Annotated in this window: 52 protein-coding genes and 2 riboswitches (2 of these 54 running past the window's edge); of the genes, 14 read left to right on the top strand and 38 right to left on the bottom strand. The window is 47.6% G+C overall.

Annotated features, from left to right (window positions below):
* Positions 1-305 carry the 3' portion of an EAL domain-containing protein gene (locus AB9R92_RS10235; protein ID WP_370669349.1) on the top strand. Its footprint begins 2,125 nt before the window's first position, so only the last 305 of its 2,430 coding nucleotides appear in the window; the start codon falls outside the window, past its left edge; it ends in the stop codon at positions 303-305.
* An 89-nt stretch (positions 306-394) separates the two neighbouring features.
* Here AB9R92_RS10235 and AB9R92_RS10230 read toward each other — a convergent pair whose 3' ends face one another.
* Both AB9R92_RS10230 and AB9R92_RS10225 read right to left on the bottom strand, forming a co-directional pair.
* A complete protein-coding gene (locus AB9R92_RS10230) occupies positions 395-1,399 on the bottom strand; it encodes an anti-sigma factor (RefSeq protein ID WP_370669348.1) in 1,005 nt (334 codons plus the stop codon).
* Positions 1,383-1,913 carry a sigma-70 family RNA polymerase sigma factor gene (locus tag AB9R92_RS10225; protein WP_370669347.1) on the bottom strand — a complete coding sequence of 177 codons (531 nt, stop codon included), beginning with the start codon at positions 1,911-1,913 and terminating at the stop codon, positions 1,383-1,385. Before AB9R92_RS10225 ends, AB9R92_RS10230 begins: the two co-directional genes overlap by 17 nt.
* A gap of 192 nt (positions 1,914-2,105) precedes the next feature.
* A riboswitch (cyclic di-AMP (ydaO/yuaA leader) is annotated at positions 2,106-2,254 on the top strand.
* A 133-nt stretch (positions 2,255-2,387) separates the two neighbouring features.
* Between AB9R92_RS10225 and AB9R92_RS10220 the strand changes: the two genes are divergently transcribed.
* A complete protein-coding gene (locus tag AB9R92_RS10220; RefSeq protein ID WP_370669346.1) occupies positions 2,388-3,719 on the top strand; it encodes a TrkH family potassium uptake protein in 1,332 nt (443 codons plus the stop codon).
* Between the two features lie 55 nt (positions 3,720-3,774).
* On the opposite strand, the gene AB9R92_RS10215 is transcribed toward AB9R92_RS10220, so the two are convergent.
* From AB9R92_RS10215 to AB9R92_RS10170, 10 genes are all read right to left on the bottom strand, one after another.
* The gene (locus AB9R92_RS10215) at positions 3,775-4,527 is read right to left on the bottom strand and encodes an SDR family oxidoreductase (protein ID WP_370669345.1); all 753 of its coding nucleotides are present in this window, start codon (positions 4,525-4,527) and stop codon (positions 3,775-3,777) included.
* Between the two features lie 27 nt (positions 4,528-4,554).
* The gene (locus AB9R92_RS10210; RefSeq protein ID WP_370669344.1) at positions 4,555-5,052 is read right to left on the bottom strand and encodes a GNAT family N-acetyltransferase; all 498 of its coding nucleotides are present in this window, start codon (positions 5,050-5,052) and stop codon (positions 4,555-4,557) included.
* Positions 5,053-5,304: 252 nt separating this feature from the next.
* Positions 5,305-7,215: an FtsX-like permease family protein gene (locus tag AB9R92_RS10205; protein ID WP_370669343.1), complete on the bottom strand. Its 1,911-nt coding sequence runs from the start codon at positions 7,213-7,215 to the stop codon at positions 5,305-5,307.
* Complete coding sequence (locus AB9R92_RS10200) at positions 7,202-8,008, bottom strand: ABC transporter ATP-binding protein (protein WP_370669342.1); 807 nt, start codon at positions 8,006-8,008, stop codon at positions 7,202-7,204. Before AB9R92_RS10200 ends, AB9R92_RS10205 begins: the two co-directional genes overlap by 14 nt.
* A 101-nt stretch (positions 8,009-8,109) precedes the next feature.
* Positions 8,110-9,132, bottom strand: coding sequence for a sensor histidine kinase (locus AB9R92_RS10195; protein ID WP_370669341.1), 1,023 nt, complete (start codon positions 9,130-9,132; stop codon positions 8,110-8,112).
* Positions 9,133-9,146: 14 nt separating this feature from the next.
* Positions 9,147-9,830 carry a response regulator transcription factor gene (locus tag AB9R92_RS10190; RefSeq protein ID WP_370669340.1) on the bottom strand — a complete coding sequence of 228 codons (684 nt, stop codon included), beginning with the start codon at positions 9,828-9,830 and terminating at the stop codon, positions 9,147-9,149.
* A gap of 293 nt (positions 9,831-10,123) precedes the next feature.
* Positions 10,124-10,981, bottom strand: coding sequence for an AraC family transcriptional regulator (locus AB9R92_RS10185; RefSeq protein ID WP_370669339.1), 858 nt, complete (start codon positions 10,979-10,981; stop codon positions 10,124-10,126).
* A gap of 119 nt (positions 10,982-11,100) precedes the next feature.
* Entirely contained in the window at positions 11,101-11,658 is a 558-nt protein-coding gene (locus AB9R92_RS10180; protein ID WP_370669338.1) for a dihydrofolate reductase family protein, read from the bottom strand.
* A gap of 167 nt (positions 11,659-11,825) precedes the next feature.
* Positions 11,826-12,482 carry a potassium channel family protein gene (locus tag AB9R92_RS10175; protein ID WP_370669337.1) on the bottom strand — a complete coding sequence of 219 codons (657 nt, stop codon included), beginning with the start codon at positions 12,480-12,482 and terminating at the stop codon, positions 11,826-11,828.
* A 755-nt stretch (positions 12,483-13,237) separates the two neighbouring features.
* Positions 13,238-14,089, bottom strand: coding sequence for a mechanosensitive ion channel family protein (locus AB9R92_RS10170; RefSeq protein WP_370669336.1), 852 nt, complete (start codon positions 14,087-14,089; stop codon positions 13,238-13,240).
* 254 nt (positions 14,090-14,343) lie between these two features.
* On the opposite strand from AB9R92_RS10170, the gene AB9R92_RS10165 reads away from it, so the two are divergent.
* Positions 14,344-15,237: an SDR family oxidoreductase gene (locus tag AB9R92_RS10165; RefSeq protein WP_121299053.1), complete on the top strand. Its 894-nt coding sequence runs from the start codon at positions 14,344-14,346 to the stop codon at positions 15,235-15,237.
* Between the two features lie 66 nt (positions 15,238-15,303).
* Here AB9R92_RS10165 and AB9R92_RS10160 read toward each other — a convergent pair whose 3' ends face one another.
* From AB9R92_RS10160 to AB9R92_RS10145, 4 genes are read right to left on the bottom strand one after another with little or no spacing between them, the layout of a single operon-like run.
* Entirely contained in the window at positions 15,304-16,074 is a 771-nt protein-coding gene (locus tag AB9R92_RS10160; protein ID WP_370669335.1) for a (2Fe-2S)-binding protein, read from the bottom strand.
* Positions 16,052-16,879, bottom strand: a complete 828-nt coding sequence (locus AB9R92_RS10155; RefSeq protein ID WP_370669334.1) for an ABC transporter ATP-binding protein — start codon at positions 16,877-16,879, stop codon at positions 16,052-16,054. Before AB9R92_RS10155 ends, AB9R92_RS10160 begins: the two co-directional genes overlap by 23 nt.
* A 42-nt stretch (positions 16,880-16,921) precedes the next feature.
* Complete coding sequence (locus AB9R92_RS10150) at positions 16,922-17,974, bottom strand: FecCD family ABC transporter permease (RefSeq protein WP_370669333.1); 1,053 nt, start codon at positions 17,972-17,974, stop codon at positions 16,922-16,924.
* On the bottom strand, positions 17,971-18,972 hold the full coding sequence (locus tag AB9R92_RS10145) for a FecCD family ABC transporter permease (RefSeq protein ID WP_370670092.1): 1,002 nt from the start codon (positions 18,970-18,972) through the stop codon (positions 17,971-17,973). The genes AB9R92_RS10150 and AB9R92_RS10145 overlap by 4 nt, the downstream gene beginning before the upstream one ends.
* Positions 18,973-19,182: 210 nt before the next feature.
* Between AB9R92_RS10145 and AB9R92_RS10140 the strand changes: the two genes are divergently transcribed.
* The gene (locus AB9R92_RS10140; RefSeq protein WP_370669332.1) at positions 19,183-20,145 is read left to right on the top strand and encodes an ABC transporter substrate-binding protein; all 963 of its coding nucleotides are present in this window, start codon (positions 19,183-19,185) and stop codon (positions 20,143-20,145) included.
* A 128-nt stretch (positions 20,146-20,273) separates the two neighbouring features.
* Here AB9R92_RS10140 and AB9R92_RS10135 read toward each other — a convergent pair whose 3' ends face one another.
* From AB9R92_RS10135 to AB9R92_RS10105, 7 genes are all read right to left on the bottom strand, one after another.
* On the bottom strand, positions 20,274-20,549 hold the full coding sequence (locus AB9R92_RS10135) for a hypothetical protein (RefSeq protein WP_370669331.1): 276 nt from the start codon (positions 20,547-20,549) through the stop codon (positions 20,274-20,276).
* A 39-nt stretch (positions 20,550-20,588) separates the two neighbouring features.
* Entirely contained in the window at positions 20,589-20,903 is a 315-nt protein-coding gene (locus AB9R92_RS10130; RefSeq protein ID WP_370669330.1) for a hypothetical protein, read from the bottom strand.
* Between the two features lie 129 nt (positions 20,904-21,032).
* Complete coding sequence (locus AB9R92_RS10125; RefSeq protein ID WP_370669329.1) at positions 21,033-21,332, bottom strand: TIGR04104 family putative zinc finger protein; 300 nt, start codon at positions 21,330-21,332, stop codon at positions 21,033-21,035.
* Positions 21,333-21,530: 198 nt separating this feature from the next.
* Positions 21,531-23,462: a fructose-1,6-bisphosphatase gene (locus AB9R92_RS10120; protein WP_370670091.1), complete on the bottom strand. Its 1,932-nt coding sequence runs from the start codon at positions 23,460-23,462 to the stop codon at positions 21,531-21,533.
* A gap of 445 nt (positions 23,463-23,907) precedes the next feature.
* Entirely contained in the window at positions 23,908-24,381 is a 474-nt protein-coding gene (locus tag AB9R92_RS10115) for a hypothetical protein (RefSeq protein ID WP_370669328.1), read from the bottom strand.
* A gap of 46 nt (positions 24,382-24,427) precedes the next feature.
* Positions 24,428-25,597, bottom strand: a complete 1,170-nt coding sequence (locus AB9R92_RS10110) for a hypothetical protein (RefSeq protein ID WP_370669327.1) — start codon at positions 25,595-25,597, stop codon at positions 24,428-24,430.
* A gap of 172 nt (positions 25,598-25,769) precedes the next feature.
* Complete coding sequence (locus AB9R92_RS10105) at positions 25,770-26,903, bottom strand: M20/M25/M40 family metallo-hydrolase (protein WP_370669326.1); 1,134 nt, start codon at positions 26,901-26,903, stop codon at positions 25,770-25,772.
* Positions 26,904-27,725: 822 nt separating this feature from the next.
* Positions 27,726-27,817, top strand: a riboswitch (cyclic di-GMP riboswitch).
* 44 nt (positions 27,818-27,861) lie between these two features.
* Between AB9R92_RS10105 and AB9R92_RS10100 the strand changes: the two genes are divergently transcribed.
* The 5 genes from AB9R92_RS10100 to AB9R92_RS10080 all read left to right on the top strand — a co-directional run bounded on the left by AB9R92_RS10100 (position 27,862) and on the right by AB9R92_RS10080 (position 33,431).
* A complete protein-coding gene (locus tag AB9R92_RS10100; protein WP_370669325.1) occupies positions 27,862-28,743 on the top strand; it encodes an amidase in 882 nt (293 codons plus the stop codon).
* A 254-nt stretch (positions 28,744-28,997) separates the two neighbouring features.
* Entirely contained in the window at positions 28,998-30,611 is a 1,614-nt protein-coding gene (locus AB9R92_RS10095; protein WP_370669324.1) for a diguanylate cyclase, read from the top strand.
* Positions 30,608-31,660, top strand: a complete 1,053-nt coding sequence (locus AB9R92_RS10090) for a HEAT repeat domain-containing protein (RefSeq protein WP_370669323.1) — start codon at positions 30,608-30,610, stop codon at positions 31,658-31,660. Before AB9R92_RS10095 ends, AB9R92_RS10090 begins: the two co-directional genes overlap by 4 nt.
* Positions 31,660-33,057: a glycosyltransferase family 2 protein gene (locus AB9R92_RS10085; protein ID WP_370669322.1), complete on the top strand. Its 1,398-nt coding sequence runs from the start codon at positions 31,660-31,662 to the stop codon at positions 33,055-33,057. Before AB9R92_RS10090 ends, AB9R92_RS10085 begins: the two co-directional genes overlap by 1 nt.
* Positions 33,058-33,074: 17 nt before the next feature.
* Entirely contained in the window at positions 33,075-33,431 is a 357-nt protein-coding gene (locus AB9R92_RS10080; protein WP_370669321.1) for a response regulator transcription factor, read from the top strand.
* A 182-nt stretch (positions 33,432-33,613) separates the two neighbouring features.
* Here the strand turns inward: AB9R92_RS10080 and AB9R92_RS10075 are convergent, their stop codons facing one another.
* The 5 genes from AB9R92_RS10075 to AB9R92_RS10055 form a co-directional block, all read right to left on the bottom strand.
* Entirely contained in the window at positions 33,614-36,376 is a 2,763-nt protein-coding gene (locus tag AB9R92_RS10075) for an ATP-binding protein (RefSeq protein WP_370669320.1), read from the bottom strand.
* Positions 36,377-36,699: 323 nt separating this feature from the next.
* Positions 36,700-38,130 carry a cardiolipin synthase gene (cls, locus tag AB9R92_RS10070; RefSeq protein ID WP_370670090.1) on the bottom strand — a complete coding sequence of 477 codons (1,431 nt, stop codon included), beginning with the start codon at positions 38,128-38,130 and terminating at the stop codon, positions 36,700-36,702.
* Between the two features lie 201 nt (positions 38,131-38,331).
* Entirely contained in the window at positions 38,332-39,207 is an 876-nt protein-coding gene (locus AB9R92_RS10065; RefSeq protein WP_370669319.1) for a GAF domain-containing protein, read from the bottom strand.
* A gap of 162 nt (positions 39,208-39,369) precedes the next feature.
* Positions 39,370-39,942: an MEDS domain-containing protein gene (locus tag AB9R92_RS10060; RefSeq protein WP_370669318.1), complete on the bottom strand. Its 573-nt coding sequence runs from the start codon at positions 39,940-39,942 to the stop codon at positions 39,370-39,372.
* Between the two features lie 265 nt (positions 39,943-40,207).
* Entirely contained in the window at positions 40,208-41,542 is a 1,335-nt protein-coding gene (locus tag AB9R92_RS10055; protein WP_370669317.1) for a hypothetical protein, read from the bottom strand.
* A 241-nt stretch (positions 41,543-41,783) separates the two neighbouring features.
* Here AB9R92_RS10055 and AB9R92_RS10050 point away from each other — a divergent pair, with 241 nt between their 5' ends.
* Positions 41,784-42,614, top strand: coding sequence for an SDR family oxidoreductase (locus AB9R92_RS10050; protein WP_370669316.1), 831 nt, complete (start codon positions 41,784-41,786; stop codon positions 42,612-42,614).
* A gap of 58 nt (positions 42,615-42,672) precedes the next feature.
* Here the strand turns inward: AB9R92_RS10050 and AB9R92_RS10045 are convergent, their stop codons facing one another.
* The 3 genes from AB9R92_RS10045 to AB9R92_RS10035 all read right to left on the bottom strand — a co-directional run bounded on the left by AB9R92_RS10045 (position 42,673) and on the right by AB9R92_RS10035 (position 44,230).
* Positions 42,673-43,065, bottom strand: a complete 393-nt coding sequence (locus AB9R92_RS10045; RefSeq protein WP_370669315.1) for an ion channel — start codon at positions 43,063-43,065, stop codon at positions 42,673-42,675.
* A 21-nt stretch (positions 43,066-43,086) separates the two neighbouring features.
* Entirely contained in the window at positions 43,087-43,557 is a 471-nt protein-coding gene (locus tag AB9R92_RS10040; protein WP_370669314.1) for a peptide-methionine (S)-S-oxide reductase, read from the bottom strand.
* 154 nt (positions 43,558-43,711) lie between these two features.
* Positions 43,712-44,230: a helix-turn-helix domain-containing protein gene (locus AB9R92_RS10035; RefSeq protein WP_370669313.1), complete on the bottom strand. Its 519-nt coding sequence runs from the start codon at positions 44,228-44,230 to the stop codon at positions 43,712-43,714.
* Positions 44,231-44,410: 180 nt separating this feature from the next.
* On the opposite strand from AB9R92_RS10035, the gene AB9R92_RS10030 reads away from it, so the two are divergent.
* The 3 genes from AB9R92_RS10030 to AB9R92_RS10020 are packed head-to-tail and all read left to right on the top strand — an operon-like array spanning position 44,411 to position 46,291.
* Complete coding sequence (locus AB9R92_RS10030) at positions 44,411-44,662, top strand: PLDc N-terminal domain-containing protein (RefSeq protein ID WP_370669312.1); 252 nt, start codon at positions 44,411-44,413, stop codon at positions 44,660-44,662.
* Positions 44,637-45,527 carry an ABC transporter ATP-binding protein gene (locus AB9R92_RS10025; protein WP_370669311.1) on the top strand — a complete coding sequence of 297 codons (891 nt, stop codon included), beginning with the start codon at positions 44,637-44,639 and terminating at the stop codon, positions 45,525-45,527. Before AB9R92_RS10030 ends, AB9R92_RS10025 begins: the two co-directional genes overlap by 26 nt.
* Positions 45,524-46,291, top strand: coding sequence for an ABC transporter permease (locus AB9R92_RS10020; protein ID WP_370669310.1), 768 nt, complete (start codon positions 45,524-45,526; stop codon positions 46,289-46,291). The genes AB9R92_RS10025 and AB9R92_RS10020 overlap by 4 nt, the downstream gene beginning before the upstream one ends.
* A gap of 266 nt (positions 46,292-46,557) precedes the next feature.
* Here AB9R92_RS10020 and AB9R92_RS10015 read toward each other — a convergent pair whose 3' ends face one another.
* The 3 genes from AB9R92_RS10015 to AB9R92_RS10005 form a co-directional block, all read right to left on the bottom strand.
* Positions 46,558-47,205 (bottom strand): class D sortase, encoded by a 648-nt coding sequence (locus tag AB9R92_RS10015; protein ID WP_370669309.1) that lies wholly within the window; start codon positions 47,203-47,205, stop codon positions 46,558-46,560.
* Between the two features lie 83 nt (positions 47,206-47,288).
* Positions 47,289-48,221 carry a DUF6612 family protein gene (locus AB9R92_RS10010; RefSeq protein WP_370669308.1) on the bottom strand — a complete coding sequence of 311 codons (933 nt, stop codon included), beginning with the start codon at positions 48,219-48,221 and terminating at the stop codon, positions 47,289-47,291.
* A gap of 584 nt (positions 48,222-48,805) precedes the next feature.
* A complete protein-coding gene (locus AB9R92_RS10005; RefSeq protein WP_370669307.1) occupies positions 48,806-49,237 on the bottom strand; it encodes an Hsp20/alpha crystallin family protein in 432 nt (143 codons plus the stop codon).
* Between the two features lie 560 nt (positions 49,238-49,797).
* On the opposite strand from AB9R92_RS10005, the gene AB9R92_RS10000 reads away from it, so the two are divergent.
* Entirely contained in the window at positions 49,798-50,535 is a 738-nt protein-coding gene (locus tag AB9R92_RS10000; RefSeq protein ID WP_370669306.1) for a ZIP family metal transporter, read from the top strand.
* Between the two features lie 162 nt (positions 50,536-50,697).
* Here AB9R92_RS10000 and mgtA read toward each other — a convergent pair whose 3' ends face one another.
* From mgtA to AB9R92_RS09980, 4 genes are all read right to left on the bottom strand, one after another.
* On the bottom strand, positions 50,698-53,220 hold the full coding sequence (mgtA, locus tag AB9R92_RS09995) for a magnesium-translocating P-type ATPase (RefSeq protein ID WP_370669305.1): 2,523 nt from the start codon (positions 53,218-53,220) through the stop codon (positions 50,698-50,700).
* A 985-nt stretch (positions 53,221-54,205) separates the two neighbouring features.
* Complete coding sequence (locus tag AB9R92_RS09990; RefSeq protein ID WP_370669304.1) at positions 54,206-54,436, bottom strand: hypothetical protein; 231 nt, start codon at positions 54,434-54,436, stop codon at positions 54,206-54,208.
* A 665-nt stretch (positions 54,437-55,101) separates the two neighbouring features.
* Positions 55,102-57,417 (bottom strand): MMPL family transporter, encoded by a 2,316-nt coding sequence (locus AB9R92_RS09985; protein ID WP_370669303.1) that lies wholly within the window; start codon positions 57,415-57,417, stop codon positions 55,102-55,104.
* 26 nt (positions 57,418-57,443) lie between these two features.
* On the bottom strand, positions 57,444-57,671 hold the end of the coding sequence (locus AB9R92_RS09980; RefSeq protein WP_370669302.1) for a TetR/AcrR family transcriptional regulator. The gene runs 384 nt beyond the window's last position; the window shows 228 of its 612 coding nt (coding positions 385-612); its start codon lies off the right edge, out of view — the gene reads right to left on this strand; its stop codon occupies positions 57,444-57,446.

Here is a 57,671-nt window from a genome sequence, read left to right as displayed (position 1 = left end):
ACGATTTTGGCACCGGTTATTCCTCACTCAGCTATTTGAAGCTATTCCCGATCGACAGCTTGAAGATCGACCAGCATTTCACCCGCAACATCAAAAGCGATTCAAAAGATGCGGCACTTGTTAAAACCATCATCCGCATGGCGCACGATCTGGAATTGAACGTCATCGCTGAGGGCGTGGAAACGGAAGAGCAGCTGGACTTTTTGAGATCCGAACAGTGCAACCAGGCACAAGGCTATTACTTTAACCGCCCGTTGCCCGCTCAAGACATTGAAGATATCTACTATACGACGAAGCCGGCTTGAAGGGTTTTTTGAAAGAATTTTCCATTATCCCATAAAGAAGCGAGGACATGCTGCACACGGCAGCGTCTCCTCGCTTCTTTTTATTGTATTTACTCCTCTTCCCAATTCCACAATTCCACTTGCCCCAGCTGCTCACCGGACACCATGGCTTCCTCCTCGAGCTTCAATAATTCCTTGACCGGGCCAGTGACCACAGCGCCGTAAACCCTAAAGCCGTTTTCTTCTATATACTCATAGCGTTCATTCAAAAAACTCAAGCCTAAAAACCCTTCATAATAAGAAGCAGGCTTTTTGTCGAGCAAAGTTTCCATATTGGCCGTCATCATCTGTTTACTGTCTTGCAGTGTTTCGGAATCAAGCCGGTAGATAGAAGAAAAGGACCGGAAATCGTCGGAAGCGGTTTGCCCACCCGTCAGGCCGAAGACGGTATTCACCGACAGATCGTCACCGCCGCCTCCCCAACTGCCCGGCGTGAACGCTTCAAATTCACCCGTATGCAATGGTATCCATAGAACATCAATATCATAAGATTCCAATTGCGCGATCAACTCTTCAGGCGTCATGAAGCGGTCTGTCGAAAAGGCCATTTCCGCTACGGTCCCTTCGTGCAGCTTGTCTAGGGTGTCCCAAACATCAGGCTGGCCGTAAGCTTCCAGTGAATTACCATTGCGCGGGTCTTCCGGATAGAAAAAGAAAAAACGATCGAGTTCATCCCTTGAAGGGGTTTGGTACTCGATGGACGACAGGCTGTTTACTAAGCGTTTCGTCACCTGCGCTTCCCCTACGACTATTTCCTCTTTGCCTACTGTCCTAACCAAAGGATAGGAAAATCCAGTGGTCCCGAATGGAGAGATTTCTTCTTCTTCGAAGCCAAATGCCCCGCGGACATTGGGCACAGTCCACTCCAAGGCGAGTTTCGTATAGTATTCATTTTCTTCTGCCGCTTGCAGCCTATCCGTAATAAATGCCAAAGCGATCATATAGGCCCCGTATAGTAGAACCCCAAGCATCAATATGCGGAGAATGCGAACGGTTAAAACAAAACGGGATTTCTTCAGTATTTTCTTTTCCAATGCTTCATTCCATTCTGTCATCGTGCCACCCTTTCTGTTTTGCAATTGTTTCGAGTTTTTTCCGCGCACGATGGAGCGTGACCTTGACTTGATCCACTGACAGATCCATCGCTGTTGCTATTTCAGCATAACTAAATTCCGCCGCTTCCCTTAAGTACAGGATCGTCCGGTAATGTTCCGGCAAATAATTGAACAAGGCGTGCAAATCGTCCTTCCGCTCTTGCGCCAAAGCCTCATTTTCCGGCAATCCGTATGGGCTGATCATCTCTTCAGCCGGCTTGAATCTATTCATCAAAGGGATATTTTGCCTTCTTTTGCGTTTGCGCCATTCATCAATGTACATATTGCGCGCCACCTTGAAAAGCCACGCCCGCGCTTCTTCTCCTTGATAGGCGTGAAGCGAGATCGTTGCCCTGACGAATGTTTCTTGGGTCAGATCTTCGGCCAGGTGGGAAGAACCTGATAACTTCCAAAGATAATAATAAAGGGGTTTTGAATACAGTTTAAAAAGCTGTTCGAGCTGTTGGTTTTTCATCGTCTCCCCCTTATCAATCTCTACCGTTTACACGTTTGCCTTTCAATAATGTTACAGTTTTCTTGAAATAATTTGTAAAAAGAATTTCACGACTCTTCCACTAACTGGATAAATCAGTTCTATTCCCCCATATAAAATTGTGTTGACTTTCCGAAATAGAGGCGTATATTTTAGCTTACATAACACAATCCGCCTTTTACATTGCTGAAACAGAATGAATTTCTGTGCGGGGGAACCAATTTGATCGCTACTTGATCTCGGGGTGAATCTTCATTTTGAAGAAGGGGTACTCTCCATCCGTAATCCGACAGCTAAGCCCGTAAGCGCAGAAAAGACAGAAAAGGTTTTATCTCAGGCCGTTTCTCTGAAATGGTTTTTATGCTCAAAATCAAGCGAAAAGAGTGGCAGAAAATTGAGATGGATATCGTGCGATAAGAGTTTCGAGTCTAAACTGAAGAAGAGTGGGCGAAGCACATGAACAAATCCTATCTATTAAAGAAAATTCATATGTCGCCGCCGCAAGTGCTGTCGATCACCTTTTTGGTGGCCATCTTCTTCGGGGCGATCCTGCTGTATTTGCCTGTATCAACGACGGCGCCGATTTCTTTTTTGGATGCGTTATTTACAGCTACTTCCGCAACCACAGTGACCGGCCTTGCCGTTCTCAGCACAGGAAACGATTTTACGCTGTTCGGCCAAACTGTCATCATGGTGCTCATGCAAATCGGCGGTCTTGGCTTGATGACGTTCGCCGTATTGATCGTCATGCTGCTGGGGAAAAAAATCGGCTTGAGGGGACGAATCCTCATCCAGCAATCGTTCAACCAGTATTCACTCGGCGGCATGATCCGCCTCGTGCGCATCATCTTGCTTTTCACGTTTGGTATCGAAGCGATCGCCGCTGCCTTTCTGGCCGTTCGCTGGGTGCCCGAATACGGCTGGGGCTTCGGCCTCTTCACCAGTGTTTTCCACTCCGTTTCTGCATTCAATAACGCCGGATTTTCGCTATGGGATGATTCCTTGAGCGCGTATGTCGGGGACCCTGCCGTTAATATCATCATCACCCTGCTGTTCATCACGGGCGGCATCGGATTCACTGTTCTCTACGATATGTGGGGCGCCAAGGAATTCCGGCAATTGTCGCTGCATTCGAAAATCATGCTGACGGGGACACTCGCCGTCAATCTCTTCGCCATGCTGTTTCTGTTCGTGTCGGAGTATGGCAATATGGAGACGCTCGGTTCGATGCCGCTCGGCGATAAGCTATGGGCTTCGTATTTCCAGGCCGTCACGCCGCGTACTGCAGGATTTAATTCCATCGATATCGGCAGCATGGAAACCGGTTCGATCGTGCTCATTTCTCTCTTGATGTTTATCGGGGCGGGCAGTGCATCGACGGGGAGCGGCATCAAGCTCACCACGTTCCTGGTCATCATCTTAGTGACCGCTTCCTACCTGAACGGGAAAAAAGAAGCAGTCATTTTCAACCGCGCGATTCCTTCGCATTTGCTCGAACGGTCTCTAGCGATTGTGTTTATCAGCATGACCGCTATCTTTGCCGGCATTTTGGTCTTGAGCTATACAGAAAATGCACCTTTCGAGTGGATCGTTTTTGAAGCTTTCTCCGCGTTTGGGACAGTCGGCTTATCGATGGGATTGACCGGTGAACTTTCCGTTATCGGAAAAATCGTTATCATGATCTTAATGTTTATTGGCCGCATCGGCCCTGTCACCTTGGCGTTCGCCCTGGCGCGCCAGCATAAAGAACCGATTCGCCACCCCAAAGGCGATATCTTTACCGGTTAACCTTGAATTTATCCAAATGAAAAGCTGCACCCCCAAATTGGGAGGTGCAGCTTTTTTAGCTTCTTAAAAACCCGCCTTCCGAATGAATCACTTGCCCGGTAATCCAACCACCTTCTTCGCTGGCCAAAAACGCGATTAAGTTCGCCGCATCTTCCGGTTTCCCGATGCGCCCCAAGCCGAATTTCGGCCGCAAATAATCCCTGATCTCCTCATCCATCCAATGGGTGTCGGTCGGCCCTGGATTGACGGCGTTCACGGTGATGCCCAGTTCTGCGACTTCTGCGGACAAAGAGGAAGTGAATGCTGAAATGGCGCCTTTTGTTGCCGCATACGCCAAGTTTCCGGGCATCGGCCCCTGCTCCTGTCCGGAGGTTAAATTGATGATGCGCCCATCGTTTCGCCCCATTCGTTGAAATCTTTGTGCGAATTGTGTGGATAATAGAAACGCCGCTCTCATGTTCACCATATAATGATCATCCAATATCTTGCCGGTCAGATCGAGATAGTTGGAGTCGATCGAATGCGCCGCGTTGTTGACAAGGATATTCGGGAATCCGATAGCATTCGATACATGTTCCAGTACAGCCGTCTCAGCTTGCGGCTGCGCGAAATCGCCCTCCATGACCTCACAGCGCACGCCAAGCTCCATGATTTCCGAACGGAAGCGCTCCGGAAAATCCGGCTCTGCTTGCCAGTAGGTAAAGAAAATATCCGTTTCTTGCTGTGCGAGTTTGCGGCAGACTGCTGCGCCGATGCCGGTATCGGTGCTGACGCCGGTGACCAGTGCCACGCTTTTTGATTTTGCCATCCTGAAAGCCTCCATTTAAGCAGTTTATTAAAGCAGCTTTGCCATATAATACTCATCCACATATCCATCGTTAATGAATAGTGAATCTTTCTTTATGCCTTCAATTTTGAACTCCATTTTCTCATACAAAGCCACGGCTGAAGCGTTTTCTGCTATCACTGTCAGTTCCAAGCGGTGCAGGTGGACGGATTTCGCCCAATCAATGACATGGGAAAACAGCGCTTTTCCGACTCCCTTGCCGCGGCTGTCACTGTGAACACCCGTTACCATATAAGCACGGTGTGAAATGCGCTCTGGGTTTTCATTTTGGACAATCACATACCCTAAAATCTGTTGTTCTTCGCATGCGATAAAAACGCCTGCTTTTTCTTTGGCATTCAAGCCATTGATAAACTTGGCAAACGGTTCGGGCGAAATTTCCCGCTCGCCCGGATTGAATAGCATATAGCCTGAACCCTCAGCGTTTTTGATGACTTGCACGATTTGTTCTGCGTCGCGGCTTTCGGCTTTTCGAACCTTGATCACCGTTGCTCACCCCTCTTCTGCAAAATTTAAACTTAAAGCGGATTATTTCCCGGGAAATCATCAATCATTGGATGTACTAATCTATAGGCAGTTGTCCCCTTCAACAAATGAACCGTTTAGTTAACTAAATTCTACCATTTACTGAATGCGATAGAATCCTGTTTTTCAAACCTTCTCCGATACTCTTTGGTTTAAATATTATTACCTAACAAAAAAGCACGAAAGAGAATCTTCTCTTCCGTGCTTTTCATTTTATAGCGCCGCTTTGACCGTCTTCTTGTAATAACCGACGGCCAATACCGCGAAGACTAAATAAATCAACGCATAGACCCCCATCGCAACCGACGCCGGGAATAGGATATCGGTGCGGAATAGGAACGATGCCGCTTGAATTGCAAAGATGGAATGCGCCAAGCCAATCGCGAGCGGCAGCCCGAAGACGAAGGCTTGTTTGCGGACGATGCCTCGCATGATGTCTTTGACAGTGAAGCCGAGCTGGCGCAATGTCGCGTAGCTTTGTTTTTCCTGCTCGGCTTCGGTCATTTGCTTGAAGTATAGGATGCTGCCGGTCGAAATAAGGAACACCAGCCCTAAAAATCCGGCGATGAATATGAGCAAGCCGTTCGATTGGACAGATCCTTCATAAGACGAGTAATAGTCGACATGCGGTTCCGAAACTTTGTACTTGTCTTGCTGGTAAATGGCGGAGGCTGCGGCCATATCCTCTTCGGCAATGTGGAACCCGTCCATTTGCTGGAGAGCTGAATCCCCTGTCTCACTCGCCAACTGTGCTTTCAACGATTGGTAGGTTTCTTCGTTCACCACGATTTGGCTCGTGAAGAATGACCAGTTGAGCACATTGTATTGGGCGATTTCCGTAATGGACAAAGTGGTTGGTCCCTCATCTTGAAACGTGAGGTCGAATGGCAAATCCACCGAATTGAAAAGCGTCGAGACCGATACGTCATGAAAGCTCGCTTCACCGTTTGCTGGCACATCAACGTCGAGGCCAGCTTGCTGCAATTGTTCGCTGCTGAGCACAGCGATGTCTGTTGCCCGTTCCAAAAACGGAGCCGGCTTTTCTTCGAATTCTGCCGGCACGACAAAAGTTTCCACCGCTTCGCGTTGATAGGAAATCCCGTTGCTCTCGAGTTCCTCGCTGATGTCATCCGCTAGTCCGGCTTCATTTTCAAACATGAAATCAAACGGCATGATCGCCTGTGTTTCACGCTCTGTTGAATAGTACATGGAATAAGCTGCTGCGGTCATCGTCAAAGTCATTGCCGACAACACCGTGATGATGGTCAGTGAATTGGCGTTGCTTTTCATGCGGTGCATGAGCGGTGCGAGCGACAAACTGTTTTCCAGTCCGAGATGGCCGTTTTTATTGCGGCGGATGCGGTACAGCAGCCAGCTGATCGTCACTCGGAATATTAAATACGTACCGAGGATGACAGTAGCCAATACCGCCAACATATTAAAGAAAATCATCGCATTTAACATGCGTCCCGACAGCCAGTAACCAAATACGATGAGCCCTATGCCAAGCAATGCCAAGACAGCAGAAACGGCGCTCTTCGGCTTTCGGGGATGCTGTCCCTGCTTTTCGGAATTGAACAAAGACAGCAAGGAATTGCGGTACACCGTAAACACCATCTGGATGGTCGTCAACACGAAAATCGCGAGAAAGACAAAGAAGGTTTGTGTGACCGCGGCTGTTGAGAACGACACTTCAATGAACGCTTCGTAACCGATGAGCTTCATGAGCAGCAACAAAAAGACACGTGAAACGAGCATGCCGACTGCTATCCCGACAATCAGCGCCATGATGCCAAGAAGCATGTTCTCGAGGATCAATAGCCTCGCGACGGCGCGCTTGGTCAGCCCAATCAATTGGTACAAGCCGATTTCCCGGCTTCTTCTTTTCAGGAAAATGGCATTGGCGTAGACGATAAAAATGCCGGCGATAACGATCAACAAAATTCCCGCTACCTGGAATGCGGTGCCCATCGTTCCTGTGCCTTGTTCGGCGACTGCCGCGTCGTGCTGCAAGGTCGCGAACACAAAATACAGCACGACACTGAGGATCAATGCGAAAAAGTACAGGTAATAATGCTTGATGTTTTTACGCATGCTGCGTTTGACGAGATCAAAGAGCGTCAACGCTGTCACCCCCGAGCACAGCCTGGACATTCAGGATTTCCTGGAAAAAGGCTTGTCTCGTTTTGTCTCCCTTGTACAGCTCGGAATAGACATTGCCGTCTTTGAGAAACACGACGCGGCTGCAATAACTCGACGCGAGCGGGTCGTGCGTGACCATCATGATGGTGACGCCTTGCTGCTTGTTGACGTCTGCCATCGTCCCGAGAAGCGATGAAGCGGATTTTGAATCGAGCGCGCCTGTCGGTTCGTCGGCAAACACGAGCGAAGGCTGGTTGATGAGCGCGCGGGCTGCAGAAGTGCGCTGCTTTTGCCCGCCTGAAATTTCGTGCGGGTATTTGTCCGCCAGCGCTTCGATATCCAGGATTTTTGCAATCGACTGGAACTGGGCTTCTGCCGCTTGTTTCTTCATCTTGCCGAGTGATACCGGAAGCAAAATGTTTTCTTTTACCGTCAAGGTATCGAGCAAATTATAGTCCTGGAAAATAAAGCCCAGTTGGTTTCTGCGAAAAGCGGACAGTTCGACGTCTTTCATCTTGGAAATATCGGCGCCGTCGATCAAGATGGTGCCTTCAGTGGCCCGGTCGATGGTGGCGAGAACGTTGAGCAAAGTTGTCTTGCCTGCCCCAGATGCGCCCATAATGCCGACGAATTCGCCTTCTGCTACACGCAGGTCAATGCCTTTCAGCACTTGCTGGACATTGCCGCGCGTACCGAAAGATTTCCGGACATTGTGCGCTTGCAAAACGGATTGCTTAGTTGTTTGTTGTGTCATTGTTTTATTTTCTGTTGTCATGTGATGGCCTCCCTGTAAACTTCTCCCCTTATCTTACTGCTCAAAAGCGGCCGGGTCGTTTGATTTGGGTGACAAAGCGGGAGGCGAATGTGACGATGCTGTCACTTACGGATATGGTCGAAGTCATTTTCGATAGGAAAGCCCATCTCGAATGTAGTCCCCCTTCCCGACTCTGAAGAAACCGAAAGCATGATGCCGATTTTATCCGACACCGTTTTCGCCAAATACAGCCCAAGACCCGTCGCCGCATTATGAAGCCGTCCTGTGCCGCCCGTAAAGCCTTTGTCGAAAATGCGCGGCAAGTCGTGATTCGGGATTCCCGGCCCCTCGTCTTGAACCGACAGAATGCGGTGGCCCGTACTGTCTGTGCGCGCAGAAATATGGATCGTGCCGCCTTCTGGGCTGTACTTTACCGCGTTCGACAGAATTTGGCGCAAGACGAAACGCCCCCATTTCTTATCGCTCATGACGAGTACGTCCAGGCCCTCCAATTCAATTTCCAGATCTTTTTCCCTGCACCATGCCATCAATTCACGGACCTCAGGAGCCACTATGTCTTTTAACATCACGTTATCCACTGCATAATCGGCTTCTAGAGAAGACAGCCGCGATATGTATAATTGTTGGTCGACCAGCAAATACAGGCGCAGCCATTCCGCTTCAATCCGCTGCATGCCGGGAGCCGAGCGGTTCGAGTCGATCAACAGGCGGATTGCTGTCAGCGGTGCTTTTGCTTCGTGTACCCAAGCGGCAGTGTAATCACCTTGGATGATGTTTTGCTGGCGCAGTTCATTTAATTGGGCAGCCATCGATGCGGCGGCTGTCTGCAGTACTTCGTTCATCTGTTCCTCGCGCTTGAACTTCGCTTCCGGCAACAGTTCCTGCCAATCCGCTGCCGGCTCACCTTCTAGACGCGTCAATTCCCGGCCATACGCCGTTTCTTGCCGAAAGCGCCAGAAGACAAACACCGCGAGTGCTATCAGCAACAACGCATTCATATACAGCAGCGAAGAAACCTCTACCGCAAGGCCTGAATCGAGCCACAGCAATAAATCGGCTGCGCCTAAAGTGGCGATGAAAAAGAGGATCCAGCTTCTCATATCCTTCACATAAGCCCAAAACATCGAATCCCTCGTTTCTATAAGGTGACGGCCACGTACCCTAAGCCTTTTTTCGTCAAAATGGCATCGCCGAGTCCCAAATCCGCCAGTTTTTGGCGCAGCCGCGTGACGTTGACCGTCAAGGTGTTGTCGTTGACGAATCGTTCATCATCCCACAGTTTGCGGATGATCTCATCGCGGGAGACAATCTCGTCTTTCGCTTCGACGAGCACCGTCAAAATGAAAAACTCGTTTTTCGTCAGTTCCGCTTCTTTACCGCCCAGCCGGATGATGCCGCGTTTTAAGTCGATCAATGCCCCATTCCATTCCAATACGTCTGAAGTTTCTTCGCCGTACGAATACACCCGCCTCAAGGTCGCCTGGATTTTCGCCAATAGCACATCAGCGTGAAACGGCTTCTGGACATAATCATCTGCCCCCATCTGCATCGACATGACCATGTCCATCGGGTGGTCGCGTGAAGACAGAAAGATGATCGGCACTTTCGAAATCGCCCGGATTTCACGGCACCAATGAAAGCCATCATACACCGGCAGCTGGATGTCCATGATAACCAATTGCGGCTGTTCGGCAATGAAGCTTTCCAAGACATCGCTGAAAGAATCAGGGCCTACCACTTGCATCCCCCATTTACCCAAACTTTCCTTCAAGGATTGAAAAATTGCCTGATCGTCTTCCACGATGAAAATCTTCATGTCCATTTCCGCGCACTTCCTTTCGTCCTTCTTGTTCTTTCATTCTAATGGAAATTCGAATGGACAGGAAACAAGAACGCAAAATCCGGTCTCCTTGCGATTGCATAAAGGGGCAATAACTTACTTTTTACTGGGGCATTTATCCGATTCACAAAGAAAAAGACTAGAAATGAAGTTCATTTTCCGGTCTTTTCTATAATGGCTCTATTGGAGATCTGTCAGCTAAGTGGTTGTCACTCAAACGCTTACCAAACGTTAGCTTTTAAATCCTCTACTTGTACATAGGCAAATCCACCATGCTATTTCACCGCCAGCCAAATTTGGTTCGACGAATCGTCTTTATATGAATCGGGATCCGTGTAAGCTTCAATAGCTGGTATATCAGCAACTTCATAGCCATTGGATGGAATCCATTCAGTGTAGATTTGGTTCCAGGCTTCAGGCATTGCGATCGGGGCAGATCCCCTCACTTCAAAAATAGCCCATTTGGATTTCGGCACCGTGAATGCATGGAAATCAGCCGGCACTTTACCGGCGCGCTCTACTGCAATCCAATAATCGACCGTATTCTTCTCCTCGTTATAGTTATCGGTGATTCCGAGCAAACCTTTGATTTCACTGTTCATCAGCTCCGCCAATTCGGCAGATGTTCCATCAGCATTGGCCTCCATCCAAAACTCGGCAACTCCGTTCACTTCACCAGTCTCTCCACAGGGACATTCCCGTTTGACCCCAACGACTTGAAACGCATCTTTTTCAACGATTTGATAGTTCATCGGACTTGCTCCTTTCAAGTTCACTTGAATCATCAAGCGGTTATGCGACTGCAATGCCCCCTTCCCTTTTCGCGCCTCGCTCGGGCTGATTCCGTGCTGCTTGCGGAACGCTTTCGTGAATGCCTCCGGTGATTCGTAACCGTAGCGATACGCGATATCGATGATTTTCTGATCGGTGTTGAGCAATTGTTGGGCGGCCAATGTCAGACGGCGGCGACGCAGGTATTCCCCGACGGAGATGTCGGTCATGATCAAAAACATGCGTTGGAAATGAAACGGAGAGACATTTGCCTGTTTTGCGATGGCTTCGATGGACATCTCATTCAGCAAATTCGCCTCCATATAATCAATCGCTTTTTGCAAAGACTGCACCAAAGCCATGCTCTCAACTCCTTACTTGAATAATAACCGGGCAGCGGTTTGATTTCCTGTCATTTTGTGCGCTGTTTGGACAGCTTATGCCTGCTAGCTTCCGATTGATGCCATGCTTTAAGGACTCTTTAATCCATCTCCTGCCTGCTTACTTTGTAATAAACCTCTATTTGCTCATCCGTTTCAATCGTCCGGGTTTTTTCCAAATGAATCTCCACGTTTTCCAAGTGGTCGAACATGCGGGTTCCCGTCCCGAGCAGCAGCGGGGCGATGGCGATTTGCAATTCGTCCACCAGATCCGCACGCAATGCTTGCTGTCCGACATCGGCACCGAGCACGACGACATCCCGCTCTCCTGCGGCCGCTTTTGCCATGCGGACGGCGGATTCGATGCCATCGGTCACGAAGGTAATGCTCAAGTTGTCATTTTCTTTCGGATGCTTGGCCGGCGGACGGTGCGTCAGGACAAAAATGGGCACTTGAAATTCGTAATTATCGGCATAAGCATCCGGGTCATCCGTCATGTCGTAAGTTCGGCGGCCCATCACGACCGCTCCTGTATTGGCCATCACTTCATTGATCTCATCGTTGGGCTTGAAGCTTTCGTACAGCTTGTCGAGTTTTCCATGCCGGTCGCTGATAAATCCATCAAGTGAAGCGATCATCCCAAAACAGACTTTTGCCATATCGTTCACGTCCCTTCCTATGTTCAACAAGTCTCTTTGCTAATCAATTCCTCTTCGCGCCTCATTTTCCTTCTATAATATTAAATACTTAAAACTCATCAAAAAAAGAAGCACGCTTCAATCGAAGTGTGCTTCTCCCGCTAGCCTTCCAAAATCCAATAGCTGTTCTATATTCCTTTCGCCTCGAAACGCTTCAAATCATTGCGATGGCCCATGGCGACCAGCACATCGTCCAACTTCACTTGATCGTCCGGCATCGGCGCGACGTTCACTTCGTCCCCCCGCTTAATCGCGAGGATCGTGCATTGGTACCGCGCCCGGATGTCCAGCTCCAGCAAGCTTTGGTCCATCAATTTCTCGGAAGCTACCAATTCCACGATGCTATAGTCTTCGGACAAATCGATGTAATCCACGACTTTTTCGGAATCCATATGGTGGGCGATGCGGATGCCCATCTCTTTTTCCGGCTGGATGACGCGGTCCGCCCCGACTTTCTCGAGGATCATCTGGTGCTGCAGGTCTTTCGCTTTGACCCACACAAGCGGAATGCCGATTTCCTTGAGCATCAACGTGCACAACACGCTCGTCTGCATATTTTCGCCGATTGCCACGACCGCATGTTCAAAATTCCGCACCCCAAGCTCTCTCAAGCTCGCTTCGTCGATGGCATTCGCCACGGCGGCATGGGAAGAATATTTGCGCATCCTATCTACGCGCTCCGGCGATGAATCGATGGCCATGACCTCATGCCCGAGCTTGAATAGCTCTTTGCAAATGCTGCTGCCGAACCGGCCCAGGCCGATCACGATAAATTGCTTTTTCAAGTCAGTTCCTCATTTCTATAGCGTTAAAAAAGATCCACTGAAAAACCTGTGATGCCAAGAGTGGACCTTCATTCGATTCCGTATTACCCTTACACAGGGGATCGGCATCAATAGCCAATTGTCTAAAATCTACCGCTGTTGAAGGCCATTGTCAATATATTAACAATAGAAAGTATTTTGTATTTTTTACCCTTTGATCCTATGAAAAAGACTCTTAACCTTGGTTGTATCAAAGGTTAAGAGCCTAGTAAGGATCATTGACCGCCTGTTTTGGCGAGTTCATTTTTTGTCTCATTTGAAATGCAGTCAACTGCACGTCTTTTCACTTTGAAAGGGGCAGTGCCGCTCTCTTTTTATGGCTGCTATTTTTCCGTTCGTGCACTCAAGCAAATAGAACAATAGCCGTTTATTTCCGCTAAATTGCTGTGGATGTTCCCATAGTTGCTGAAAAACTTCCGTTAAGATGCGCTCACAATCCGCTTGGCTGCCAAATTCCCTGCAACAGGCTTTCCATAGCAATAAATAGTATTGATCGTATATTAATTCCAAGGCGGTTTTGTCGCGAAACTTCAGTCTTTCCAACAATTGTCCATCCGTAGTCATTTAGCACCTCTCTCTTCTTATTCAAAATACCCACAAGGAGAGAAAAGAAACCCTATATTCATTATAATATTAGGATAATTAATTAGGAGCCAACAGACAAGCAGGACCGGCACTGATTAGTCAGTACCGATCCTGCTCTTCCCATTACTCGCTTAAGACTGCACAGGATTCTCCAAGCCTTTGTGGATCGTCACCTGATGTGGAAAAGGGATTTCAATATTATGGGCATCAAGCGCTTCCTTGATGGACTTGCGCAGCTCGCGCTCAACTCCCCATTGTTCCCCGCTCTTCGCTTTGGCGATAATGCGCAGCGTGACATCCGACGCCCCGAACGCCTGGACGCCAATGACATCCGGCCCTTCGACGATATTGGCATTGTCTGTCGCGACTTTTTCGCACACTGTTTTCAGCACAGCCATCGCTTCGTCGATGTTTTCATCATACGAGACGCCAATATCCACAAGTGCGCGCATATTTCCGCGCGAATGGTTGCTGACGGTCGTGATGTCGCGGTTTGGAATGAAGTTCAAAGTCCCGTCAAAGCTGCGGATTTGCGTCGTCCGCAAACCGACCGATTCGACGACGCCGTCAATGGCGCCAACCGTTACGTAATCGTTGACATCAATTTGTTTCTCCAGCAACAGGAAGAAGCCGGTGACCACGTCGCTGACGAGGCCCTGTGCGCCAAAACCGATCGCCAGGCCGACGATTCCTGCGCCGGCGATCAGGCTCGCGACGGACAGCCCAAAAATATTAAATAAAGTTGCAACCAATACAAAAACCAATGCGTAGGAGAAGACGTTCTCGGACAATGAACGAAGCGTCAATGCGCGGCCGTTTGTCACATCGCCTTTTTTCGTCAAGCGGTCAAACGAGCGGTGGATCAGCTTTTTCCCGATGGCCCGCACGATCACGAAGGCAATTAAAATTCCGATGACTTGAGCGGCGATGATGCCCGCCTCGACTAATAGATGTCCCCAATCAATATCAATGAAGTCAAACAAACAATCATTCCTTTCACGTTCTTTCGCTGCATGGAATAAACTTTAGCGGCGCAGCTTCTATGTATTTTCCTGTCTCTTTATACCATACTTCCATGGCGCATTTCATTCATGCCACCTGAACTTGTCTTGTTTCAATGGGGCATTTTTTATTTTTTCTCATTGGAACGCTTACATTTTTAAAAAAGGTTTCACTCTGGTTTCAAGTGGTAGATAAAGGTAGAAACCAACTTTTTACCAAACTGAGGAGAGATAAAATGGCGAATATCCAAAATCCTAGAACCCAATATACAACGGAAGATTTTCCGAAACAATACCAGGAAGCCCCTGGCGTACAAAACCAAATGACCCCTGTGCCGGACTGCGGCGAGAAGACGTATAAAGGTTCAGGCAAACTTGAAGGCCGTAAAGCACTTGTCACTGGAGGCGATTCCGGAATCGGCCGTGCTGCTGCTATCGCTTACGCTAGAGAAGGCGCAGACGTGGCGATCAACTATTTGCCGGCGGAACAATCCGATGCCGACGAAGTGAAACAATTGATCGAAGCAGAAGGCCGTAAAGCCGTATTGATCCCCGGCGACTTGAGCAACGAAGCATTCAACAAAGAAATGGTTGAAAAAGCGAACACCGAACTTGGCGGATTGGACATTTTGGCCCTTGTTGCAGGCAAGCAGCAAGCCGTCAAAGACATTGCCGACCTTCCGACAGAGCAGCTCGAGAAAACATTCCAAGTGAATGTCTATTCGATGTACTGGACAGTGAAAGCGGCGCTGCCATACCTACCAGAAGGCGCGTCGATCATCACGACGAGTTCAGTCGAAGGCTTTGACCCGAGCCCGATGCTGCTTGATTATTCCGCCACGAAGTTCGCGATCATCGGCTTCACGAAATCCTTGTCCAAGCAATTGGCGGACAAAGGCATCCGCGTCAACTCGGTCGCACCAGGCCCAATTTGGACAGCGCTTCAGATTTCGGGCGGACAGCCGCAGGAAAACATTCCGGAATTCGGCAAAGGCACACCGGAGACGCCAATCGGCCGCGCAGGACAGCCTGCAGAACTCGCTTCTGTTTACGTATTCCTCGCTTCCATCGAATCGAGCTACGTCACAGGGCAAATCTACAGCATCACAGGCGGCATGACGACGGCATGATTTCCGACTTTCTATAACATTCAAAAAAGCTTACGCTGCCGATTCTTCTTGGTAGCGTAAGCTTTTCTATTTCACCACACATGGCCGGACTTTCTTTGGGCAGGTTTTGCAATACGCTTTTCCGCCCCCCGTTTCATAGGCAAAACAGCATGTCTGGCGCACCCGGATCGCTTCTCCGCTTTCAGGATCCACATTTCGGGGATGATGGAACTTCTGAAACTGATTCACTTTTTCATTGAACGCTTCAGCTGGCAACTCTTTAAGGAGAAATTCAAAATCGCCTTTTGCTTTCAGGCGGATACGGTTATCCTCCTCCAGCATAAGCCTGGTTTCATAGAGCCAATAAACATAGATGGCCGTGTTTTCCCAAAGGATGCTTCTCGGTATCGAAGCGGCCTTTGAAATGGCCCTGATGATTTCCGCCAATTCTTCAACTAATTTCCTCGCCAGCTCCTCAATCCTAGCATGTCTTGATTCGCCTGACAGCTCACTTGCAGTAAGCTCTTCCCACCATAAGTGAGGCATCCACAAGTTTCCTTGTCGCCGGTCCACAAGATAAGCTTCAGTAAAGTCCAAGTTCAGCGCTTTATTGTATACTGCCGCCGTGTAGAGAGTCGGAACGACCAGCAAATAGCCTAAACGCTTCATCAGCTGGGAGACGGCCGCAATGCGACTTTCCGTCTCTAACTCTTCATGAAGCCGCTTCAAATAATTTTGAGGGAATACGGGTTCCTTGAGTTGGCTTAGCAGAATCTTCTCTTCGTCCCCTATTTTGTCCAGCAGCCGGAAATGTTCGCTTAAATAAGCGCTCTCCTCAGCTGCTAATCGGCACAACATTTTCCGCCCTGCCTTTTAAGTGTTTTCCTTTGCTGAAGGGAATGCATAGTGGGGTCCCGCAGATTGGATCACAGGTCACTTGGCATTGCAGCCCAAAGACCGAGCGCATCAGGTCCGGTGTGATGATATCATTCGGTGCCCCTTGCTTGAACACTTTTTTGTCATGAATCGCTACAATGTGATCCGCATAACGGCAAGCAAGATTTAAATCATGAAGGACCATGACGATCGTGCGGTTTTGCGTCTGATTCAACTCGTATAACAAATCAAGGATATCGATCTGGTGGGTCAAATCAAGATAAGTCGTGGGCTCATCGAGCAGAATAATATCCGTTTCCTGAGCCAGGGTCATGGCAATCCATGCACGTTGCCGCTGGCCGCCCGACAAGGAATCAACTTTACGTTCCGCGAATTCTGTCAGGCCTGTAGAGGCAAGCGCCGCGAACACCGCTTCCTCGTCTTTTTCCGACCATTGCTTGATCCAGCTTTGGTGCGGATAACGGCCTTGCTTAACCAATTGCAAAACGGTCAGGCCTTCCGGGGCGATAGAGGTCTGCGGCAAGATGGCCAATTGTTTGGCGATTTTTTTGGTCGACATTTTGGAAATTTGTTGGCCGTCTAAAATCACCGCGCCTTCTTTCGGCTTCAATAACCGCGCAAGCGAACGCAAAAGCGTCGACTTGCCGCAGCCATTGCTCCCGATCAGCACGGTGATTTCTCCTTTCGGAATGGATAAATCCAGCTCGCTGATGATGTCGGTTTCCCCGTATCCGAGTGTCAAGCCTCTCGTAGATAATGCATCCATTACATCTTCCTCCTTCTAAAGCTGCCTAAATGATCTATAGCGTTATCGATTCCGATTCTGATACAGCAGATAAATGAAATACGGCGCTCCAATTGCAGAAGTGAAGACGCCGGCAGGTATCTCAAGTGGCGCGAATGCCGTACGGGCAATCAAATCAGCGATCAGGACGATCAACCCGCCAATGAGAGCGGAGACAGGCAACAAAGCACCGAAAGCGGAACCGACCAGCTTTCTGGCGATATGCGGTGCCATCAATCCGACAAAACCGATGCCTCCAGCAAAGGCAACAGCCCCGCCAGCCAGTGCGCTGCTAAGGAACAGCAAAGCGAGCCGATCCCGCTGGACCAGGCTGCCGGCATTAATAGTCAGTTCGTCGCCAAGTTCCTGGATGTTCAAGCGTCGTGCATAAAAGAAAAGAATCGCAGTCAACAGGAAAATCCATGGAATGATGGTCAGTACTTCTGTCCAATTGGTGCCGTTGACACTTCCAGTGATCCAGATATTTGCTCTTGAGGCAGTAAAGATGGGCCCGAGAATCATCATCATGGTCGTCAGTGCTTGTGCTGCGGCCGACAGCCCAATACCGATCAACACCAAGCGGATCGGTGCCACTTCACCGTATTTTTGAGACAGTAGATAGACGAGAAAGCCCATGCCTACAGCTCCGGCAAACGATGCGAGCGGAAGCCAGTGGATACTGACTTCAAGCGTATTGCTCCGATCGCTATAGAACGCTAGAAATGCCACTGTTGTAAACGATGCCCCGGCTGTGATTCCTATAATGTCCGGTGAAGCCAGTGGATTACGAATAATTCCCTGCAGAATCGCTCCTGACATCGCCAAACCCGCACCAGCGAAAACCGCAAGCAAGATTCTCGGCATCCTGAACGATTGGACAACTAGGTTGTGCATGTCGGTGCCTGCTCCGAAAATAGCCTTTACCACATCCAATGGATAAATGACCAACTGTCCGATGCCTAGACTTAATATGATGAAGGCGAACATTAAAATTGTGAGCACGACCAAAGTGAAAAGGGATTTTTTTTCGATTAAAAATGATGCTTTTCCTAAACGAAAGCTTCGATAGTTCTTCATTCGCTAATCCCCCTCCTTGCAATATAGACAAAGAAAGGAGCGCCAACGATGGCTGTCATTACTCCGACAGGCACTTCAGAAGGCATTAAAATATATCTCGCCCCAATATCAGCTGCAAGAAGCAAGACCGCTCCAAGCAACGCACTGTATGGAATCACCCATCGATAATCGATGCCAACCAGCCATCTGGCAAAATGGGGGATGATGATGCCTACGAAACCAATAGGGCCAGCGACAGCGACCGAACCGCCGGCTAGTAAAACGACGATCAATGCACCCATCATTTTGACGAGCATGGTTTTCTGCCCCAAGCCTTTTGCGAGGTCTTCACCCATTGCAAGTACATTCATTTGCCTACCGATCAGCAGTGACAGGAGAACACCCGCTATGAGATACGGCAATACAGAAAGCAGGATATCCAAATCCCGCCCTTGTATGGAACCTGCAAGCCAGAATAGCACTTGATCCAATGCTTGCTCATTCAAGGTCAAGATTCCTTGTGTCAGTGAAGAAAACATTGCAGCGATTGCGGCTCCGGCCAAGGTGATCTTGATAGGAGTCATCCCTTCACTCCCCATCGACCCGAAAATATAGACAACTATAGCCGCCACAGCTGCCCCGAAAAAAGCCAGCCATGTAAAAGCTGTCAACGAAGATAAGCCTAAGAAACTGATGCCAAATACAACAAAAAAGCTGGCACCTGCATTGATCCCTAAGATCCCGGGCGAAGCGAGCGGGTTATTGGTGAGCCCTTGCATGATCGTACCGGAGATGGCAAGACTAGCTCCCACCGCCGCTGCAATGAATGCCCGCGGTATTCTCGTATCCTGGATGATGATATGTTCATTGGAACCATCGAAACGATAGATGGCATCCATCAGCATTTCTGTCGTTACTTTTGTCAGCCCCAAAATGATGCTGAGCCAAATAAGAACGAGGACGGCAATAATTCCGATTGCCAATCCAAGGGTACGTGCCCGATTATTCGTAATCATAATTGTTCAACCTTCTCCCAAATTCCCCACAAGCTTTCTATTTATCGAACTTATAAATGCGTCTTTTAATAATTTCTTCCCCTAAGAGTATAAATGTGATTGATAATCATTGTCAATTAATCCTGGAAAACACCTTGACAGCTTTTGGCGCTCCCTTTACGATAAGAGTAATTGAAAATCATTATCAATTAGAAGATTTTAGGAGGAACATATATGTCGAAGAAATTTTATTCAATCGTGGCTTTAGTGGCAGCGCTGGTTTTATTGCTTGCTGCTTGCGGAAGCGAAGAAACTGAAACAAACACAGAATCTGGTGGCGATGCTGCCGCGGCTGAAAGCTACACGGTAGAACACGCCATGGGCAGTACTGAAATCACAGGTGATCCCGAGCGCATTGTAGTACTCACAAACCATGGAACGGAAGCCTTATTGTCAATGGGCGTTACACCTGTTGGAGCTGTACAGTCATGGACAGGCGACCCTTGGTATGAGCACATCGCTGAAGATATGGAAGGCGTTGAGGTGGTCGGAACGGAAAGCGAACTTAACCTTGAAGCAATCGCCGCTTTGGAACCTGACCTGATCATCGGTAACAAAATGCGCCAAGAAGAACAATATCAAGCATTGAACGCCATTGCGCCTACTGTTTTCGAAGAGACATTGCGTGGCGACTGGAAGATTAATTTTGAATTGATTGCTGAAACGATCAACCAAGAAGAAAAAGGTCAAGAAGTCCTTGATGCGTATAATGCTCGTGTGACCGAACTTAGCGAAAATCTGGGTGATAAACTTGATACCGAAGTATCGATGGTGCGCTTCATGCCTGATGACGTTCGGATTTACCATAAAGACTCTTTCTCAGGAATCATTCTTGACGAAATCGGCTTGGCACGTCCTGAATCCCAAGACGTAGATGATTTCGCCGCTATGGGCGTAACGAAAGAGCGCATCGAAGAGATGGATGGTGACGTGATTTTCTACTTTACTTACCAAAACGAACAAGAAGAAGGCCAACAGGCTGAAGAAGCTTGGGTAAACGATCCAATTTGGAACAACTTGCAAGCCGTCCAGGATGGCAAAGCTTACGAAGTGAGCGACACGATCTGGAATACCGCTGGCGGCGTCGAAGCAGCAAACCTTATGCTCGATGACTTAGAAGAGAAATTGCTTCAATAACAGGAATCCCCTTCAATTAAATTGAAGGGGATTTTTCATCTTTTTTATAGAGTTAACCACTGGAACCAGGGTCTTCTCTTCATGTCTCTTCTCTCATTCGAGCTTTGACCTCTGATGTAAAGAGCGATTTATATAACATTTTTCAGCCATGTCATCAGGCGCAAAATCTCGAAAGGCTCGGCCCAGGTAATGATAAACAGGACGACGAAGAAAACCGAGAGCGACCAAACTTTCAAATGTCCCGGCTCACTTTTCACGAAAGCCATGAACACGGCGCCCGCCGCTGTAAATAGCAGCAGAAAACCGATAAGTGCAAGCGGCTCGGAATACCCGGACATCAACCGGTTGAGCATGAGAAGTAAACTTCCCAAAGTGATGAGTCCAAGTGAATGTTTACTGAACATCCCGTCTCCTCCTTTTTCAAGAAATCCCGCTGCCTGCCATCACGGCGCAAAGCCGTAGTAGAACAGGATATGTGCATAAAAACCGAAGAATGCGACCACCAAGGTCACCAGGACAAATAACACTACCATGATGATTTTGGAAATTTTGCCGATTTCCAGCCGCCATACGCCTTTATAGACCTGCACCCATAGCGCAATGGCAAATGGAACGACCATCAAAAGGTAGAAAATGGCGAGGCCGTTCCCAAAGACGTCGAAATAATCCCGGTTCACACTGTCGTTGGTCCTGAAATAACGGCTCATCCCATAAAAGAACGCGAGAAACGACAGTTGCACCACAATTCCATAGATCAACAAAGGAATCCTGAATTTCCCCAAGTTTCTCAGCATCCACAAGACTATGCAGTAGAGGATGGCTATTAGAATGGCTATGTACAAACTGACTGGATAAAAAATATAAACACTTCCTTTTTACCGCTTACTTTACCAGAGCGGTTCGTCTTCCTCTGTCAATTCGACTAAAAATAGGTAGGCAGCTATAACGGTGACGCCACTGGCGATGATCAGCAGGAATATCGTAACGAACGAAAGATCAAATAAAACCCCGAAAAGCATAGCCAATGGCGTCAGAAAGTTGGTAAGGCCAGCTCTTTTTTTCGATTGGGTAGTAAGCAATTGCTTTTTCCCGCAATGCGGGCAAATCATTCCCGTATCCAATGTAAACATCTTTTTGACCGTCTGCTTCCAACTCCATTGCTTATGGCAATTTTGACAAATCGGCATGGACTCACCCCAGTCACTTTATTGTTTAAATTATGCTTTTTAAGACCTTGTCCTTATTAGACTAACAGAGATAACCAAAAATTCCCACAACACACATGCCAATTAACTGGGTTTCACCTTTGACATGAACAGTCCTGTCGAATTTATCTCCAATAAAAAAGAGCAAGAACTGATAGTCAGTTCTCGCTCTTTCTGCTGTTAATGCATATAGCGATGCTTTCTTAAGCTGTTCAAATTGGAGATTTCCTGCAGGAGCTCTTGCCCGATGTTCGTCTCCCGCACCTTCTTGCGCTCGAGTTCTTCGTCGACCAATCGTTTTATCGATAAGACATCGGTACCGTTTTGCAGTACTTCTTCCTTGGAATTGAAGCGCTGGTGGGCGACGAGCTGCATGCCGTAGGAATTGTACAAAAGCGTATAACCGGCGATTCCGGTTGTCGATTGATAGGCCTTTGAAAACCCGCCGTCGATGACGATCATTTTGCCGTTCGCTTTGATCGGGTCTTCCCCGTCCCGTTCCTTGACCGGTGTATGCCCGTTGATGATGCGGCCATAGTCAGGGTTCAAATCAAATTCCGCAAGCATTTTGCGGCACATGTCTTCATCTTCACGCAAATGGTAATATGGATTTTTCCGTTCTTTATGCGTTTCTTTGTCTTTGATGAAATAGCGTTCGAACGTCGTCATTTCGCGTTTGCCGAACAAGGAAGAATTTTCGCCTGTCCATTGGTACCACACCATATCGGTCGCGAAATCGTCGGTTTCTTCCGGATGCGCGAACGCGTAGCGGGTATATTCTTCGAAAACATCGAGCAATTCCCGTCCTGCGTAGCTTTCGCCTTCGATCTCCATTTGCTTCATGTCGCCGTTCTCCTCAAGCGGGATGCAGCCGTGAATGAGCAAATTGCCGTTGTATTGGAGATACAGCTTGCCTTTTTTCATGAGGAAGTTCATATGACGCGACAGCTTTTCGGAATGCTGGATGGAGAACAGCAATTTGTCGATGACTTGCTGCTCTTCGTCGAGCAGGCGGTCGGGATGTTCCGGGTCGATTGTAGAGAAGCACGTATTCTCCAGCGGATAAGTTTTGCCGTGGATCGTCGCTTCGTTCTTGTCGTAATCGACTTTCTCCAATAGCAAGCGGTCTTCCATCGCGAAACAGGAGCGCCGTTTGATGATCGGGCTTTCGAGCTTGAACTGGATGATCGAAATCGCCTGGTGGATCTTCGTGATCTGCAGCTGTTCCTGCTCCGTCAAGTGTTCGCCAGAAATCCGTTTCGGGTGGAACGCCGGATTGTCTTCATAGTATTTCTCCGCCAAATTCAACAGCGGGCGCAGGTTGATGCCGTAGACATCCTCGATGATGTCCAGGTTGTTATAGCGCGCGCAGATGCGGATGATGTTCGCAAGGCAGACTTTGGAGCCGGAATACGCGCCGATCCACAGTACGTCGTGGTTGCCCCATTGGATGTCGACGGAATGGTAGTCGATGAGCGTATCCATGATTTTGTGCGGATCCGGTCCCCGGTCGTATATATCGCCGACGACGTGCAGATGGTCGACCGTCAGGCGCTGCATCGTATAGGCGAGTCCGACGATCAGTTTATCCACTTGCCCTAAGGAAATGATCTGCTCGAGCATTTTCGCGTAATAATCTTTCTTGTTAGTGAATTCATCCGTCTTGTACAACAGTTCTTCGATGATGTAGACGAACTGCTTCGGCAAAGCTTTGCGCAATTTGGAACGCGTGTATTTGGATGAGGCGTAAGACACCAGTTTCAAGAGCCGCTCAATCGTTTCGATATACCAGTCCTTCAGTTCTTTCTTGCTGCTGAAATGGCTCTTGATCAAGCTCAATTTCTCTTCCGGATAATAGACGAGCGTCGCGAATTCGTTGAGCTCTTCTTCCCCCATTTCATTCTTGAACAGGTCCCTGATTTTCACTTTGACGTTGCCGGAGCCGTTGCGCAACACATGCTGGAATGCCTGGTACTCGCCGTGGAGATCGCTGACGAAATGCTCCGTCCCTTTCGGCAAATTCAAGATGGCTTCCAGGTTGATGATCTCCGTCGCCACTTTTTCTTCGCTATCGTATTTTTCTGCCAGTAAATCCAAGTATTTTGAACTGATCATGCGGAACCCTCCTTTAAGTTTTATGTATTACTCCAATTTTAATGAAATCACATTCCTGAAAAGCATGTTCTTAAAATGGGCATGCACAAGAAATCCCTCTATATTTCCAGTCTATAGCAGTTTTCGTAAAGGCTCTAGTGTTAATTGCGCCGCGGCGGGAAATTGGCCGACAGACAAAAAATAGTGCCCTGCACAATTCAAGTGCAGAACACCGTTTTTCTGGATTTTTTCCACAAACCGTTTTTATTAATTATGGAAAGCTGAATGAAGCACTTGTCGCTCTTTTTTGCCCCTTAAATTTTTGGTTACGGCACGGTTCGGTCCATCGGTTTGATGCTTAAATAAATCGATAAGGTGCCAAGCTCCAGAAATTCTAAGGTTTTCAGCTGATTGATTTACTTATAGCACCCCACTCTGAGTGCTCTTTAATTCTTTCCTTTCTTCACAGTTCTTCATCTGTTCTTGTCACTTTGCCTCCGAGTTCATCCACCAATCCATCCAGCACGGATTCTTCATATTCTTTTCCGATAGCGATAATCCCTGTAGTCCCAAGTTCGATATTCCCGATTGTTTTTTTGAACAACTCCTCAGTGGATTTCATTCTTTTCAATTCTTGGCTGGTCCCGATCATGCCTCCGGTCAATGTGCCGAAAAGCACGCCGAACGGGCCACCCAAAATGCCGACTGCCATGCCGATCAACGCACCCTTGGTCGCTTTGTTTGACCTGGATAAATCGGCAGCGTCTTTGAAAGCGAACGATCCATTCTCTTCCCGTTCAATGACGACAATCTGCTGCAGTTCGAGCTGCCCTTCCACATGATATTGCTTGAGCTGGCTGAACAATTGATAGGCCTTCAAATTATCTTCAAATGACAAAGTGATGATGTGATAATGCTCAGACTTTTTTCGAGCCATCGCTATCTCCTCCAATTTTTAATTTTCGGCGGCAGCAGTCTCTTGGTCAGTAAATAAATGACGCTAATATCCCTGTAATGAAAACCGAAGTGATGGTCACAGTCGAAAAGCCAGCAACGACCATTTTCGGCAAGATCTCGTCTTCGATAATTTGGATTTCACCTTCCGTTTCGCCGATGTTTTTGGCCGCTTCCTCACTCAGAATCAAAGTCCCCGGAAAACCATATAGTGAAGACAAGCCGATTGCGATCGCCATTGGATAGGTATAACCAAGAAATTTCCCCGCCAGCATCGCAAACAGCACGATCCCGATAACACCTAGGCTAAAGGCGATCAATAGCGGCACCAATAATTCCAGCAGGTCCGCAAACGACGTTGTCGCAAGGGGCCCAAAAATGATCAGAAGAATTGCCAGCATCATCAAGCCGTACGCATCGATTCCGTTCAAGACATTCGGTTTCAAGACACCGGTTGCCCGCAACGCAATACCTAGCAATAAAGCGATAACAAAGGTATTCAGCCAGCCATTCGTCAGCCCGCTCAAGAACATGGCCAGGATGACGACAACCCCGACTACAAAAAGAGTCCCGGCCGTCGTCTGAAAAGCTTCCGGCAAGATCGTCTGCTTGCCGTCTGCCTGCTCTTCTTCCACAGCAGCCTTCCGTGTAATACTGCCGTCGCGCACACCATCACGAATCCGCATGGCCTCTTTCCTTAAAATGATGGAGGTGAGCGGAAATCCAATCAAACCTTGCAAGGCAGCAATCAGCACTGGAAACACAGCGACCGAAATCAAGCCGGCATTCAACGCCTGCTCTTGGACGATGATGACTGATATGGTTCCTCCGCTAATTGCTGCGATGGCGCTCAGCACATAATTCGTATCAAGCAGCAGCCTCCCGATCGCAAACATCATGATGGTGATCCCCACAACCGCTGAGACACCGATCAAGAAGGTGCGCCATTGCCGTTTGAACTCCTCGAGGCTGATCAAAGTGCCCAAATGGACGATGATCAGCCCGACGATGGTTTGGCCGAGCGGCAACAAAGAGGATGTCGGCAATAAATCTTCCGGAAACAGATTCGTCTTAAACCCAATCAGGAAAATGATGGATGCGACAAACAGGGACGACAACAACGCTTTGGTCTTTTTTGAGATATAATCACTGATTGTCCAGATGAGCATGATGAGTGTAAATGCGATGATGGGTGTCATGGCTCTTCCTCCCTTTTACACAGCAGGTGATATTGCATTTAGAGCCCCTGGATGTCTGCAGAAGTCAATGAGCGAAAAACAACTGTACTAACCGTGTGATAAATCGAAGCGAAGATTACAATGCGTATGGTATTTGCCCGAGCGGCCTTTACCGATGTTGCGGCTCGCAAGTTCACTCCGGCGGATCACCATGAAAAGCCGGCATTCTTTTCACTAATTGAAGCGCAAATTCAACAGCATATTCGAATTCATCAATCGGGATATGCTCCACGACAGTATGGATGTTCTCATAACCTATGGACACGTTGACGACTACTTTTTCCTTCTCGTTAAAGACATTGGCGTCCGTTCCACCTCCACTCTGTTCGAACCGGACTGGCCGGCCCATTAATTCGAGACTGCGCTGGGCATGTACGAGCAGCGGATGCGTTGGGGCGAATTGATAGCCTGTGATCAGTTGCGTCGATTGAAAATCCAGCTGTGCGCCGGAGTGTCCGGCTTCTTCTTCCAACGCCTTGCGCATCGATTCTACTTGATCAAGGCATTTCCGATGATTCAGGGAACGGACTTCCGCGACGAGATCCAACTGGTCCATGACAATGTTCATCGCCGTGCCGCCATGTATTTGGCCAATATTGGCCGTCGTCTCTTCGTCGATCCGCCCAAGCTTCATCCGTGCAATCGCGCGCGCCGCGACTTCAATGGCGGATATTCCTTTTTCCGGCTCCAGTCCCGCATGAGCTGCACGCCCCAAAACGCGGATGTTGAGGCGGTGCATCGTCGGACTCGCCGTGATGATGCCGCCGACCGGACCGCCATTATCCAGCACATATCCGTACTTCGCATGCACTTGATCCATATCCACTGCCTTCACTCCAAGCAAGCCGACCTCTTCACCAGGTGTCAAAATAAATTCCAGTGGGCCATGCCGGACGTTGCGCTCTTTCAACCTCTTGATCAGCTCGAGCATGATTGCGATGCCGGCCTTGTCATCCGCCCCTAAAATGGTCGTCTGGTCCGATTCGACGCGCCCGCCCGTTTCGATCGGCTGAATCCCCTGTCCCGGAGTGACCGTGTCGATGTGTGCAGAGAAAAATAACGGCTCGATTGAAGCCTCGCCGTCAAGACGGGCAATAAAATTATTGGCGCCTAAGCCTGTCTGCGCCATCGTGTCATCTTCCCAAATGTCCAATCCGAGTTCTTTAAAACGCCGGATCAGTTCTTTTTGGAACGGCCCTTCAGCGAACGATTCCGAGTCAATTCGAACAAGCTCCTTGAACTCCTTGACTAAACGTTCTGTAGACATCTTTGTCCCTCCTGTTCCTCGTTTCGTATTCAATTCCCTTTACAAAGTGAGTAGCACCGGCGGATGGGCTGCTTGTCCGTTGGGAACAGTACTGAGAACCTCCCTTCAATTTATGCATGCAAAAACGTGGCGTCTGCAGGATGCCCGCATTTTGTATTTGTCGCTTCGATTTGTTTGTAAGGTTTGGAGCTATCGATAATTTGGTTGAAGAAATATGTATACAGTTGTTGCCTCAAACTATGTAGGGATGGCGTAATGCGAAGGGTGATTTTTGAGGAAGCGTGCATCGGGTGAAAGTTTTTGACGTCTACTTAGATGCTCATGCGTTAAATGGAAAAATTTTAAATAAAAACAAATCTAATTTCCTTGCATAAACTATACAATTTAGCGTTTATCTAATAGTAAAGAACTACATATAAATAATATAACCTTAGTTACCCGATTATTCAGAAAAATAACCCGATTTTTAGCTATAGTGAATTTTTTTGTTGGATTACCATTGAATTCATGATACGTAACGCTGCATCTTACTAAAAATCAAATTCCGTAATCGTCAAGTGGCACTTTGCAATGCACAAGCAATCGGAAAGGTTTTTTTACGCCCCCTCCTTTCTCTGTGTTCCAGCCTGCAAAGTGTTGAAAAATGCTTTGCCTAACAATTTATGGGTAATGATGAATAACAGGAACTCATGGATATAATTCTTTAATGGAAAGGACTTGGCATGATACAAGCTCTAATTTCTCGATAAGTTTCATGTAAAAGCTTTAATAGGTAAATAGATACTATTTTAATGCAACATACTGGAATTATAATAATGAAAAAACTGTAAAAGGCAAACTTACCTGAAAAGGAAGGACGCAAAGCCATGAGCCTACCCACTGCTTTAGCAGTGCACGGTCGTCAGGTTGCCAGGCATCCATTCTGTGGGCCTTGGCTGACAGAATGGAGGAAAAGAATATGTTGAAGAAAGCGGCGATGTTGATGTTCGCGATGTCACTTATGCTGGCGTTCAGCCAGGCAGAAAACGCACAGGCAAGCGGCGATGCGCCTGATACCCGTGCCACTTGGCTATGGAATCCGTGGATGTTCGTGGAAGATGAAGGAGCAGTGCTCGCTTTTCTCGAAAATAAAAACGTCAATAAAGTATATGTTCAGATCGACCGCGACATTCCCAAAAATACGTACCGCAGCTTTGTCACACAAGCGCACGAACGCGGCATAGCCGTATTCGCACTCGACGGAGCGCCGTCTTGGGTTGCGCCAAAAGGCTATATGAACCAGAACATGTTGATGAACTGGCTGGGCACTTACCAAAGCGGATCGATAAAGCAGGCAGAGTTTGATGGCATCCATTTGGATGTGGAGCCTTATTTATACAGCGGCTGGAATTCGAACCGCGCTGCTACGGTGAAGTCTTATCAATCGCTTTTGCAAAGAGCCGCGGTGAGCTCTGCGCAGCTGAACTTGCCCCTTGAAGCCGACATGCCATTCTGGTTTGACGAAATCACTTACAAGAATACGTTCGGCAACGGATTATTGGCCGAATGGGTCATTGCCAATACGGACGGGGTAACATTGATGGCTTACCGGGATTCCGCGCCGATGATCATCGACATCGTCAAAAACGAAATCGCCATGGCCGAAAAATACGGCAAATTTGTAGTAGTCGGCGTAGAAACAGGCGTGACCGACGAGGGCAGCATCATCACTTTTGCCGAAGAAGGCGAAGTGTTCATGAATGCGCAATTGGCTGAAGTGGCCGCTCATTACTCAGGACACCCCGCTTACGGAGGAATTGCTGTCCACCATGTCGGCAGCTGGATGACGCTTAAACCATGACAAGACCGGACACTTTTCCTGATTTTTGGAAGTGTCTTTTTATTTTTTCCACGGATAGCGGATTTTCAAAATACCGCAATTCGAATAGTAAATACCTTACTAACAGGGCGAATGATGGTATTCTAGAAGTGGAAAATATTATCTATTTAACTATTTAAATGACATATTAAGGAATGCTTTTCGTCATATACCAGCTCTTGGCACATCATTTTCCCAGATGTCTTGAGAGATTCTTTTAAGGAAGGTGAAAGAAATTGGCCCAAACAGATTACAAAGCTTTGCTCGCCAATCGCATGGAACGGGATTTCTCGAAGTGGGCAGCTCAAGAAACTGTACAAGAGCGTGAAGTCTATCGATTTTTGCACACGATGAAAGGGACCGCGGGAACGATCGGCATGATGGAGCTATCCGACTTTTGCGCAAGCAAGCTGGATGCGTTCTCTGAACAGAGCAGTGAGTTGCTGGCTGTCGATTCGCTTCAGGGATTCATGTCTTCGTTCCGAAATTATTTTACAGCGGAAGAGGCTGCAAACGAGAAAGAGACGGAGTTGGAAACGCCCAAAAGCAGAGCTTCAAATGAAGAAGCCCTCGTATTGGTTATCGATTCCGATGCCGAATTCGCCACGAAGCTCAAAGAGATATTGGAGCCTAAAGGCATTCCTGTCGTCATCGCGCTGGATGGCCAAAAAGGCACGGAACTATTTTACACAATCCATCCGCAGATGGTGTTAGTGGATGCGAAGCTGCCGGATGCCGACGGATTCAACCTGGCCGAAAGACTCGCTGAAGCCGGCAGAAGCCGCCATCTCCCTCTCGCCATCATGGGTGAAGATGACCGGATTGATAACCACATCCGGGCAATGGAAGTCGGCGCCACTGACTTTTTAGCCAAGCCGTTGAATATGGCGTATTTCCTCCCGTATTTAGCCAATCGCTTGCAAGGCCAGGAAATCGTCTTGAAAGGTACGCGAATTGATGAATTGACCGGAGCTGGAAACCGCCAAGCCTTTGATGAGACCTTGCTGCAAATGACCAATCTCGCAGAAAGGACCAGCAAACCGTTCGCCTTGGCCTTGCTTGATTTGGACCATTTCAAGAAAATCAATGATGGCTACGGGCATCCAACGGGAGACGAGATTTTGCGTTCCTTTAGCCAGTTTGCGCTGAACTTGAAGCGTGATTCAGACGCATTCTTCCGCTACAGCGGAGAAGAGTTCGCCTTGATTCTTCCTGAGACCAAATCGCAGGAAGCTGCCGCATTTATCGATCGCTTGCATAAGGAACTTTCCGAAACGGAATTCGCCGTCAACGCTGCTGCGCCGATTCGCTTGACCTTCTCTGCCGGGGTCAGCGAATACCGGCTCAAGCAGGAAACAATCGTCAACAAAGCCGACCAAGCCTTGTACCAAGCCAAGCGAAATGGGCGCAACCAGACGATGGTGTATAAATCCGAAGAACAAGAATTGAAGCGCAAACTGAATATCGTCATTGTCGACGACGACTCACTCGTGCGCAAATTGGTCGCCAAGCAATTTTCCAATTGGAAAGCGGAGGATTTCGATATCCACATCGAAGAATATCCAGACGGTCTCGCACTCGTCGATTCCGATTGGTACCGTCCGGAAGAGAATTACATGATCTTGCTCGACGGCGTCATGCCGAAAATGGACGGGCTGGAAGTATTGAGCCATGTGCGCTCTCAATACCCGCATGACAATATTGTCGTTTCCATGCTCACTTCACGGAACAACGAATCCGATATCGTCTTGGCGTTGAAGAGCGGAGCCGATGATTACATTGTCAAACCGTTTTATGCGCAGGAAGTCGTAGCCCGCGTCCAGCGGCTCACGAAGAGGATGTTCCAGTGAATTTGACACATTTCTGGATCCTCATCGCCTCCCTGTTCCTGGGCCAACTGCTTCTCTTGTTGGTTTTAGCTTGGCGCAAGCAGCAATCGAATAAACGGGAAGCCGCAATCGATCGCCAATACCATCTCTTAACCGATTCATTCAGTTCTTATACGATGGACCCTTCAGACGAACGATTTATCGAAGAATTGACAGCTTCTCCTTATCACTTGGTCGTGCTTGAACGCCTATTGAACCATTATGTATCTGTCACCAAAGCGGGAGCTGATTCGCCCGCTGTTTCACGCCTGTCGGAAGAATTCCTTTCCAAGCGCTATATGAAACTGCTCAAGCGCGGGAATTGGGCGATGCGAATGAATACTTTGTATTTCATCGAAGATTTCCGGATGGAATCGCTCGTGCCGCAGCTAAAGGAAAAATTGGCGAAAAGTTCAAGGCTCGACCAAGAAACGCAGCAATTGATCCGCACGCTCGCTTCTTTGAATGAGACGGTGGCCATCGATGCGCTTGCGAAATACCCCGATGCCCCGGCCCGTTTGTATATCGATGTTTTCAAGCGGCTGGATGAATTGACGAAACTGGACGAGCTGGACGCTGCTTTAAAAGATGAAAATACCAACCAGACTTTGAAGCATTCTGCCATTTCCTATATTGGCATGGCCGGCATGACGCTGTTTCTTCCACGCGTCGAAGCAGAATTGCAGCACCCGGAGATGGAAATGCGCATTCAGGCATTGAAAGCGATCCTTCATCTGCAATACATGAACTCCCCAAGCGCCCTTGCGCCGTTTTTCCAATCGACCGCTTGGCCGGAGCGCATGTTCGCCGCCCAGATTGCCGGAAAGCTGCAATTGTCGCGCTATAAGGAAACACTGGGCGAGCTGCTCGGGGACCCGGTTTGGTGGGTCCGCTACTCATCGGCCGAAGCTTTGACGCAGTTTTCCGAAGGGGATATCGTGCTGACCCATCTCGCTGAAAATCATTCTGACCGCTATGCGCGCGACATGGCGAATCAATGGAAAACCTCCCTTTTAGGAAGTGAACAATAATGCAGGAAACAGCATTGATATTATCCTATATCGTCATCGCCTATATGCTTTTTTCAAGCCTCAGCTACCTAGGTCTCTTTGCGCTTGCCTACGGGAAAGTCAAAAAAGAAAATAAGCTCGACAAACGCGAGTCCACAGAGGATTTCCTGAGAAACCAATCGACGTACCCGGTGTCGATCCTCGTACCGGCATACAATGAAGAAGTCGGCGTCGTCAGCACCGTGCGCTCGCTATTGGCACTGGAATATCCTGAAAAAGAAATTATCGTCATCGACGACGGATCGAAAGACAGCACATCGCTGCGCATGATTGAAGAATTCAAAATGAAGGAAATCCCTTTCGCTGTCCGGACGCACATCGAGACCGCGGAAATCGAGGCCATTTACCAATCTTCGATCTTCCCTTATATCCGCCTCATCAAAAAAGCGAACGGCGGCAAGGCGGATGCGTTGAATGCCGGGGTCAACCTTTCTTCATTCCCGTACTTCTGTGCGATAGACGGAGATTCCATCCTGGAAAACGACGGGCTATTGAAATGCATGAAACCTATTATCGAATCAGACGGCCAAATCATCGTCACCGGCGGATCGGTCCGGATCGCCAACGGCTCGACCATTTCGAGAAGCAAAGTGGAGCTGGTCGGCCTGCCAAAAAGCCCGATCGTTCTCATGCAGATCGTCGAGTATTTCCGCGCCTTCTTGATCGGCCGCCTGGCGTTGAGCCATTTGAATATTTTGCTGATCGTCTCGGGGGCTTTCGGCGTCTTCAATAAAGAACGCGTCATCCAAGCTGGAGGATACAACAAGAACACGGTCGGCGAGGATATGGAATTGGTCGTCCGGCTGCACCGTTTGCTGCGGGAAGAGAAATCCAAGCAGCGCATCGAATACATTCCAGACCCTGTCTGCTGGACGGAAGCGCCTGAATCGCTGGAAGTGCTCAGGTCTCAGCGCATCCGCTGGCAGCGCGGGCTGTTTGAAACTTTGTGGACGCATAGAAAGATGATGCTCAACCCGAAATACGGCTCGATCGGTTTGTTTTCCATGCCCTATTTCCTGTTTGTCGAACTGCTGGGTGCCGTATTCGAGTTTATCGGCTATTTCATCATTTTCGGCGGCTTTTTCTTCTCGCTGGTCGACCCGCAAGTCGCCGGCGTCATGTTCTTGGTGACGGTGTTCTACGGGTCGCTCATTTCGGCACTCGCCGTGTTATTGGAAGAATTGACGCTCCACAAATACCCGAAAGTCTCCCATTTGATGCGCCTGTATTTCTGGGCATTGACTGAGGCCTTTTGGTACCGCCCGCTTATGGTATTGTGGCGAGTCAAAGGAATTTTCGCCACTTTCCAAAAGAAAGCACATTGGGGTGATATGAAACGCAAAGGAATTTCGACTTAATTGCAAGGAGGGTACTTATGAAGAAAATATTGGTCGCAGATGACGAAGACATTTTGCGCATCCTGATCGCGGATACATTGGAAGATGACTTCCTGATCGAAGAAGCCGAAGACGGCAAAGAAGCCCTGGAAAAGATCCGGGCCAATGACTACGATTTGGTCGTGCTCGATTATATGATGCCTTACCTCACCGGCATGGAAGTGCTCGAGGAAGTCAGGAAAGACGAGAACGACACGAAAGTGCTGATGCTGACAGCGAAAGCACAGGACGCGGACCGTGAGAAAGCCATCTTGAACGGGGCGGATTATTTTATGTCCAAACCGTTTAGCCCGATGGAATTATTGGCGCTTGTGGAAGATATTTTGGTGTCCTGATAAACTGTGTTCTACGAAGCTTACCGCTCGCTTTCCGTGGCCTCGGATAGTTCATTGCTTAATTGAGATGAGAGAAGCTTTCGCACTCTATTTTTATGTAAAATCAAAAAATAGTTAACGCTACGAAAAACGACCAGCCCCTAACTTAGGGGCTGGTCGTTTTTTATTCCCTGTACTATTCCTCAACTCTCCGGCTCGTCGTCCAGGCCGTATGTCGCGTAGAAGATGACGCCGTTTTGCTCTTGCCCATTTTGCAGGTTCTTCATCACTTCCGATAAATTCACCGGGGCATACGGTTTGGTCAGGTAATGATTGATCTTGCTGATTTTACTGGCATCAGCCGATGGATCGAGTGCGGAAGAAATGACAATCGGGATATCCCGTGTCGACGGGTCTTCTTTCATCATATCAACCAGGTCCCACCCGCTCAGTTCCTCGCCGAGCATAATGTCTATGACCGCACCAACCAAAGGCGTGCGCTTGGCTTCTTTGAAGGCTTCCCTTGGTGATGTGTGGTAAATCACCTTAAAGCCGTTGAGTTTCAGCTCTTCCGACAACAGCAGCGCGAGGCTCATATCGTCTTCTACAATCATCACAGGCGGATTTTCTTCTGCGCCTTCGTGCACAGCATGATCGTGCAGCCCGGCAATAAGCGGCAGCTCAAAATGGATTGTCGTGCCTTGCCCTTCCTGGGATTCAATCCAAATCTTTCCGTCGTGCTTGACGATGATTTCCTGGCAGATCGCAAGACCAAGGCCGGTGCCGCCGATTTTGCGGCGCGAGCTATTGTCGATGCGCTGGAATTTGGAAAACAGCTTCGGAATGTCTTCAGCTGGAATGCCAATGCCTTCATCCTGAATCGACACGCGCAAATGATTGGCATGGTTTTTCATGCAGATTGTCACATTGCCGCCTTCCGGGGAAAACTTGATGGCATTGCCGACCAGGTTCATCAGGACTTGAGCGAGACGCTCCCGGTCGCCTTCCACTTTGACTTCTGAAGCATCATCAACCAACACGATGGAATGCGTCGACTGTGTCCTGAATTTTTCCGCCGCTTCAATGACCAGTTCGTTCATCGAGAGCTTGTCCATCCGGTATACTTGGTCCCCGGATTCCATTCGCTGCAGATCCAGAAAATCGTTGATCAGATTGGTCAAACGCATCGCTTCTTTATAAATCGTTTTCAAATAACGCACTTGCTTATCCGGTTTCAATTGCTTATTGAGCAGCAGCTCCGTAAAGCCCAGTACGCTCGAAAGCGGCGTCCGCAGCTCGTGGCTGACAGTGCTGACCAACTCGGATTTCATCTTGTCGACTTCGTGCTCCCTCGTAATGTCGCGGTGTACAAAGATTGTCCCCGTCCGCTCCCCATCGACAATGACCGGGGTGCTGTAGACATCGATGACCCGTTCGTAAGGAGCCTGGACCGTGTATTGGAAGGTCTTCGCTTCGTTGCCTTTTTCATGGATGCACGCGCTGAGGAAATCGACCATCGCTTGTGGCTCGGTCGTTTGTTCGGCCATCCGGTGGATCCACATGTCTTGTGAAATAACTGCATCCAGCGGAGCATTCCCGCAGCTCAGCATCGTGCACATCGTTTCATTGCGCTGCACCATGCTGCCATTTTTCGCAATGAACTGGATGCCTTCATTGATGTTATTGACGATGCGTTCATTCAATGTCCGTTCATGAATCGCTGCATCGTACAATTGGATCCGGTCGATCGCCAAATGGATGCGTTTCAGCAATCCGTCGATATCGTCTTGCTCCTCTTTTGAGAAGGCTCTTCCGACGCGCGACAAGCCGATCAGCGCGATGCCTTCGTTCTGCTCATTTTTCACGGATGCGTATAGGTCATGGATATAGACAGGGCCGTCCACAAAGCCCTTTTGCTCCAGCGCCTCCCTTCTGACTGTAAAGGATTCATCTTCTCTCAGGCGCTCCGTTAGATACGGGATTTGCTGCTTCTGGAATTGCTCGAACATCTTTTCCGTGAAGCCCTTCAGCGCGTATTCGCCAGAACCCGGCAGCCACAACACGCCCGTATCGATTTCGTATGTGCCGGTAAAGTACTTGAGCGTGGCATTTATCAATTTCTGTTTATCTAAGGTAAACGACAGGACATGGTTCAAATCGTTGAAGCGGATCAAGCGGTCTTTCGTCTTCCCCGTTTCTTCCAGTGCAGCTTGCAGTTCTGCCTGCTTTTCCTGCAACTGGCTTTTGTTCGCAAGCAAAGCCTGGTTTTGGGAAGTGAGGTCTTCTTGGTTTTTGCGGATGGTATTCATCATCCGGTAAAACGTCATCGACAATAAACCGATCTCGTCTTTCCGTTCGAGAGGAGTATAAGATGTTTGCTCGCCGTTGCCGAATTCTTCGATGGACTCGCGCATCCCCTCCAAAGGCTTGACGATATCATTCATGGCTCTGTAAATGATCAAAGCCGTAATGACGAACAATAGGATAAACAATAAAATCAACGCGAACGAAAAGTTCTCCGACTGCCTGATCATGTCTTCGTTCAATTGTTCCAATTCTGCTTCGGAAGTGGATTTATATTCATCAGCGAAAGCAACGAATTCATTCACTGTGGCATTGGTGCCGTCGCTGGAAATCGCTCTTAAAGCCTCGTAATCATCGTTTTGGACAGCTGAAATGGCTTGGGGAAATACTTGGGTTTCAAACGTCGTGATGAAGGTCGCCAAATCAGAAATTTCCTCTTGCTCTTCCCTGCTTATGGATAACCCTTCCAGCCTTTCAATGGCGCTCTTTAAAATTGCCAATTCAACATACGCCAGCCTGAGTTCTTCCTGGTTTTGAAAAGCGTAATATCCCCTTGTCCGGAAAAAGAGCTGGTTCAAAGCTTCGGAAAGCCCTTGCAGCGTTTCCTGTTTTTCAGTAAGTTCGTCGTATTCTGCCTGCTTCTCTTCCTGCTGGCTGTTCATGTAAAAATAAACCCCTGCAATCAGCAGCGAACAAATAAGCAATGAAGATAATGTAAGTCGAAGATATTTGTGCCTGATGCCTTTTTCCAATGAGTTACGCACGGTGTCCGCCCCCAGCTCTTTGTTGGTTTCATATAGCAATAAAAAAATTTCAAAATTTAACCTTCAATGTAAAATTTCTTCTCCTGTCATAGTATACGATTTTTCGTATTTATAGAATCTTTTTTTCACGCTGAATCAGCCGATGTTAATCAACAGCAAAAAAGCTTGAGCCATTCATGGGCTCAAGCTTTTCGGGGGTCGTGCCAGGAAACTCGCCAATCTTATAAGATTGGCGACACCAGTTTCGCAATATCCTGTTTGGCTTTTTCCATCCAATGTTGGCCCTTGAAGTCCGCTTCCGTTAGTGGGGCAGAGAGCTTGCGGTCCTGCAGGAACAGATTCGCCATTTCCTGTGCCGACCCAGCATCATAAACGAAGGCATTCAATTCGAAGTTCAAGGCAAAGCTGCGGACGTCCATATTGGCTGAACCGACCGAATAAGCTTCCTGATCAACAACGAGCGTTTTGGCGTGCAGAAACCCGTTTTGATAGCTATAGACTTTGACGCCGTCTTCGAGTAATTCGCGCGCAAAGGACATCGTTGCCGAATGGACAAAGAGATGATCCGCCAAATGCGGGATCATCAGCTGCACGTCCACTCCGCCGAGCGCCGCGGTCCTTAACGCATCCATGATGGATTTATCCGGAATGAAATAAGGCGTTTGCAAGTAAATCGATTCACGGGCATGATGGATCAGCTTTAAATAGCCGTTCTTGATGTCTTCATGCGTTTCCAAGGGTCCGCTTGCCACCATTTGCATCGGGACGCCAGACGGATGATCCATTTTCGGGAAATAGGTTTCCGCGTACTTCATCGGATATTTCTCAGCGGCCTGATTCCAGTCGATAAAGAACCGGTTTTGCAGGGAATGCACCGCGTGCCCTTCAATGCGCAAATGCGTATCGCGCCAATAGCCGAACTCTTTTTTCTTGCCGATGTATTCATCGCCGACATTAAAGCCGCCGGTATAGCCGATACGACCGTCGATGACAACCAGCTTCCGGTGGTTTCGGTGATTGAGCCGGGGATTGATGCTCGCCAGCATGGCCGGCAAAAACGCAGCCGATTTGCCCCCTGCCCGGTGGAATGCATCAAAAAAATGCTTCGGCAGGCTGCTCGATCCCAAATCATCGTACAAAACCAGCACTTTTATGCCTTGTTGCGCCTTTTCAATCAGCAGCGACAACAGGCTGCGCCCCAAGTCGTCGTCATTGAGGATGAAATACTGAAGATGGATATGTTTCTCAGCAGCGCGGATATCGTCGAACAAGGCATCGAACTTCCGCCTGCCATCATTGAAAATTTGAATATCGGCGGCTGTCGACAAAGGCGCATCAGTCCTCGCAGCATTCATTTGGACCATGTCCATCCATTTCCCTTCAAGTGCCGATGGCGGCTGGAAGCTTCTCGATTTCATTTCCGCAAGCTGGCGGTCTTTCAGATCCGTAAAATCCCGGTTCTCATAAGCAACCGGCCGGTTCAGCCGGCTGCGCCTTAAGGATTTCCCGAACAATAAATACAGCACAAAGCCGAGAATCGGGATAAAGAACAGGACCAAGATCCATGCCCATGCCGAAGAAGCCGTTTTCCGTTCAAAAAATAAAATGAAAAATGCCAATACCACATTGATGACAATGAAAATATTGCTTATCGTGCTGAGCCATTCGAATGAAATTGCGATTCCTCCTCATGCTTCGTCGTGTCCCTCTCCATGGTTCAAGAAAGCTTGTCTTTGTGTAATACCCTGCGGCTTACGATTTTAACGCCTTTCTATAAGGGTAAACAAACGAACCCCGGATGATTCCGCTAAAAACGGCTTCATCCAGGGTTTCCATGTTTATTATCGGGCCGCTTATTTCGAGACGGCGGTTCCGTATGCATTTTTTTGGACCAAAGCAAAACCGAGCTGTTCAATGGCAATCTTCAATGTCGCTTCCATTCGCTCGCCTTTCAGGGAATGGGCGAAATGCGGGACTTTCATTGCCATCGTCGGCAAGATACCGGTGATGATCGGGGTGATTCCCATGATCTTCAAGGCTTTGATCAAATCCAGCAAAGGCTCTTCGATGCGCGGGTCGATTTGCGTAATGCCCGAGAAATCCAAGATCAGGAAATCGATCCCTTCGCTTGCTTTCAGCACGACGTCATCGATCAGCTGATAAGCGCGTTCGAGCGTAATGTGGCCAATGATCGGCAAAATCGAAATCTCGTCCGACAAAGGCACAAGCGGCGACGTCAAAGCCTGGATTTCCTTTTGGGCTTTGTCGAGTTCCAATATATAGCTCAGCAATGAAGACATGGTTTCAAACATCTTTTGCTGTTCTTCCGTAAACGAAACCGGATGCTTGTCCAAGCCGCAAATCGTGCCGTACACTTCCCCGCTCTCGTAATAGATCGGAATGCCGATGAACGCGCCGTTTCCGAATTGCGAGGCAATCGGCAGCTCGCCTGCGCTTTCATCTTTCGAAATGTCTTCAATCAATAAGGGCTCCTGTCCGTAGTTGATTGCGAGGCTGCAGAAGGTCTGGTCTAGTGGTGACTGGCTATCTTCTATTACCAATTCTTCATTTCTATTGAACGCCTTCTTGATGGTATTGGTTTTTCCGTCATTTTCAGCAATAAAGAGTGTGTTGATGTCCATTTGCTTGCTCAACATAGTCAAAATCTGATTGGCTGCATCACTGAAGTTCTGAAATTTCCTGGAAGGACTGATTGTCTGATGTTGCATATGATCCCTCCTCTATGGGGAGTGTCCAAGGCAAAAATTGGCACACTTTTCTTAACGATACTATAAGCAGTTCTTCGATTGCAATATACAGGCTTTCTGGCACTAAGAGACTCGACGAAAACGGTGCAGCCTGAAGTTTTCAGGATAAATGAAAAACCAGGCTCAAGCCTGGCTTGATACGGATTGGTACTGGGGCGAGGCAATCAGTTCATCTTCCAACAAGACATAGGGATGGGTTTCCATCAAACTTTTCGTCAAATGATGAGGCATCTTCTTTTTTTCGTACGCGCAAACCAATGGAAAGTTATATTCGTCCACTGCGCGGTCTGCAATTTTTTCAAAATCTTCTATAAGGAAGAGCGGCTCTTTCACGCTTTCCCATTCTACATGCGCCCACGAGCGAAAGCTTAAGTTGTTTTCAATATAAGGCGCTACCGTTTTGGTGAAATAGTCATGAATGGCAGGCGGATGGTAGCTTCCACTCGACCAATAGAAATGGAGGCTATTGACGAAATGCACCTTTTCCAGTTGTTTCTCGGTATGCTCTTTACCCATATGCTGCTTTAGTTCCCGTGTCATTCGTTCATTTTCCACGATTAAAATGTAGTCGCCTGCATGGATTCCTTCATTTATATAATTCAATAGTTGCTTTGTGTAATTTTCGGTGCCATCGAAAGCATACAATACGTGAACATTGCGTTGGCTTTCAAGCAATTGATCCATCTTATTTTTCAAGCGATCTACCTTCTTTCTCTGTGCGATTTCTGCCAAAAAAGAAGTTCACTACCCGACAGATTAGAGAATCGGGAAAAACAGCTTTCTTTCCATCAAATTATACCATTGCTCTGTACTTTTCTGCTGTTATTCTTTTCTATTCCCGCCAACCCGGACGGTATGCACTACATATATGGCTTTTTTTCTTATACAAAAAATATTAGAGAGGAAATTCTAGCAAAAAAAAAAAAGAAAGAGCACTTGGCCCTTTCTCTACAATATTACGTTATTGTTTTTTAGTTTGACGATACGTCAGTGTTCCAGCTGCCATGAAGATCAATGTGCTGAGTGCTATCCACAAAATTAATGTATTGGATTGGCCCGACATGCCGCCGAATCCTGTTGACGGCATTTTGTCAGGGGCTGTGTTCTCGAAGTTCTCTGGGAATTGGTCGACGATTGCGCCGCTCAATCCTTTCCCGATATCGAACATGATCGCATAGCCTGTGCGGTATGTGTCATATGACGCGGCATAGTCGCCATCAACGTATTGTTGGAAAGTGTCCACAACGGATTGTTCGTGCGCTTCTACGCCGGCAATCGTTTCATCCAACGGCATGCGGTCTTCTGTGGCTTTATTCAAGAATGTGCCAAGGTCTGTCGCAAATGTGCTTGTCAAAGTGGAAACGGCTTGCTCTTTTGCCTGCTCATCTTCTGAAGCTGTGGCATTTGCCAAGTCGCCTTGGACAGCGATGTGTTCGTTATTCCATAGTTCGACAAACTGGTTGCTCGCTTCTTCACCGTAAACTGAAGCTAGCGCTGAGCGGAACTCTTCTGTGTTCTGATCTTGAGCCCAGTTGACGAAATCGAAGTCAGCTGAACCGTTGAAGCCTTTTGCCATGCTCAATTGCGCAAGGGCAAAGTGTTCTGCTGCAATGCGGTTAACTGTTGAACGGAAGTCGCCGGCTGGCGTGTTCGGGTCAGAAAACTGATCCGGGAATTGAGCAGAAATCGCTCCGCTGATGGCACTGCCCGCACCGAAGATTTGTGTGAAACCTTCCAAATACATGGTGTAAGCAGCTTCGTACTCGCCTTCTACATAAAGATCAAACGTATCTTGCACGTAATCTTCGTGTTCACGAAGCGCGGACGTGGCACCGTCTTCCGGAAGATTGCCTTCTGTTGCCGTACCGAGGAATTCGCCCATTTCATCGACAAACGATTGGATTTGATCCAATGCTTCCTGTTGCATCGCTGCGTCATCCGCTTTCACGGCCGCTGCGTAATCATCCGTTCCCATATTGTGCTTATCGAAAATCTCGACGAAAGCCGCTCCGCCATCTTCCCCGTAAACGGAAGCGATGACCGGTTCCATATCGGCCGCGTTTTCATCGAGTGCAGCCATGGCTTCCTCTGCTGCTTCGTCGCCATCATAGATTTTCATCATGGAGTCCACCGCAAGCGCATAATGCTCAGACAATAGCGAATCCAATGTCGCGCGAAGTTCGACGCCTGTCGTTTCCGTCGGCGGAGTTTCCTCAGCCGCCATCACGGTAGAACCGATTCCCGGAACTAACAGCGATGCACCTACTACTGGCAGTAAAAGCTTTTTCATTTTCATCTAACCACTCCTCTGTTTTGTTTTCTTATAAGCTCAACGGAGTGGGTTTGAATTTAGATCACATTTTCAAAAAAAAGTTTACAACTGTTAAGCGGTTACATCGGAAAAGCCGGTTTATTGCACATTTGAGGTGGTACTTAAGATAAAGTATCGATTATTAAAAGGAAGATTCCGGTAACAGATTGCGGCCGGTTAGATAAGAGGATTTTCAAGAACATACTATATAGAGGAGGAATAGAACATGGGTAAATTACAAGATAAAGTGACCGTCATTACAGGCGCGGCGACAGGCATCGGGAAAGCGACAGCAGAAGTGTTTGCCGAAGAAGGCGCCATCGTCCTGCTTGCGGATATTAAAGAAGAGGAATTGCAGGAAACGGTCGCCAAAATCAATGACAGCGGCGGCACGGCGAAAAGCTTCCAAGTCAATATCGCCAAGGAAGAGGATGTCACTTCTTTTGCCGACCAGGTGAAAGAACAATACGGGACGGTCTATGCGTTGTTCAATAATGCCGGCATTGACCAGGAAGGCGGCAAAGTGCACGAGTACCCGGTCGATTTGTTTGATGACATCACGGCTACGGACTTGCGCGGCACGTTCTTGATGAGCAAGTACTTCATCCCGCTCATGATGGACAATGGCGGAGCAATCGTCAATAACGCTTCCATGTCCGGCAGCTTTGCCGACTTGGACCGCTCAGGCTATAATGCTGCGAAAGGCGGCATCATCAACTTCACGAAATCCATTGCCATCGAATACGGAAGATCCGGCATTCGCGCCAATTCCGTCTCCCCCGGCACGATTGAAACGCCGCTCATCGATGAACTCGCCGGTTCGAAAGAGGAAGAAGCCGGCCGCGAGTTCAGGGAAAGCAATAGATGGCTCGCTCCTTTAGGGCGCCTCGGCTTGCCGAAGGAAATCGCAACAACGGTATTGTTCCTCGTCTCAAGCGACAGCTCTTATTTGACGGGCCAAGACATCGTCGTCGACGGTGGCCTCACCGCTTACACATGGCCGGGCAAAATGGTCATGGACGACAGCTGGAAAAAAACGACGACAAAAGAACAATAAGATTACAAAAGAACCCCGAACGGGCCGCTTTCAACAGCAGCCCGTTTGGGGTTCTTTGCTAGTTCTCTTTGGTTTTCTGTTTCGGTGTAGACTTTGCTTGGTTTGCCTTCACGGCCAGCTGCTCGGGCCGCTCTAATTTTAAAACTGCATAGCCCAAGCGAATTAACACCATGACCATCACACCGACGCCGACGGCCAAATAAATCATCGTAAAGGCTTTACTCAAATTGCCCGTCGGGACAAGGCCGGTCTCGAGACTAGTCGGGATCAGGCTGACGAACGCGAAGTAAAAAGCATCAAACAAGGCCCATCCCTCTATTTGATAATAGAACAAGGTCCCTGACAGCACGATGAACGCCAAAGTCAGCAGCAAGGTCCTGAACAGCGGCTCTTTGCCAATGCGGTAAATGGCCGACAGCAAGCGCCTTAAAGTCAATAGAAGTGAAATCATCCGTTGCTCACGCTCTTTTCTTTACGCATACTTGGTCAATAAAGCTGTGGGGATATGGCAATAATCATCGGGGCATCTGTCCAAACGGTCCTGATGCTCTGCTGCACTCGCTACGTAATTTTCGAGCGGCAAGACTTCGACCGCGATGCGTGCTGCATCCGATCGTTCATTAATGAAGGCTTTCGCCGCCGTTAAGTGGGCTGGGTTTTCGCTATAGACGCCGGTCCTGTATTTCTCGCCGACATCCTCGCCTTGTTTATTGACGCTATACGGGTCGATGATTTCAAAGAAATACCCCATCAGTTCCTGGACCGAGACGCGCGAAGGATCGAATGTGGTTTTGACGCATTCCGCATAGCCGTCGTACTCGCCTTCTAGCGAGTGCGTCTCGCCGTTCGCACGTCCTGCTTCGGTCAATTCGACACCCGGCAAGGTTTTGATGAACGCCTGTACGCCCCATAAGCATCCGCCTGCAAAATAAACGATTTCCATTTCGACACTCCCTTTCATTTGCAATAAATCGAATTCAATTCAGCCAATCTTTAAGCACGTAACCCACCCTAGTTGTAAGAACCACATTGGTGGGAGCGGCACACTTTTAACATATTAATCGTTGTCATTGGCTTTTCCGCAATGAACAAATTGATTAAGGAATAATCACCATCGCAACCGTTCGATCCGCTCCTTCTTCCGACTCTTCCAGGTGATAATATTTTTCCATTAATGAACTAAGCTCCGACTGAAAATCGGCAAAGGAATCGTCTGTTAAATTTAGTTTCGCTAAAGAAAATGTCGATTGATCCGCAGCCCGCTCACTCATGCTGCGTTCATGATAGTTTTTATAAGTTTGAATAATATACATGAAGTAGTAAGTGATAAAGCGTATTCTCTCGCTATAAGTGGCCGACTGCCAGTCTTCCTGGCTCACTTTATAAGCTTGCGTGTTCAGCGCATAGAGTTTTTCTTCCACTTTCCCGCTGCGGTTTATGCCCACCACTTTCAGCAAATCATCTTCCACCATGGAATTCACGTGTCTGTACAAAGTAGCTTGCGACACTTCTTTCAATAGTTTATTCAGCTGCAGGATCGACAAGCCCTCATCAACATCGATCAATTCCAAAGCTATTTTAAACCTGACTTGGTTTTTAAATAAATCGAATTCCATGTGCAACGTCCCCTTTTTATGTGCGCTTAGTTAGCTATTATATATTCTTCCGGGCAATTTACCAACTTCCGTCGAATATCTATCTGGCCGCAGAGTGTAGACTGAAAACCTTAACGGGAAATAAAGTAGTTGACGTTTCTGTTATCATTATCGATAATGATAACAGAAAGGGTGATAAAAATGAATACCGACATTACTGCTTTACTGGAAATCGATTGGGCACGGATTCTTCCATTCGCCTTGCCCATTATCATTTTCAACTTATTGCTCATTGGCGTCGCGCTTTACGACTGGTTCAAGCGGAAAGACCGGATTGCGGCACCGTATATGTGGCTCGCCGCTATCTTATTATTCCATTCATTAGGGCCGATTTTGTATCTGGTCATCGGAAGGAAGGTCATTCGCCATGATTACAGTCGACAAGCTTCATAAGACGATTAAAAAACGAAAAATCTTGAACGATATCTCTTTTACGATTGAGCAAGGGGAATGCATTGGCTTATTAGGGCCAAACGGAGCTGGCAAAACAACGCTCATCAAATGCATGACCGGCGTTTTGCACTATGAACAAGGGGATATCACGTTTCGTTCCGAACCCATCGCACAACATAAGCAGCACATCGGCTATTTGTCCCAGCACACGGACTTCAAGCCGTGGATGAGTTGCGGGGAATCGCTTCGTTTCTTCGGAAAGCTATCTGGGCTGGATGCGGCATTTTTACAAAAAACTATCCCCGCAGTACTGGAGGAAGTTGGACTGAAGGATAAAGAGGGCTATAAAGTGGAACAATTATCCGGCGGCATGAAACAGCGGCTCGGAATCGCCCAAGCCATTTTGCACAAGCCGCAATTGCTGATTTTGGATGAACCGGTCTCAGCTCTCGATCCGATCGGCCGAATCGAAGTGAAGAAATTGATCGCCCGCTTGAAGAAACGGACGACCATCATCATTTCCACGCATATCCTGGATGATGCCAGTGAGTTTTGCGATCGCTACATCGTCATCAAAGATGGTGCAATCGCCGGAACTATCGACAGTCAATTTCAGCAGGCCGACCGCACACAAGTTTTGGTGAAGACCGCGAAAATTCCACCAGCAAGCAGCACATTGGCCGGTGATGGTGTGGCGCATATCGAAATCCTTTCACCTACCGCTTTCCTTTTAACAGGTACGGAACAACTTGATTTGAAAAAAGTCGTCAATGACTTAGATGCACAAGAGTTGGATGTCACGTTCATCGAGTTTTATGAAAAAGGGATCGAGGAAATTTTTCTGGAGATGGTGTCGGACACATGACAAACTTTTATACGCTAACCCGAACTGAGCTGGCGGAAGCCGCAAAAGAATACAAATTCATTTGGCTGACGCTGTTTTTCATCATTTTGGGCGTCACCCAACCCTTGGTCAATAACTATATGGACGTAATCCTCGAAAATATGGGCGCTGCAGATGGCATCACCATCGACCCGAACCGGCCGGTGCCGAGTTCCGGGGAAGTCTTGCTGTCGACCATTTCCGGCCAGTTCAACCAAATCGGCCTTATCATTTTAATCATCAGTTTCATGGGGCTCATTGCGGCTGACCGCAATAGCGGCATGCAGGATTTCATCTTGACCCGTCCGGTTTCTATTTCATCTTACTTGCTGTCAAAGCTCACAGCCCATTGGCTCATCAGCATGTTCGCCATTGCCATGGGTGCCGTCGTTTCCTACGGCTACACAATTTTTTTATTCGGTCCGTTCTCTTTTTCCGATTTCTTGTTATTTCTTTTAATGTACAGCCTGTGGATTCTCTACGTCATTAGCTTGGCGATTTTGATAAGCGTATTCATCAAGGGGCCGATTCTCATCGCGGTCACGACCATTGCCGTCTCCATTTTCTTTATCCTGATTAAAGGATTCAACCATCTTGTGTTTCAGCTGTCCCCAGGCGGTGTCTTGAACGTCGCAGAAAACCAATTGTTGCTGGCGCGGGAGGTCAATCATTTCAGTATCTTATCATGCGTACTATTCATTGTATTTAATATGTATCTGACAAAGAAAAATATATATCGACAATAACTTGTCCAGAAGCATAAACAGCAATAGAACAAAAACGTTCATTAGCTAGGGTTGAATGAAGCCAAAATGCTCCTTACTCTAATTATGTTATTTCACCTTGTCGTTTTACCCCGATCAAAAAATTGTTTTACTACCTAAACTTCTTTTATGAAGATACAGCCAATTCACTATAAGCACCACCTGTTCTATTCCTCAAAATTAAATAAAATAGAGCAGAAACTTCCAAGTAATCCGGGAAGTTTCTGCTCTTCTTTCTGCCTGACTTTTTATACCTCTTGAATTCCAACAAGGCTTCCTTGAATAATATAGCGGTCTGGGGCATAGCCAATATAATCAAAAGGATAACAAGTGGTCAATGTTAATGTCGCCTCGCTTTTATCCACAATCACCGTTCGATCCTCAGCATCGGTTATCCATATCTTCTCGATTGCGTATTCATAGCGCTGCCCTTCATACTCCAGAAAGACAGAATCGCCTTTTTTCATCTCTTCCAGTCCTGTGAACACTGTATCGCGGTGGCCGCTCAAGACCGTATGCCGCTGTTGGTCGGGCGTTGTGGTCCACTCACTCACGTACATGCCGACGCCTTGGTCGAGCGTTGCTTCATCCGCTCCCCAATAAGTTGAATAGCCCGTTTCAATGGAAGGGATCACCAATCGGCCGACTTCTTCACCTTGCTCATAGTTATTCATATTGCTGCTCATTAAGGGCGGTGGTTCTTGAGCTGGATCAACAGAGCTTTCGGGAGCAGGCTCACTGGACGGCGTCATGTTGCTTGATGCTGAACTGTTCCATCCTTCGACCTCAGCCAATGACACCGTTTCAGCCGCCTGCGCACTTTGCCACCACTGGAAGCCGTAAAAGCCTGTCATCGCAAGGCCGGCGATAAGAATGATCGTATACAATTTATTCATGAAACCGGCTTGCACCTCCCTCTCGATTGAAATAAATCATTTCAGAACAAAAAACCGCATGCAGAGCTGCGGTTTTTGTGTTTTTATTGAATCGTTGTGCGTCTTCTGAACAGAAGCAGTCCAGCACCTAGAGCAGCCAAACCCATACCTGTGAAGGCATATAAAGGGTTGTTGCTGGCAGTGTCCGGCAATTCTCCGCCTTCTTCACCAACGCCTTCCAACGGAACCGCATTGTCCAGCACATCTTGCGGCACAGTGATCGGCTCTACGCCGTTGAAGTTGCTGATCGCCATGTTTGTGCTTTGAACCATGTTCAAGCTCTCACCGGCAGCCGAAATGTCCATATCTACATCCATAGACATATCCGTCAAATAGAATGTATCTTTTTCGATGGTCATTTCGTAGCTAAGCTCATTGAAATTGATTTCTTCCATCATGCCTTCCATGGACATGTCCGCATCTTCTTCGCCCATCATGGATTCGAACGAAGCCATCACAGCTTCCATCAATGCTTCTCCGTCGCCTTCATAGGTCAGCTGATAAGCATCTCCCGTGTCTTCCACCGACATATCTTCCCCGAGCGCTTCAGCCTGGGCCACTTGATCGCCGGCAGTGGTCATCGCCATCAGTTCATCCAAGCCTTCAGAAAGTTCACTCGGCAATTTCACCCAACCTTGCATCGGGTCTTCCTGGTAAAAGCCATCTTCTGTCCAGTAGGACTCTAGGGTCTCTTCTTCCCCATCAGGTCCGGAAGTGGTGACCGTCTGATGCATCGCAAACGGATTGAACGTCACATCTTCTTTCGTATGAATCGGGATCGTTGTCGTTTCACCAGTGGCAGGGTCCGGCATGGTGATTTCCATTGTGGTTTCGCTGGAGTAACTATCGAGCGATGACATCGCTTCATTGGACTTTTGCAGTACATCGACTGCACTCATCTCATCGGCCAAAGCCGGAGTGGCAGCCCCTACTGCGAGCACCGTCACAAAGGAGGCCGGGATCGCTTTTTTCAACATGTAAACACATCCTATTTCATGAGTATTAAGAAGCCGGGATGAACTCTCATATATGTATGGACTTTCCAATTTGACCTCTTACAGTTCCTCTTTCCCTGTCTGTTTCAAATTAAACAGGAATATAGTTTTATTTTATTGGGAATTATTTAAACTTATCCACTTCACTTACGGTTTCTGGCGGACCAAATTTTATGAAGTTGGTTATCGATGTGCGTAAATACCTTAAAGTCATAGTTTATGAAGCTCATAATTCATTAAGTAGCATGACTTGCCCAATCAATTTTACTCGCTTGCTATTTTATCGACTAAAGTCGGCAGCAACTACATTTACTAGAATACGCACTGCTTAAAGTACTGAAACGCGAGCGGAAATTTCCGGCAGTAAATTTGTGGAGAACTCACTGTGTTTACGCCCATCCTGACACGCTTGCTTTTTCCTTGGCAGGTTCTATGCGAAGTCGACGTAATTTACCACTTCGTCCGCTCGACGCACAAAAGCCGTGTTCGGAAATTTAAAGATTTCCAAACACGGCTTTATGTCATGCACTGATAATTTAAGTTTGCTTAGACTGTGCAAGTGGAATTTAATCCAACTGGATCTGTTTGCGATTTTTATTCTCGTCTTCATTCGCTTTTGGAATTTGCAGCTGCAGCATGCCATCCTTGAACGATCCATGAATTTTGCTTTCATCGATATCGCCTACATAGAAGCTTCGTCTAAACGAACCGTAGGACCGTTCTTTTCGGATATAGTAGCCATCGTCTTCTTTCGTTTCTTTACTCTCCTCACGCGAGCCTTGCAAGTCAATATAGCCGTCACGGTATTCAACTTTGATGTCTTCCTTAGAGAAACCAGGCACGTCCATTTTCAGCTCATAACCATTATTAACTTCCTTAATATCGACTTTTGGATAATGCGACTCCTTAAAAAAGCGGTCAAATAAATCGTTTCCAAATTCGCTATCGAATAGGCTCGGCAAAACATGTTCACGTTTGCTTGGCAGTAAATTTCTCATCGTATAGTCTCCTCTTTCCATAAATTATTTCGCTGCTTTGACCTGTCCATTGCCAATTGCTAAATATGACTACCCAATCTTTGAATGCTTCACTTGGACCTCCCCTCACAAAAGAAAGTGTACTTCTGCAAGTTGTGCATATATTTCTGAATATTCAGTTATATATAAAAATATAGCAAATAAATATCAAAAGTCAACGATTAACCTTATTTTTTATCCTATTTATTTTTCCCTTTCAACGATGTATGAGTTAAAAGCGATGTTGCCCAATGAGTGCTTCCGATTTGTCGTTACTCCATTTTGCTACTTCTTTCGTAGAACGGACAGTGCATTCAATTCCTTCTTGAATGCACCAAACGGCATTATCCTATGTTGAATTCGGCAAACAGCCGATTCCATGATCCTCAAGCAACTGCTGGCACTAAACTTGAACAGAATGATGGTATATAAATTTTGAAACAATTGGATTCGATTGTATTTTAGCTACTGGAAGCGTAAGTTAATTTTCAGTTTAAAAAGGGTAGAGTCAAGAAAATGTTCATCTTCGGGGGATGAGTTGCATGGGAACAGCTTTGTTGTGGGGTGCAATTGCGGGGGCAGCCAATTTAATTGGCGCTGTTTTGGTGTTGGCCATTCCATTTCCGCGCCGGTTAATCGCTTATGTAATGGCACTCGGGACAGGGGCGTTAATCGGTGTGGTCAGTTTCGAACTGCTGGGCAAAGCATTGGAGTTAAGCGGACTCGGTGCAATCGCTTTAGGGTTTTTAGGCGGCGCAGCCATTTTCACCATCTTCGATATCATTATTAGCAGAAACGGCGGCAGTCATCGCAAACGGTCCGGCCACGGCAATGAACAGCCCGCCAGTTCAGATGAAGGATCCGGCCTTGCCATATTCATTGGCACAATCATGGATGCCATCCCGGAATCCGCCATGATCGGACTCGTCATTGCGCAAGCAGGAGATTTGGAACTCGCATTGATTACCGCCATTTTCATCAGCAACTTGCCGGAAGGGATATCGAGCACGACCGGGTTGAAAAAAGCGGGATATGCCACAAAAAAAGTGGTTTTCATGTGGATTGCCGTACTCATGGCTTCCACCTTGAGCACCGTCTTGGGCTATTCATTGCTGGAATCGGCCTCTGAATCCACACAAGCCATCATCTCCTCATTTGCTGCTGGCGCTATCACTGCGATGATTGCTTCGACGATGATGCCGGAAGCTCACGAAAAGGGCGGGCCTGTCGTAGGACTGCTAACGGCCATTGGTGTTTTTATTACCTTATTGCTGAGATGAACAAGCAAAAAGGCAATAAAAATGCCACATCACAGCTATTTTCTGATTTCCTCGGTTAGCAATTCGAGTATCTGCCCCCCTCGTAAGGCGCAAGCCGGTTTCTTTCTGGCCGCTCTCACTGTGAAAACCAAACCTGCTGGGGAATGTTTGAGATTCACCCAATTAACTGTGAGCGCGGAAAAAATGATATTTCGCAATCTCGGTGACAATGATATACAAAAACGCGGTGCCGATTAACGCCAAAGTAATCCATGGATCGACTGGCTCGATACGCAATAGCCTGTTGATTGGGAGATACGGAAAGACATAGGCGATCAATGCCACTGCGATGGATGAATACAATAGAATCGGGGCTGGCCGGCTTTTAAAAAACGGCAAGCGGGTCCGCATCACCATGAGAATGAGCAATTCCGTCAAGATGGAAAAGCTGAACCAGCTGGTCTGAAATACAGCCTGGTTTGCACGGAAGCCTATAAACAAAATCGAAAATGCAATATAATCGAAAACCGAGCTGATCATTCCAAAAATGAACATAAAATTCCGGATCAGCCGGATATCCCACTTTCGCGGCTTTCTAAGAGTTTCTGCATCCACTGAATCTTTAGCAATGGCAAGCGCGGGAAAATCACTTAAAAAATTGATCATCAGGATCTGTTTAGGAAGCAGCGGGAGAAACGGCAGGAACAGAGAGGCACCCGCCATACTGAACATATTGCCGAAGTTGGCGCTCGTCGTGACCATGATGTATTTCAGCGTATTAGCGAAAGTGGTTCGCCCCAAAACAATGCCTGTATTCAATACTTCGAGGCTTTTTTGCATGAGCACGAAGTCAGCCGATTCTTTGGCAATGTCCACCGCATTGTCTACCGATATGCTGACATCCGACGCATGGATGGCCGGTATATCATTGATGCCGTCTCCCATATACCCGACAACATGCTGCTTTTTCTTGAAAGCCAGAATGATTCGCTCTTTTTGATTAGGGTCGACTTCAGCAAAAATCGTAGTCTTTCCCAATTTGTTCAACAAAGCGCCTTCGTTCATTTGCATCAAATCGTGTCCTGTCAAGATTCCATCGACATGAAGCCCCACTGATTTTGCCGTATGCAAAGCAATCCATTTATTGTCCCCTGTAATGATGCGCAAACTGACTCCGTTGACCTCCAAATTCTGGATGGTCTTTGAAATACCTTTTTTGGGATGGTCAAAAAACAGCAGGAATCCCGTGAAGACCATCCCACTTTCTGCTTCTGTCCCGTATTCTTCCTCTATGGCCACTGATTTCCGGGCTACTCCCAGCACACGGAACCCTTGATTGCCCCACGATTCATAGCGGCTTTGAATATCTTCCAATGCCTTCGGATCCAGAGCTTGCTGATAATCGCCCATTTGAACTTGTGTGCAAATTTCCAGCACTTGGTTCAACGCTCCTTTTGTCACAATAGCCGCCTCGGAATTCTCAAGGACCACTACACTCAAGCGCTTGCGCGAAAAATCATATGGAATTTCGTCTATCAATCGTATCGATCCCAGGTCCATTTTTTTCGAACTGATAATTGTTTCATCCAGCGCATTTTTCATTCCTGACTGCAGCGATGCATTGACATAAGCCAGCTTAAACACATTTTCAGAAGGCTGGCCCATTGGATCGACCGTCCCGTCAAGACGAATCGCCCCTTCAGTCAGCGTCCCTGTTTTGTCGGTACATAAAACATCCATGCTTCCCAAATTCTCGATGGCCGTTAAGCGACGGACAATCACCCCTTCTCTGCCCATGCTCTTGGACCCTTGGGATAAAGTAATGCTGATAATGGCAGACAAAAGCTGCGGAGTAATGCCGACTGCAATGGCGACTGAAAACAGCAGTGCTTCAAGAACTGGCCGTTCCAATAAAACGTTAATGGCAAAAACCGCCAAGGTCAGCGTCAGCATGATTTTGGTCAGCAAGTACCCAAAGTGGCGAATGCCTTTCTCGAAATCGGTTTCAGGGGAGCGCAAAGTCAATTTCTTGGCAATCTGCCCAAACTCCGTCGCCTCGCCTGTTTGGATAGCCAAAATGACAGCACTGCCGCTTTGGACGTTGGTCCCGGTGAATACGCAGTTCGTTCGTTCTTCCAAAGTGGCGTTTTCATGAACAAGGCCAGGGCGTTTTTCAGCTGGCATCGACTCGCCGGTCAATAATGACTGGTTGACGAAAAAATTCTCGGCTTCCAGCACGAGGCCGTCCGAGGGGATAAGGCTGCCGGTTGAAACTTTCAAGATATCTCCTGGAACCACTTCTTTTGAAGCAATCTCTTTTTCCAGCCCATTCCGCAAAACGACAGATTTGACTTGAACTTTCGCCCTCAATTCTTCCAACGCTTTACTGGCGCTGTACTCCTGAAAAAAACTCAAAGTCGCGCTCGCCAGAATGATGACTAAAATGATTGTGGAGTCGACCCAATCTCCCGTAGCTGCCGAAATAATAGTTGCCGCGATCAAAATGATGATAATCGGACTTTTGAATTGGCTCAGGAGCATAAGGAACCGAGCCGTTTTCCTCTCATCCCGGACTAGGTTTTCTCCATATTCTTTCAGTCTTTTTCCAGCTTCTTCCTCTGTTATTCCATCGTAGCTTGACTGCAAATCATCCAGGATATCTGTTATGTGCGCGCTCCAATAGCTGGATGTTGGAATTCTCCGCATAAAGTCGTCCCCTTTTCACGACATATAAATAAATTTCTGAAATTTCTATTAACTTTATTTTGTCCATATTATAAACTACTATCAAGCGTTCTGGTAAATAAATAGAAATTACTTTTGAAATCTGCTGGAGATTTTCTGTAATCGCAAAAAGCACTTAATCCGGTTTCGATTAAGTGCTCAACTGTTTTATAGAATTTCTTATGCAAGAATTATTGCGAATCGTCCGGAAAGTTTCCGGAACTCCTGCACCCTCACATTTTAATGCCAGTTTTCTTATATAGGAAAAGGAGGAACTTGTATGCACAAGATCGAACCATCGTTTTGGCTTAAGTTAATGTTCTTTCTAACCATTTTTATCGTGATTGCGATTATCATCAACGATATTTTATAAACGAGATTGGTCAAACTATGTGACAGCCGGCCCTTGGCTATCTCTTATTAAGATTGTTGTAGATTATGTCATTTCACCCGGAATTCTCAATTTATCGTCTGTGCTGATTTCTCTCCACTTTCATTTCGCTTAGAGGTGGGAGTCTTCTCAGCAAAAATGATAAAGTTGGATGTTCACGTTTCTGCTGCAGTTTTTTAAATGGCCATAACTATGGTTTGTTACGAATTTATTCCAGTTAAATCAGTGATTTTGAAAAATTTTGAACTTGTTTACCTTCTTTTGAGAGAGTGAACCTCCTGCTGACGGATACTTTTCTTATAACAATCCATTCTGCTATTTGCGAGCAGAAAGTCCTAAAGACGTTTCTAAAAAACATTTTTCTACTTAACAATATCTCTCCTTATGAATTGTTCACCTCTATCGGTTTTACAAATAAGGAAGTACGAAATCTCAAAAAAAAAATAGGCTGCCTTGCCTCCAAAGAAATTGGGGGCAAAGCAACCTATTGAGAACATTTTATCTTTATCTCAACTCGCTATAGGCGTCTATACGCATCGACCTTTTACATTGCATGAATCGTATGACGCTCGACCGCTATTCTATCAAACCCCACATATGAGCAGTGCTTCCAATAAAAACCACTACCAATATGGCGATTGAAAAAATGACCATGCCTATTTGTAACGGGATATACTCCTTGATGATTGGTTCAACTAAGCCATCTGGATGGTGCATAGAGTGATCAAACAACTTTGGTTCGACAGGTTCTGTAGAATTCTGGACGCTTGGAAATTCCTTTTTTTCTAAAGGTTCTTGTTGAATCATGATGAACATCTCCCTGTAATAAATAGAGTGATCATGAGATGAGGCAACGTCCTGACGGTTTGAAACTCCTCTTTCCAAAGCTTCTTGTTGACTAACAATCAACACCTTTCTCCGTACTTCTTGATGAGTTAATATTAACACAATAATCAGATAATTAACATGAAATAGTCTTCAAGCAATTAATTGATGTCGAAGTTTATACGAATTAAAAACTGATTGCTTATATACAATCAGCCGAAAAATCTCCACATGCCGAAACTTATGCTGTTCACAAAGATGATCAATAACAAAAACAGAAAAATGGAAATGGCAACAGCGGCTTGTATGTCTGTAGCTTCTTGTAAACTTATGATATGTAAATTATAAAATAATCTCTTCATCATGTTTCACCCAACCGACCGATAAACTTATTTTAATGAAGGAATGTCTTCTTCGACGAGGCGATCCTTAATGGTTGCCATAATTTCAAACTCCTTCGATTTGAATATTTTGAAACCACAAAAATATCTTAATCTCTTTCTAAAAGAATCTCTATAGCTCTTTAGCTTTTACAATCTATATTACTGAATTGGAACATTCTTAAATGTATCACAGACGTATATTCCTTAAAAATTATTTAACCGAAGAAAAACTGCCGGGAAGCTTCCCGGCAGTTTTAGCTATCTTCAGATAATGTTTTCTCCAGTATTCGTGCGTGTTACTTTGTCTTTTTCATTCAATTCATGGAGCAATTTTTCGCCTTCAATGTCCAAATCCGGGAGAATCTTGTCGAGCCATTTCGGCAGCCACCAGATCTTGTCGCCGAACAGCGACATGACGGCCGGCACGAAGATCATGCGAATCAGGAAGGCGTCGACGAGGATACCGAACGCTAAGGCAAAGCCGATTTGCTTGATCATGATGTCATCTGTGAAGATAAAGCCGGAGAATACCGAAACCATGATCAATGCGGCGGCGACGACGACTTTACTCGCCGTCTTGTAGCCGCTGACGATGGCCCCATTGCCTTTTTCACCGTGTATATAGGCTTCGCGCATCGACGACACAAGGAATACTTGGTAATCCATGGCAAGTCCGTAGAGGATGCCGGTGACCATGATCGGGATAAAGCTCAACAACGGTCCGCCGGTATCGATTCCGAAGAGCGAGCCGAACCAGCCCCACTGGAAGACGGCGGTTGTGGCACCGAATGTTGCCATGATGCTTAATAAGAAGCCGGCCGTCGCTTTGATCGGGATAAGGATCGAACGGAAGACGACCAATAGGATAAGCAGTGACAGTACGACGATAATGGCGATATAGACCGGGAATACTTCAGCGAGTTTTTCCGAGATGTCGATATTGACCGCCGTCAAGCCGGTCACGCCGATTTCTGCATTGGTGTTTTCAGTGGCAGCAGCATCTGTCCGCAAACTTTCCACCAATTGTTTTGTCGCTGCATCGGTCGGCCCATTTTCCGGGATGATGCTAATGATGGCGATCGTTCCGTCTTCATTGAACCCGCCTGGGGATACTTCCGCTACGCCGTCCAGCTGTGAGATATTGCTGAGCAGTTGGAAATACTCCTGCGGATTCACCGCAGCCGCATCTTGGTCTTTTGCCACAACGAGCAGCGGGCCGTTGAAGCCTTCGCCGAAACTGTCGGAAATGACGTCATAGCTCTGTCTGACAGCGGTGTCTTGATTGGCGCTTTCGCCGGATGGCATGCCGAGGTTCATCTGCGCGACCGGCACTGCGAGCGTACCGAGAACAACGATGACCAGCAAAATGGCGGCCCATTTCATTTTCAATAAGCCGGTGATCCATCCTTGAGCAAAGCTTTGTTTCGAGCTGTTGTTCGTTTGAGCTTTATTTCTCGTTTTGGCTGAGACGATCCGCTCCCCGATCAACCCGAGCAAGGCCGGGAGCAGCGTGAGCGCGACCAGCACATCGATTAGCACCGTCAATGCGGCAACGATTGCCATGCTGCTGAGGAACGAGATGCCGATGACGAGCAAACCGCTGAGCGCGATGATGACGGTCAAGCCGGCAAAGAATACCGCGCTGCCCGCTGTACCGACTGCACGGGCAGCCGCTTCTTTAGCAGTCAACCTTTGTTCGGTGATCAAGTTGCGCTGTCTGTTAACAATGAACAAGGCATAATCGATGCCGACAGCGAGGCCGATCATCAAGGCAAGAACCGGTGTCAGGCTGTTGATCTCGAACATGCTCGACAAGGCGAATGTCCCGCCGACACCTACCCCGACGCCGATCAATGCCACGACCAGCGGCAAGCCTGCAGCGATGAGCGAGCCAAGTGTCACGACCAGGATGACCGCTGCGATCGCGAGCCCGATGATTTCATGCGTGCCGCCGATCGGGATATCGACGCCTTGCAGCGCGCCCGTCGGAATGACCGTAATGGAAGAATTGTCTTGGGCGATATTCGCGGCATCTGCGAGTTCTTCCCGTTCCGCTTCACTCAAGTCCTCCGCTGTTTTGGTCAGTTGGAACTGGAATAACGCGACCGTGCCGTCCTCTGAAATTTGGATTCCCGGGACCGGCATTTCCTGAACGACGAACGGCCGGTGGTTGACTTCAGACGCCGGGAGCTGGCTCATCATGTCCTGCAATCCCTGCAGCTGGGCCATGGCTTCTTCGTCTTGCATCATGTCCATCGGATTGACGACATGATCCAAGCCGTAAATTTCATTTGCCGCCATGGCTAGGGCTTGGGCATTGGCCGGATCGTCAACGGCTTCCCCTTCCGGCACTTCGAATAAATAACTGCCTTGCCCGCCGGATGCTGCCGGGTATTCTTCCGCCAGCTCGTCCAGCACGTCTTGTGCGGCGGTGCCGTCAATTCTTGTTTCACTGCTGGTGTTCACGCCATTCGTGACGATGGCGGAGATGATAATTCCCAATATGAGCAGCCAGCTTGCAATGAAGATCCATGGCTTGCTGTAAGCTGTTTTTCCGATGCTGTAAAAAAATCTCGACACGTGTGCAACTCCGTTCTCTATTTTTGTTAGTTAAAACCTTTTCGCAAATGGGCGAAGACGATATCGATGTATTGGTTAAATTCGTTATCGGTCTCGTCCTGTTCCGCATCGTCCGGTAATTTGACGGCAATGCTTTCTTCCAGCACCGGCAAAATCGCCCCGAATACGGCACCGATCAGAATGTGGTAATACTCTTCCGGATACTCGCTGCCAAACTCTTCACTGATGCCGCGTTTCGCAAAATCCTGCACTTC

The organism is Planococcus sp. SSTMD024 (genome assembly GCF_041320495.1).
GTDB lineage: Bacteria > Bacillota > Bacilli > Bacillales_A > Planococcaceae > Planococcus.
The sequence above is the reverse complement of the archived record's forward strand: the minus strand, read 5'-3'. Positions and strand labels throughout refer to the sequence as shown.

Coding starts and splice junctions, on each gene's coding strand:
- AB9R92_RS10010 (WP_370669308.1), bottom strand. CDS start 48,221: ATGTTGAAAAAAGCGATCCCGGCCTCCTTTGTGACGGTGCTCGCAGTA.
- AB9R92_RS10035 (WP_370669313.1), bottom strand. CDS start 44,230: ATGGAATTCGATTTATTTAAAAACCAAGTCAGGTTTAAAATAGCTTTG.
- AB9R92_RS10085 (WP_370669322.1), top strand. CDS start 31,660: ATGCAGGAAACAGCATTGATATTATCCTATATCGTCATCGCCTATATG.
- AB9R92_RS10140 (WP_370669332.1), top strand. CDS start 19,183: ATGTCGAAGAAATTTTATTCAATCGTGGCTTTAGTGGCAGCGCTGGTT.
- AB9R92_RS10075 (WP_370669320.1), bottom strand. CDS start 36,376: ATGAACAGCCAGCAGGAAGAGAAGCAGGCAGAATACGACGAACTTACT.
- AB9R92_RS10055 (WP_370669317.1), bottom strand. CDS start 41,542: ATGAAAATGAAAAAGCTTTTACTGCCAGTAGTAGGTGCATCGCTGTTA.
- AB9R92_RS10115 (WP_370669328.1), bottom strand. CDS start 24,381: ATGGCTCGAAAAAAGTCTGAGCATTATCACATCATCACTTTGTCATTT.
- AB9R92_RS09990 (WP_370669304.1), bottom strand. CDS start 54,436: ATGATTCAACAAGAACCTTTAGAAAAAAAGGAATTTCCAAGCGTCCAG.
- AB9R92_RS10220 (WP_370669346.1), top strand. CDS start 2,388: ATGAACAAATCCTATCTATTAAAGAAAATTCATATGTCGCCGCCGCAA.
- AB9R92_RS10040 (WP_370669314.1), bottom strand. CDS start 43,557: ATGGAAATCGTTTATTTTGCAGGCGGATGCTTATGGGGCGTACAGGCG.
- AB9R92_RS10160 (WP_370669335.1), bottom strand. CDS start 16,074: ATGTTGTGCCGATTAGCAGCTGAGGAGAGCGCTTATTTAAGCGAACAT.
- AB9R92_RS10185 (WP_370669339.1), bottom strand. CDS start 10,981: ATGGCTTTGGTGCAGTCTTTGCAAAAAGCGATTGATTATATGGAGGCG.
- AB9R92_RS10005 (WP_370669307.1), bottom strand. CDS start 49,237: ATGAGAAATTTACTGCCAAGCAAACGTGAACATGTTTTGCCGAGCCTA.
- AB9R92_RS10045 (WP_370669315.1), bottom strand. CDS start 43,065: ATGATTTCACTTCTATTGACTTTAAGGCGCTTGCTGTCGGCCATTTAC.
- AB9R92_RS10200 (WP_370669342.1), bottom strand. CDS start 8,008: ATGACAACAGAAAATAAAACAATGACACAACAAACAACTAAGCAATCC.
- mgtA (WP_370669305.1), bottom strand. CDS start 53,220: ATGCGGAGAATTCCAACATCCAGCTATTGGAGCGCGCACATAACAGAT.
- AB9R92_RS10150 (WP_370669333.1), bottom strand. CDS start 17,974: ATGAAGAACTATCGAAGCTTTCGTTTAGGAAAAGCATCATTTTTAATC.
- AB9R92_RS10015 (WP_370669309.1), bottom strand. CDS start 47,205: ATGAATAAATTGTATACGATCATTCTTATCGCCGGCCTTGCGATGACA.
- AB9R92_RS10110 (WP_370669327.1), bottom strand. CDS start 25,597: ATGACACCCATCATCGCATTTACACTCATCATGCTCATCTGGACAATC.
- AB9R92_RS10065 (WP_370669319.1), bottom strand. CDS start 39,207: ATGCAACATCAGACAATCAGTCCTTCCAGGAAATTTCAGAACTTCAGT.
- AB9R92_RS10020 (WP_370669310.1), top strand. CDS start 45,524: ATGACAAACTTTTATACGCTAACCCGAACTGAGCTGGCGGAAGCCGCA.
- AB9R92_RS10180 (WP_370669338.1), bottom strand. CDS start 11,658: ATGGCAAAAGTCTGTTTTGGGATGATCGCTTCACTTGATGGATTTATC.
- AB9R92_RS10025 (WP_370669311.1), top strand. CDS start 44,637: ATGATTACAGTCGACAAGCTTCATAAGACGATTAAAAAACGAAAAATC.
- AB9R92_RS10225 (WP_370669347.1), bottom strand. CDS start 1,913: ATGAAAAACCAACAGCTCGAACAGCTTTTTAAACTGTATTCAAAACCC.
- AB9R92_RS10000 (WP_370669306.1), top strand. CDS start 49,798: ATGGGAACAGCTTTGTTGTGGGGTGCAATTGCGGGGGCAGCCAATTTA.
- AB9R92_RS10030 (WP_370669312.1), top strand. CDS start 44,411: ATGAATACCGACATTACTGCTTTACTGGAAATCGATTGGGCACGGATT.
- AB9R92_RS10125 (WP_370669329.1), bottom strand. CDS start 21,332: ATGCCGATTTGTCAAAATTGCCATAAGCAATGGAGTTGGAAGCAGACG.
- AB9R92_RS10155 (WP_370669334.1), bottom strand. CDS start 16,879: ATGGATGCATTATCTACGAGAGGCTTGACACTCGGATACGGGGAAACC.
- AB9R92_RS10100 (WP_370669325.1), top strand. CDS start 27,862: ATGTTGAAGAAAGCGGCGATGTTGATGTTCGCGATGTCACTTATGCTG.
- AB9R92_RS10230 (WP_370669348.1), bottom strand. CDS start 1,399: ATGACAGAATGGAATGAAGCATTGGAAAAGAAAATACTGAAGAAATCC.
- AB9R92_RS10050 (WP_370669316.1), top strand. CDS start 41,784: ATGGGTAAATTACAAGATAAAGTGACCGTCATTACAGGCGCGGCGACA.
- AB9R92_RS10165 (WP_121299053.1), top strand. CDS start 14,344: ATGGCGAATATCCAAAATCCTAGAACCCAATATACAACGGAAGATTTT.
- AB9R92_RS10190 (WP_370669340.1), bottom strand. CDS start 9,830: ATGGACATGAAGATTTTCATCGTGGAAGACGATCAGGCAATTTTTCAA.
- AB9R92_RS10080 (WP_370669321.1), top strand. CDS start 33,075: ATGAAGAAAATATTGGTCGCAGATGACGAAGACATTTTGCGCATCCTG.
- AB9R92_RS10105 (WP_370669326.1), bottom strand. CDS start 26,903: ATGTCTACAGAACGTTTAGTCAAGGAGTTCAAGGAGCTTGTTCGAATT.
- AB9R92_RS10195 (WP_370669341.1), bottom strand. CDS start 9,132: ATGTTTTGGGCTTATGTGAAGGATATGAGAAGCTGGATCCTCTTTTTC.
- AB9R92_RS10135 (WP_370669331.1), bottom strand. CDS start 20,549: ATGTTCAGTAAACATTCACTTGGACTCATCACTTTGGGAAGTTTACTT.
- AB9R92_RS10215 (WP_370669345.1), bottom strand. CDS start 4,527: ATGGCAAAATCAAAAAGCGTGGCACTGGTCACCGGCGTCAGCACCGAT.